The sequence below is a fragment of the Kutzneria sp. NPDC051319 genome (assembly GCF_040682195.1).
GTDB lineage: Bacteria > Actinomycetota > Actinomycetes > Mycobacteriales > Pseudonocardiaceae > Kutzneria.
This window is the reverse complement of record NZ_JBFBAM010000046.1, coordinates 1-57,671: the sequence shown is the minus strand read 5'-3', so window position 1 is coordinate 57,671 and position 57,671 is coordinate 1. Positions and strand designations below refer to the sequence as shown.

At 70.5% G+C, this 57,671-nt stretch carries 49 protein-coding genes (1 of these 49 running past the window's edge); 17 read left to right on the top strand and 32 right to left on the bottom strand.

What is annotated here, in order from left to right; genetic code table 11:
• Positions 1-229: the beginning of an SDR family oxidoreductase gene (locus tag AB0M73_RS33410; protein WP_363899215.1), read on the bottom strand. 617 nt of this gene lie to the left of the window's left edge; 229 of the gene's 846 nt are visible here — the first part of the coding sequence; the start codon lies at positions 227-229; the stop codon falls past the left edge of the window.
• Positions 226-1,683 (bottom strand): NAD(P)/FAD-dependent oxidoreductase, encoded by a 1,458-nt coding sequence (locus AB0M73_RS33405; protein ID WP_363899212.1) that lies wholly within the window; start codon positions 1,681-1,683, stop codon positions 226-228. The genes AB0M73_RS33410 and AB0M73_RS33405 overlap by 4 nt, the downstream gene beginning before the upstream one ends.
• 205 nt (positions 1,684-1,888) lie before the next feature.
• Between AB0M73_RS33405 and AB0M73_RS33400 the strand changes: the two genes are divergently transcribed.
• Positions 1,889-3,403 carry an NAD(P)/FAD-dependent oxidoreductase gene (locus tag AB0M73_RS33400; RefSeq protein ID WP_363899209.1) on the top strand — a complete coding sequence of 505 codons (1,515 nt, stop codon included), beginning with the start codon at positions 1,889-1,891 and terminating at the stop codon, positions 3,401-3,403.
• A 232-nt stretch (positions 3,404-3,635) separates the two neighbouring features.
• A complete protein-coding gene (locus tag AB0M73_RS33395; RefSeq protein WP_363899206.1) occupies positions 3,636-5,015 on the top strand; it encodes an MFS transporter in 1,380 nt (459 codons plus the stop codon).
• 7 nt (positions 5,016-5,022) lie between these two features.
• Here the strand turns inward: AB0M73_RS33395 and AB0M73_RS33390 are convergent, their stop codons facing one another.
• A complete protein-coding gene (locus AB0M73_RS33390; protein WP_363899203.1) occupies positions 5,023-5,682 on the bottom strand; it encodes a TetR/AcrR family transcriptional regulator in 660 nt (219 codons plus the stop codon).
• 539 nt (positions 5,683-6,221) lie between these two features.
• On the opposite strand from AB0M73_RS33390, the gene AB0M73_RS33385 reads away from it, so the two are divergent.
• Positions 6,222-6,944, top strand: coding sequence for a BTAD domain-containing putative transcriptional regulator (locus tag AB0M73_RS33385; protein WP_052396238.1), 723 nt, complete (start codon positions 6,222-6,224; stop codon positions 6,942-6,944).
• Positions 6,945-6,987: 43 nt separating this feature from the next.
• On the opposite strand, the gene AB0M73_RS33380 is transcribed toward AB0M73_RS33385, so the two are convergent.
• Both AB0M73_RS33380 and AB0M73_RS33375 read right to left on the bottom strand, forming a co-directional pair.
• The gene (locus AB0M73_RS33380; protein WP_363899199.1) at positions 6,988-7,668 is read right to left on the bottom strand and encodes an SGNH/GDSL hydrolase family protein; all 681 of its coding nucleotides are present in this window, start codon (positions 7,666-7,668) and stop codon (positions 6,988-6,990) included.
• Positions 7,669-7,737: 69 nt separating this feature from the next.
• Positions 7,738-10,710 carry a hypothetical protein gene (locus AB0M73_RS33375; RefSeq protein ID WP_363899196.1) on the bottom strand — a complete coding sequence of 991 codons (2,973 nt, stop codon included), beginning with the start codon at positions 10,708-10,710 and terminating at the stop codon, positions 7,738-7,740.
• A gap of 199 nt (positions 10,711-10,909) precedes the next feature.
• Between AB0M73_RS33375 and AB0M73_RS33370 the strand changes: the two genes are divergently transcribed.
• Complete coding sequence (locus tag AB0M73_RS33370; protein WP_363899193.1) at positions 10,910-11,737, top strand: trypsin-like serine protease; 828 nt, start codon at positions 10,910-10,912, stop codon at positions 11,735-11,737.
• Positions 11,738-11,772: 35 nt separating this feature from the next.
• Here AB0M73_RS33370 and AB0M73_RS33365 read toward each other — a convergent pair whose 3' ends face one another.
• Together AB0M73_RS33365 and AB0M73_RS33360 are read right to left on the bottom strand one after the other, a co-directional pair.
• On the bottom strand, positions 11,773-12,615 hold the full coding sequence (locus AB0M73_RS33365) for a helix-turn-helix transcriptional regulator (RefSeq protein ID WP_363899190.1): 843 nt from the start codon (positions 12,613-12,615) through the stop codon (positions 11,773-11,775).
• A gap of 265 nt (positions 12,616-12,880) precedes the next feature.
• Positions 12,881-13,621, bottom strand: coding sequence for a dienelactone hydrolase family protein (locus tag AB0M73_RS33360; RefSeq protein ID WP_363899187.1), 741 nt, complete (start codon positions 13,619-13,621; stop codon positions 12,881-12,883).
• 73 nt (positions 13,622-13,694) lie between these two features.
• Here AB0M73_RS33360 and AB0M73_RS33355 point away from each other — a divergent pair, with 73 nt between their 5' ends.
• Positions 13,695-14,252: a TetR/AcrR family transcriptional regulator gene (locus AB0M73_RS33355; protein WP_363899184.1), complete on the top strand. Its 558-nt coding sequence runs from the start codon at positions 13,695-13,697 to the stop codon at positions 14,250-14,252.
• A gap of 279 nt (positions 14,253-14,531) precedes the next feature.
• A complete protein-coding gene (locus AB0M73_RS33350; protein WP_363899181.1) occupies positions 14,532-15,317 on the top strand; it encodes a glycoside hydrolase family 75 protein in 786 nt (261 codons plus the stop codon).
• Positions 15,318-15,406: 89 nt separating this feature from the next.
• Here the strand turns inward: AB0M73_RS33350 and AB0M73_RS33345 are convergent, their stop codons facing one another.
• The gene (locus tag AB0M73_RS33345) at positions 15,407-15,814 is read right to left on the bottom strand and encodes a VOC family protein (protein WP_363899178.1); all 408 of its coding nucleotides are present in this window, start codon (positions 15,812-15,814) and stop codon (positions 15,407-15,409) included.
• A 63-nt stretch (positions 15,815-15,877) separates the two neighbouring features.
• Between AB0M73_RS33345 and AB0M73_RS33340 the strand changes: the two genes are divergently transcribed.
• Both AB0M73_RS33340 and AB0M73_RS33335 read left to right on the top strand, forming a co-directional pair.
• On the top strand, positions 15,878-16,837 hold the full coding sequence (locus AB0M73_RS33340; protein ID WP_363899175.1) for a YafY family protein: 960 nt from the start codon (positions 15,878-15,880) through the stop codon (positions 16,835-16,837).
• Positions 16,838-16,908: 71 nt separating this feature from the next.
• On the top strand, positions 16,909-17,700 hold the full coding sequence (locus tag AB0M73_RS33335) for a maleylpyruvate isomerase family mycothiol-dependent enzyme (protein ID WP_363899172.1): 792 nt from the start codon (positions 16,909-16,911) through the stop codon (positions 17,698-17,700).
• Between the two features lie 108 nt (positions 17,701-17,808).
• Here the strand turns inward: AB0M73_RS33335 and AB0M73_RS33330 are convergent, their stop codons facing one another.
• The 8 genes from AB0M73_RS33330 to AB0M73_RS33295 form a co-directional block, all read right to left on the bottom strand.
• Positions 17,809-17,985 (bottom strand): CsbD family protein, encoded by a 177-nt coding sequence (locus AB0M73_RS33330; protein WP_063753648.1) that lies wholly within the window; start codon positions 17,983-17,985, stop codon positions 17,809-17,811.
• 107 nt (positions 17,986-18,092) lie between these two features.
• Positions 18,093-18,560: a hypothetical protein gene (locus AB0M73_RS33325; protein WP_363899169.1), complete on the bottom strand. Its 468-nt coding sequence runs from the start codon at positions 18,558-18,560 to the stop codon at positions 18,093-18,095.
• A gap of 40 nt (positions 18,561-18,600) precedes the next feature.
• A complete protein-coding gene (locus tag AB0M73_RS33320; protein WP_363899166.1) occupies positions 18,601-20,043 on the bottom strand; it encodes an MFS transporter in 1,443 nt (480 codons plus the stop codon).
• Positions 20,044-20,073: 30 nt separating this feature from the next.
• Entirely contained in the window at positions 20,074-20,883 is an 810-nt protein-coding gene (locus tag AB0M73_RS33315; RefSeq protein ID WP_363899163.1) for a VOC family protein, read from the bottom strand.
• Positions 20,876-21,514, bottom strand: coding sequence for a diguanylate cyclase/phosphodiesterase (locus AB0M73_RS33310; protein ID WP_363899160.1), 639 nt, complete (start codon positions 21,512-21,514; stop codon positions 20,876-20,878). The genes AB0M73_RS33315 and AB0M73_RS33310 overlap by 8 nt, the downstream gene beginning before the upstream one ends.
• 43 nt (positions 21,515-21,557) lie before the next feature.
• The gene (locus AB0M73_RS33305) at positions 21,558-23,099 is read right to left on the bottom strand and encodes a sodium:proton antiporter (protein ID WP_363899157.1); all 1,542 of its coding nucleotides are present in this window, start codon (positions 23,097-23,099) and stop codon (positions 21,558-21,560) included.
• Positions 23,100-23,252: 153 nt separating this feature from the next.
• Positions 23,253-23,816, bottom strand: coding sequence for a manganese efflux pump (locus tag AB0M73_RS33300; RefSeq protein WP_363899154.1), 564 nt, complete (start codon positions 23,814-23,816; stop codon positions 23,253-23,255).
• The gene (locus tag AB0M73_RS33295) at positions 23,813-24,184 is read right to left on the bottom strand and encodes a hypothetical protein (protein ID WP_363899151.1); all 372 of its coding nucleotides are present in this window, start codon (positions 24,182-24,184) and stop codon (positions 23,813-23,815) included. Before AB0M73_RS33295 ends, AB0M73_RS33300 begins: the two co-directional genes overlap by 4 nt.
• Before the next feature lie 220 nt (positions 24,185-24,404).
• On the opposite strand from AB0M73_RS33295, the gene AB0M73_RS33290 reads away from it, so the two are divergent.
• Positions 24,405-26,003, top strand: a complete 1,599-nt coding sequence (locus AB0M73_RS33290) for an FAD-dependent monooxygenase (protein ID WP_363899148.1) — start codon at positions 24,405-24,407, stop codon at positions 26,001-26,003.
• A gap of 67 nt (positions 26,004-26,070) precedes the next feature.
• Positions 26,071-26,511: an ATP-binding protein gene (locus tag AB0M73_RS33285; protein WP_363899145.1), complete on the top strand. Its 441-nt coding sequence runs from the start codon at positions 26,071-26,073 to the stop codon at positions 26,509-26,511.
• A 13-nt stretch (positions 26,512-26,524) separates the two neighbouring features.
• Here AB0M73_RS33285 and AB0M73_RS33280 read toward each other — a convergent pair whose 3' ends face one another.
• Complete coding sequence (locus tag AB0M73_RS33280) at positions 26,525-26,773, bottom strand: hypothetical protein (RefSeq protein WP_363899142.1); 249 nt, start codon at positions 26,771-26,773, stop codon at positions 26,525-26,527.
• Positions 26,770-26,910, bottom strand: a complete 141-nt coding sequence (locus AB0M73_RS33275) for a hypothetical protein (protein ID WP_363899139.1) — start codon at positions 26,908-26,910, stop codon at positions 26,770-26,772. The genes AB0M73_RS33280 and AB0M73_RS33275 overlap by 4 nt, the downstream gene beginning before the upstream one ends.
• Before the next feature lie 74 nt (positions 26,911-26,984).
• Here AB0M73_RS33275 and AB0M73_RS33270 point away from each other — a divergent pair, with 74 nt between their 5' ends.
• A complete protein-coding gene (locus AB0M73_RS33270) occupies positions 26,985-27,248 on the top strand; it encodes a hypothetical protein (protein ID WP_363899136.1) in 264 nt (87 codons plus the stop codon).
• Here AB0M73_RS33270 and AB0M73_RS33265 read toward each other — a convergent pair.
• From AB0M73_RS33265 to AB0M73_RS33250, 4 genes are all read right to left on the bottom strand, one after another.
• Positions 27,242-27,997, bottom strand: coding sequence for a GAF and ANTAR domain-containing protein (locus AB0M73_RS33265; RefSeq protein ID WP_363899133.1), 756 nt, complete (start codon positions 27,995-27,997; stop codon positions 27,242-27,244). The genes AB0M73_RS33270 and AB0M73_RS33265 overlap by 7 nt on opposite strands.
• A gap of 213 nt (positions 27,998-28,210) precedes the next feature.
• Positions 28,211-28,564: a hypothetical protein gene (locus AB0M73_RS33260; RefSeq protein WP_363899130.1), complete on the bottom strand. Its 354-nt coding sequence runs from the start codon at positions 28,562-28,564 to the stop codon at positions 28,211-28,213.
• 129 nt (positions 28,565-28,693) lie between these two features.
• The gene (locus AB0M73_RS33255; protein WP_363899127.1) at positions 28,694-28,981 is read right to left on the bottom strand and encodes a hypothetical protein; all 288 of its coding nucleotides are present in this window, start codon (positions 28,979-28,981) and stop codon (positions 28,694-28,696) included.
• Positions 28,982-29,111: 130 nt separating this feature from the next.
• Positions 29,112-31,409 carry a hypothetical protein gene (locus AB0M73_RS33250; protein ID WP_363899124.1) on the bottom strand — a complete coding sequence of 766 codons (2,298 nt, stop codon included), beginning with the start codon at positions 31,407-31,409 and terminating at the stop codon, positions 29,112-29,114.
• A 544-nt stretch (positions 31,410-31,953) separates the two neighbouring features.
• Here AB0M73_RS33250 and AB0M73_RS33245 point away from each other — a divergent pair.
• Complete coding sequence (locus AB0M73_RS33245; RefSeq protein ID WP_363899121.1) at positions 31,954-32,418, top strand: hypothetical protein; 465 nt, start codon at positions 31,954-31,956, stop codon at positions 32,416-32,418.
• 64 nt (positions 32,419-32,482) lie between these two features.
• Here AB0M73_RS33245 and AB0M73_RS33240 read toward each other — a convergent pair whose 3' ends face one another.
• From AB0M73_RS33240 to AB0M73_RS33220, 5 genes are all read right to left on the bottom strand, one after another.
• Positions 32,483-35,191 (bottom strand): glycoside hydrolase family 38 C-terminal domain-containing protein, encoded by a 2,709-nt coding sequence (locus AB0M73_RS33240; RefSeq protein ID WP_363899118.1) that lies wholly within the window; start codon positions 35,189-35,191, stop codon positions 32,483-32,485.
• 40 nt (positions 35,192-35,231) lie between these two features.
• Positions 35,232-36,038: a carbohydrate ABC transporter permease gene (locus AB0M73_RS33235; protein ID WP_363899261.1), complete on the bottom strand. Its 807-nt coding sequence runs from the start codon at positions 36,036-36,038 to the stop codon at positions 35,232-35,234.
• Positions 36,039-36,076: 38 nt separating this feature from the next.
• A complete protein-coding gene (locus AB0M73_RS33230) occupies positions 36,077-37,024 on the bottom strand; it encodes a sugar ABC transporter permease (RefSeq protein WP_363899115.1) in 948 nt (315 codons plus the stop codon).
• A 7-nt stretch (positions 37,025-37,031) separates the two neighbouring features.
• On the bottom strand, positions 37,032-38,363 hold the full coding sequence (locus AB0M73_RS33225) for a sugar ABC transporter substrate-binding protein (protein ID WP_363899112.1): 1,332 nt from the start codon (positions 38,361-38,363) through the stop codon (positions 37,032-37,034).
• A 241-nt stretch (positions 38,364-38,604) separates the two neighbouring features.
• On the bottom strand, positions 38,605-39,846 hold the full coding sequence (locus AB0M73_RS33220) for an ROK family transcriptional regulator (protein ID WP_363899109.1): 1,242 nt from the start codon (positions 39,844-39,846) through the stop codon (positions 38,605-38,607).
• A 152-nt stretch (positions 39,847-39,998) separates the two neighbouring features.
• Between AB0M73_RS33220 and AB0M73_RS33215 the strand changes: the two genes are divergently transcribed.
• From AB0M73_RS33215 to AB0M73_RS33205, 3 genes are all read left to right on the top strand, one after another.
• Positions 39,999-42,614, top strand: a complete 2,616-nt coding sequence (locus AB0M73_RS33215) for an AAA family ATPase (RefSeq protein WP_363899258.1) — start codon at positions 39,999-40,001, stop codon at positions 42,612-42,614.
• A 249-nt stretch (positions 42,615-42,863) separates the two neighbouring features.
• A complete protein-coding gene (locus tag AB0M73_RS33210) occupies positions 42,864-43,397 on the top strand; it encodes a hypothetical protein (protein ID WP_363899106.1) in 534 nt (177 codons plus the stop codon).
• A gap of 216 nt (positions 43,398-43,613) precedes the next feature.
• Positions 43,614-44,603, top strand: a complete 990-nt coding sequence (locus tag AB0M73_RS33205; RefSeq protein WP_363899103.1) for an SDR family NAD(P)-dependent oxidoreductase — start codon at positions 43,614-43,616, stop codon at positions 44,601-44,603.
• Positions 44,604-44,652: 49 nt separating this feature from the next.
• Here AB0M73_RS33205 and AB0M73_RS33200 read toward each other — a convergent pair whose 3' ends face one another.
• Positions 44,653-45,837, bottom strand: a complete 1,185-nt coding sequence (locus AB0M73_RS33200) for a macrolide family glycosyltransferase (protein ID WP_363899100.1) — start codon at positions 45,835-45,837, stop codon at positions 44,653-44,655.
• A 232-nt stretch (positions 45,838-46,069) separates the two neighbouring features.
• Here AB0M73_RS33200 and AB0M73_RS33195 point away from each other — a divergent pair, with 232 nt between their 5' ends.
• Positions 46,070-46,552, top strand: coding sequence for a MarR family transcriptional regulator (locus AB0M73_RS33195; protein WP_363899096.1), 483 nt, complete (start codon positions 46,070-46,072; stop codon positions 46,550-46,552).
• 76 nt (positions 46,553-46,628) lie between these two features.
• Positions 46,629-48,101 carry an MFS transporter gene (locus AB0M73_RS33190; protein WP_363899093.1) on the top strand — a complete coding sequence of 491 codons (1,473 nt, stop codon included), beginning with the start codon at positions 46,629-46,631 and terminating at the stop codon, positions 48,099-48,101.
• A gap of 102 nt (positions 48,102-48,203) precedes the next feature.
• Here AB0M73_RS33190 and AB0M73_RS33185 read toward each other — a convergent pair whose 3' ends face one another.
• From AB0M73_RS33185 to AB0M73_RS33170, 4 genes are all read right to left on the bottom strand, one after another.
• Complete coding sequence (locus tag AB0M73_RS33185) at positions 48,204-49,754, bottom strand: bifunctional 3-(3-hydroxy-phenyl)propionate/3-hydroxycinnamic acid hydroxylase (protein ID WP_363899091.1); 1,551 nt, start codon at positions 49,752-49,754, stop codon at positions 48,204-48,206.
• Between the two features lie 4 nt (positions 49,755-49,758).
• The gene (locus AB0M73_RS33180; protein ID WP_363899088.1) at positions 49,759-50,538 is read right to left on the bottom strand and encodes an arylamine N-acetyltransferase; all 780 of its coding nucleotides are present in this window, start codon (positions 50,536-50,538) and stop codon (positions 49,759-49,761) included.
• Between the two features lie 23 nt (positions 50,539-50,561).
• The gene (locus tag AB0M73_RS33175) at positions 50,562-53,618 is read right to left on the bottom strand and encodes a beta-ketoacyl synthase N-terminal-like domain-containing protein (protein ID WP_363899255.1); all 3,057 of its coding nucleotides are present in this window, start codon (positions 53,616-53,618) and stop codon (positions 50,562-50,564) included.
• A 21-nt stretch (positions 53,619-53,639) separates the two neighbouring features.
• Positions 53,640-57,671 (bottom strand): type I polyketide synthase (locus AB0M73_RS33170; RefSeq protein WP_363899085.1); only part of this gene is annotated, 4,032 nt, incomplete at its 5' end.

Sequence of the window (57,671 nt, the reverse complement as noted above, 5' to 3'; positions counted from 1 at the left end):
CCGCCGCGTAGGCCAGCACGGCCTCGCGTTCGGTGACGTCGAGCTGGTCCGTGCGCACCTCGGCCCCGCGGGCCTCGCAGCGCACCGCGGTCGCCTCCAGCCCGTCACGGTCCACATCGGACAGTGCGAGCCGGGCGCCGCGGGCGGCCAGGTCCACGGCCAGCGCGCGGCCGATGCCCGAGCCGGCGCCGGTGATCACCGCTACCTTGCCCGTGAATCCCGTGCTCATGGTGCGTCCTCCGTCGAGATGGCGTAGGCGTCGAGGTCGAACTGCCGGGTGAGGCGGGCGAACTCGAAGGAGAATCCGGGCCACAGCGTGGTGTTGCGGCCGTGCTTGTCCCGGTACCAGCTGGCGCAGCCGCCCCTGTCCCACACGCTGCCGGCCATCCGCCGCTGAAGCATGCGGGCGAAGGCCTCCTGCGCCGGACGGCGCACCTCGACCGTGCGGATCCGGGCCCGGCGCATGGTGGCCAGCGCGTCGGCGAGGTAGTTCACCTGCGCCTCGATCATGTAGATCATCGAGCTGTGGCCCAGACCCGTGCTCGGGCCGACCATGAAGAACATGTTCGGGAAGCCGGCGATCGTGGTCCCCTTGTAGCACTCCCGCCCGACCTGGTCGAACACGTCGCCGAGGCTGCGCCCGTCGCGGCCGAAGATCCGCCGGTGCGACGGCGAGTCGGCGATCTGGAAGCCGGTGGCCAGCACGATGACGTCGGCCTCGTGCACCTCGCCGTCGGCCGTGACCAGCGCGTTGGCCTTGATCTGCTGAATGCCCTCGGTGACCAGCCGGACGTGGCGCTTGGCGAAGGTCGGGTAGTAGTCGTTGGAGATCAGGATCCGCTTGCACCCCAGGCGATAGCCTGGCGTGAACTTGCGCCGCAGCGCCCGGTCCCGCACCTGCATGCGCAGCTTGGCCCGGGCGGCCAGCTCCATCGGCAGCATCAGCAGCGGGTTCTTGGCCAGCCCGACCACCTGCGCCTCGCGCGCCCAGTAGATCGCGGTGCGCATGAGCCGCTGGTAGAACGGCACGCGCCGGCAGGCGAAGCGCTCGACGGCGGTGTAGCGGCGGTCCATCCGCGGCAGGATCCACGGCGGCGTCCGCTGGTAGACCTCCAACTGCCCGACCCGGTCGGCGATCCCGGGCACGATCTGGATCGCCGAGGCCCCGGACCCGATCACCGCGACCCGCTTGCCGCTCAGGTCGGCGTCGTGGTCCCAGCGGGCGGAGTGGAAGACCGTGCCGTCGAAGTCCTCGATGCCGGGGATGTCGGGCCGGGCCGGCTCGCACAGCGCGCCGAAGGCCGCCACCACGATGTCGGCGGTGAAGCGGCCCTTGGTGGTCTCCAGCTCCCACCGCGAATCGGCGTCGCTCCACCGCGTGGACAGCACCTCGCAGCCAAAGACATGGTTGTCCCGCAGGCGATGCCGGCGCACCACGTCGACGATGTAGTCCTGGATCTCGCCCTGCCGCGAGAACGAGCGTGTCCACGCCGGGTTGGGCGCGAACGAGAAGGAGTAGAGGTGCGAGGGCACGTCGCACGCCGCGCCGGGATAGGTGTTGTCACGCCACGTGCCGCCGACCTGCTCCCCGCGTTCGAGGACCAGGAACTCGTGGCCCTCACGGCGCAGGCGCACCGCCGCGGCGACGCCGGACAGCCCGCCGCCGATCACTATCACGCGCACATGCCGCGGTCGTGCCTGCTCTGCAGTGTTCACGCGGGAACTTCAACTCCCATCGCGCCCGGTCCGAGGATCGACGCCGCGATCATCGCAAAGCGCTCTGACGAGCCCCTGACCTCGCCCCGTTCGGTGTGGCAGAGGCGTTTCAGGGCCGGCGCGGATGATCCGAGGCCGAGACATCCGCGCGCGAACACGTGAGGAGACGGTCGTGGCGTCCACACCGAACGAAGCAGGGGCGACCGAGTCGCCGGACGTCCTCATCGTGGGCTCCGGCATGGCCGGGCTCGGCATGGCGGTGAAACTGCTGGCGGCCGGGCAGCGGGACTTCGTGATCCTGGAGAAGGCCGACAGCGTGGGCGGCACCTGGCGGGAGAACACCTATCCCGGCTGCGCCTGCGACGTGGCCAGCGTCATGTACTCCTACTCCTTCGCGCCCAACCGGAACTGGAGCCGGATGTACGCCGGCCAGCCGGAGATCCTCGACTACATCCGGCGCGTGGTGAAGGACCACGACCTGGAGCCTTTCGTGCGCTTCAACACCGAGGCGGTGTCCTACGAGTTCGACGAGGCGGCCGACCGCTGGCACGTGCGCACCCGCTCCGGCGAGGAGTTCCGGCCACGGATCGTCGTGCTCGCCCACGGCGCCCTGCATCTGCCGAACCGGCCGGACTTCCCTGGCATGGAACGCTTTGGCGGCGCGGTGTTCCACTCGGCGCAGTGGGACCACTCCGTGGACCTCAAGGGCAAGCGCGTCGCGGTGATCGGCACCGGGGCGAGCGCCGCGCAGTTCATTCCGGAGATCGTCGGCCAGGCCGCGCACGTGGACGTCTTCCAGCGCAACGCGCACTGGGTGCTGCCCAAGGCCGACCGCCCGCTCAGCGACCGGGAGCGCAAGGCGTTCCGGTTGGCGCCGTTCGTGCAGCGGCTCTACCGGCTGGCCGCCTACTGGACGCACGAGCTGCCGGTGCTGGCGTTCCTGCACCCCCGCTTCGTGAAGATCCTGGAGATCGCCGCGCGCCGGACGCTGGACAAGCAGGTGGCCGATCCGGTGCTGCGGGCCAAGCTCACGCCCTCGTACCAGATCGGCTGCAAGCGGATCCTGCTCACCAACGACTACTTCCCGACCATGCAGCAGCCGAACGTCGACCTCGTGACCAGCGGCGTCGCCGAGTTCACCAAGACCGGCATCCGCGACAACGACGGCGAACTGCACCGGGCCGACGTGGTCATCCTCGGCACCGGCTTCAGCACCGACAACCGGTGCGCACACGAGCACATCGTCGGCCGCGGCGGCGAGACCATCCAGCACGCCTGGCGCGACGGCATGACCGCCTACCTGGGCATGACCGTGTCCGGCTTCCCGAACATGTTCATGGTCATGGGCCCGAACTCCGGCGGCGGCGCGCAGTCGATCCTGTTCGTCATCGAGGCGCAGCTGCACTACATCGTGGAATGCCTGCGCCTGATGAAGACGCGCGGGGCCACCCGGCTTGACGTGCGGGCCGAGGTGCAGCGGAAGTTCAACTCCTGGCTGCACGGCAAGCTGTCGCGGTCGGTGTGGAACACCGGCGGCTGCCACAGCTGGTTCCTCGACCACACCGGGGCCAACCGCCAGTCCTGGCCGGGCACCGGCACCAGCTACTGGCGGGCCACCCGCCGCCCCGACCCGGACGCCTACGTCCTGACCGCCGTGCCCCGCGCCGTGCCGGCCACGTTGCCGTAAACCCGGCCACGTTGCAGTAAACCCGGCCACGTTGCGATAAACATACGGTCGCATGTATGCTCTGTTGTGCGCGGGTCACCCGCGGACACCCCCGGTCCGCGGGTGAGCCTCGCCTCCGGCCGGATCGTCGGGTCCGGCGTCCGACGAGAAGGGAACGGCCTTCGTGACGAATGCCAGGCAACAAGCTGTCGCGAGTCCACCGGAGGCGCCGCCCGCGATCCCGTGGCCCCCCGTGGCGACCGTCATGATCGGCATGTTCATGGCGATCCTCGACTCCTACATCGCGATCGTGGCCGGGCCCGCGATCCAGGCCGACCTGCGCGCCACCGCGGGCGAGCTCCAGTGGGTGCTCGCCGGCTACCAGCTCAGCTACGCGGTGTTCATGATCACCGCCGGCCGCATCGCGGACCTCTACGGCCGCAAGCGGATCTTCATGCTCGGCATCGTGGTCTTCACCCTCGCCTCCGTGGCCTGCGCGATGGCCACCGGCCCCGGCATGCTGGTCGTCGCGCGCATCGTGCAGGGCCTGGGCGCGGCCATGGTGGTGCCGCAGGTCTTCGGCGTGATCACGCTGCTCGTGCCGGCCGAGGGCCGACACCGCGTGTTCGGCATCCTGGGCGTGGTCATCGGCCTCGGCACCATCGGCGGCCAGCTGATCGGCGGGCTGCTGATCGGGGCCAACCTGTTCGGCTCCGACTGGCGCTCGGTCTTCTGGGTCAACGTGCCGATCGGCATCGTGACCCTCGCGCTGGCGGCCAAGTTCGTGCCGGAGTCGAAGGCGGCCGGCGCGCGCCGGCTGGACATGCCGGGCGTGGCGGCGCTGAGCGCGGCCCTGTTCCTGCTCACCTTCCCCCTCATCCAGGGCCGCGAGCAGGGCTGGCCGTGGTGGACGTGGGTCTGCTTCGCCGGCAGCCTGGCCGCGTTCGCGGTGTTCGTGGCCGTCGAGCGGCGGGTGGCCGGCAGTGGCGGCGACCCGTTGATGGACCTGACCCTGTTCCGCAAGCGCTCGTTCTCGCTCGGCCTGCTGCTGGTCATCTGCGTGTACGCGCTGCTGACGTCGTACTACCTGTCGCTGGCGGTGTCGTTGCAGGACGGGCTCGGGTTCTCGGCGCTGCAGTCGGGCCTGGTGTACGCGCCGGCCGCGGTGATGTTCTTCATCTTCGGCATGGTCGCCGGCCGACTCGTGCCGAAGTACGGGCGACGGGTGCTGGAGGTCGGCTCGATCGTGCTGGCGATCGGCTACCTGTCGACCGCGGTGGTGCTGCTGACCGGCGGCCCCATGAGCCCGGCCACGGTGATCCCGACCCTGATGCTGCAGAGCGTCGGCGGCGGCCTGCTCATCACGCCGCTGCTCAACTCGGTGCTGGCGCGGATCGAGCCGGCGGCGGTCGGCATGGCCTCCGGCGCGCTCTCCACCGCCCAGCAGGTCGGCGCGGCCCTGGGCGTCGCGGTGATCGGCGTGGTGTTCTTCACGTCGTTCCGCCCCGACGTGGACGGCCGGGTCCAGGCCGCGGGCCACGGCTTCGCCATGGCCTCGCTGGCGGTGTTCGCGATCGCGGTGGTCGTGGCCGCGCTGGTGTTCCTGATGCCCAAGGCGGCCAAGGCGCGCTGAGTCGGCCTCAGCTCAGGATTGCCTCGACGATGCGGCGGGCCTTGTCCGCCGCATCGTCGTCGCCGAGGCGCATCGAGGTGTTGGTCGCGCACAGCACGGCGTCGATCTGGAACGCCGCCAGGTCCGCGTCGAGGTCGCCGATCTCCTTGGCCGCCACCGCGTGCCGCAGCTCGGCGGCGATGAGGCCGACCCACTCCTGCCGCTGGCGGCGCAGCGCGTCCCGGATCGGGCCCGGCTTGCTGTCGTAGTCGGCCAGGTTGGCCACCCAGAAGCAGCCGCCGGCGAACAGCGGCCGCTCGGCGTAGTCGATCCAGTTCCCGATCAGCGCGCGCAGCCGCGCGACGCCGTGGGTGACCGACCGCGCCGGCGCCACCACGGTGTCCAGGAACAGCTCGCGCGCGTACTCGATGGTGGTCAGCTGGAGGGTTTCCTTGCTACGGAACAACGTCTGGACCCCGGCCTTGCTGATGCCGGTGGCGGCGGAGAGCCGGCCGAAGCTGACGCCCTCCAGCCCTTCCAGCGAGGCGACGTCCACGGCCTCGCGCAGCACGATCTGACGGCTCCGCATCCCGCGCAGGACCCGCTTGTCGGTGATCTCGTCCGCGTCGCGGGCCGACACGACCCCGGCGGCCGAACGCTGAGCCGTGCGCTCCGACCCGTTTTCCATACGACCGATCATACTCTCACATCGTCGCCCTGGCCCGCTCGGCGCCCACCCCGTGCGACCGAATGCCGATCCGGCCGGAAATTCCTCGGCGAAACAGCAGATCAACCGCCGACCGAGTGAATGCCACCGCCCGATGGCGTGGGATGTGCCGATTCCCGCCGATTATCCGGAGCCCGCCACCGCCACCGATTCCGGCGACCCCCGCCCGATGAGGCAAAATCTGCCGCGGTCACGGCCCGGTCAGCGGAATGGTTCTACCCCGCTCGATTGACTCCCCCGATCCGCCGAGTGGCCCTACCTGAAGGTGTGGGTGCCACGACAACTACCCGCGTCGTTAGTCTTCCGTTGTCAAGCCAAGATCTGGCTTTCTGGGGAGTTGCCCAGCGGTCACCCGGGTTCCTGGGGTTAAGGAGTGCGTCCCCCGTCATTCGGTGTCGGCTGCCGTGGCAGAAGGAACGAGGACGATGGACTCTGCGCGCATAGGCATCCTCGGCCCGATGCGATCAAGGTTCGGAGACGTGGAGGCAACGCTCAGCGGGGTGAAACTCCGCAGCATACTGGCGGTTCTGGCGTTCCGGGCCGACGACAACGTCGGTCGCGACGAGCTGATCGAGGAGCTCGACCTGACCCGCACCACGGGGGACGCGGTCAACGCGCTGCACGCGCACGTCGCCCGGCTGCGCCGCTGGCTGCACAGCAACGGCGGCCGGTCCGACATGCTGGAGACGGTCAACAACGGATATCGGCTCAACATCGACCGCACCGCGGTCGACGCGCACCGCTTCATGACCCTCGTCGAACGGGCGCTGAATCTGGCGCCGGAGGCCCCGCACGTGGTCGCGGCCATTCTCGAGGACGCCCTTTCCCTGTGGCGCGGCGACGCGCTGCCGGACACTCTCGACGGGCCGCTGACCGCGACGGCCGCCGATCAACTGCACCAATGGCGGGCGGCGGCGAGGGAAACGCTGATCGACGCCTGGATCGCGCTCGGCAACAACCAGAAGGTGGTGCTCAACGCGCACAAGTTCATCGCGGAGAATCCGCTGAACGAGTCGATCCACACCCGGCACATCCTGGCCCTGCGCAGAATGGGGCGCTACGCCGAGGCCGCGGAGGCCTACCAGCGCGCCGAACGGGTGCTCCAGGACGAGCTGGGCGTGCGGCCCGGTCACGAACTGCGGTCCTCGATCACCGACCCCGACGAGCAGTTGCCCGCCCACGTCCCGGCGTCGGCTCGCTACCAGCTGCTCCGCACGCACTGACACGGCCCTGCGGCCCGGGCGGGAGTTCCGGGCCGCAGGGCTCTCACACCGGGCTGACCGCGCCCAGCAGGTACGCGAGCTGCTTGACGACCTCGGTGGCCATCACGGCCTGGCCCGAGGTCGAGAAGTGGATCCGGTCCTCGCTGAGCAGGTCGTCCCGGGCGTTCACCGGGTGGTCCCACATGTCGACCACGATGACGCCGTACTCGGCGGCCAGCCCGCGGGTGATCTCGTTCATCGTGCGGACCCGCTCGTCCCAGTCGGGGAAGACCGGCACGACATAGGCCTTGCCGAGCGTGAACGACATCAGCTGGGCGCCGGTGCCGGCGGCGATGCCGTAGAGCCGCCGCAGGGTGCGGGCGATGTCGTCGTAGTCCGGGTTGCGGCGCACGATGTCGTTGGCGCCGCAGGGAATGTGCAGCAGATCCGGCCCGAACTCCAGCATCGGCTCGATCTGCTTGTCCAGCACCTCCGGCGTCCGCGCGCCGACCACGGCCACGTTGAGGTAGTCCAGGTCCGGCCGCACCTGACGCAGGATGCCGGCCACCCGGTCGGCCCAGCCGAGGTCGGCGTAGCCGGGGCTCGCGTCGCCGGTCCCCGCCGACAGGCTGTCCCCGATCACCGCGAAGCGGGACCACGGCGCGTCGAACAGCAGGCCCGCGGCGTGCACGTCGGACAGGCAGAACGGGTCGGACGCTTCGGTCCGGGGCGTGGGCACGGTCACCCCGAAAGAATACGTGCGGCCGTATGTAGAACGCAACGGCCAGCTTCCCAGAGGCCTCCGAGATTGCCCTCAACCTCGGGCCATCGCGAACACGTGCAGCGACGGCGTGCCGGCGACGGCGCCGGGGCCGCCGGCCGGGAGCCGGACCCGCGATGGGGTCTTGCCCGCCTGCAACGGCACGCCGACGTAGTACACGTAGGCGCTGCCCTGGTACGTCGTGTTGCCCTGCCGGTTCTGATATGCCGCCGTGAAGGCCACATCGCCCGGGCCGCCGAACCAGTCGGAACTGGTCAGACTGAAGTCCTGGGTGGTGCCATCGGTGTAGACCACCGTCGCCGTGCCGCCGGCCGTGCCGTAGGCCGCAGTCACCAGGAATCCCACCATGTTGCCGGTTCCGGTCAGCGCGATCGTCTGTCCATTGGCGACGGTGTTGTCCGGTGTCCCGGTGCCGGTCTGGGATGGCCAGGCGAAGGTCAGTCCGCCGTGGCTGACCGGGCCGCCCGGGGTCACGCCGACATCGGCGAAGGCCTTGGCCGACATGCTGGCACCACCGCCGTCGATGTTGCCGGGGCCGGTGTTGTCGTCGGCCGTGACGGCCACGTTGTCGTAGGTCTCGGCCAGCGTCGCCGACACCACGGGCTTGTCGAGGCCGATCTGGACCGGGCCGAGGTGCTTGGCCGAGGTGGCCGCGACGCCGGTGACCGGCCCGAACGGCAGCGACGTGAACGGCGCGGCGCTCTTCTCGATCAGATATTTGTGCCCGCACACGGTGTTCACGGCGATCTGCCCGGCGGTCGTCGGCGCGACGACCGCGCGGCCGGTGTCGGCATCGACCACCTTGATCGACTGCCCCGCCCACGGGTTGCGCACCTTCATAGCGGCGTTGTCCCCCGCCTCCAGCACCACCGTCACCGGCACGCCGCCGCGCACCTGCACGTCAACCTTGCTGTTGTGCTGCAAGGAAACCGTGCCGTTGACGTCCCAGTCGGACGGCCAGGCGGGCGCGATCCGCAGCAGCCCGTCGTAGTCCTGCGCCAGCGCCTCGTTCAGGTTGGCCGCGACGATGCCCGTCTCCTCGTTGTACGGCGCCGCACCGGCCGAACCGAACAGATTCCCCATGCCGGACGGAAAGACCTGGTACTTCTTGGTGATGGCGACCAGGTTCGCTTCGACCTCGCCGGCCAGGCCCAACCGGGCCGCGGACAGCCCGTCGTAGTCCCATTCCGCGTTGAACCGGAACCGCCGCGCGTCGTAGCTGCGCTTGGCCAGGTCGGTGAGCGGGCCGGAGTCGTCGCCGATCAGGCCGTACGCCCAACTCGGCTCCAGGTCGAGGTTCTCCCCGTTGTTGAGCGGCGCGGTCGGCTGCGTCGAGTAGGCGATCACGTCCTGGCCGCCGGCGTCGGCGTCGGGCGTCAGCACCTGCGAGTGCGTGGCGGCGTCGGTGCGGGGCAGCGGCGGGATCTGCTTCTCCGCGGCGCGTAGTTGCCGCACGAACGCGTCATCGGTGTGCAGTTCCTGCGCCGCCGACACCACGACCGGGAACAACGCCGTCATGGCCGCGATGTTGGTGACCGGGTCGGACACGTTCCACTGCGTCTCGTGCGCGTTCGAGGTGGTGTGCAGCAGACCGTCCGGACCGACCTCGGCCACCGAGAGCAGGAACTGCGCTGCCGCCTTCATCAGCGGATAACCCTTGCGCAGGAAGGAATTGTCGCCGTTGTGCTGGTAGGCCTGCCAGAGCCACAGGCCCACCTCGGCGCCGGTGGAGTAGGTCATCGAGTTGTACGACGGGGCGATCGTCGCGTCGCACGAGGCGTTCGCCTCGGGGTCGGGGCCGGTGTAGAGGCCGTTCCCGTTGAACCGCATCGTCTCCGGAACGCAGGCGCCGGCCGCGCCGGGCACCTTCGCCTTCGTCCACGCCTCGACGGCGGCGAGGTTCGAGGTGTACAGGTCGAAGAACGCGGTGTTCAGCTCCGGCACCCCCGAGCTGAGGTTGGCGGCGATCTGCATGCGCAGGTTCCAGAACCAGTAGTCGGCCGGCACCCAGTCCTGCTTGTCCTGCGAGAACTCGAACAGGTCGGCTACGCCGGCCTGCGTGCCGGGGTACTTGCCGCGGTTGAGGCTGGCCTCCTGGTAGAGGTAGATCGTGCGCAGGTTTTCGAGGTACTGCCCCGAACCGTCGGCGGACTCGACCTTCATCAGGTCCGCATGCGCCCAGAAGTCGTGCCACCAATTCAGATGCTTTTTGTCCACTGTGGACGCTGTTGCGGCGTCGCCAAGCAGCCGCGCCGCGGTTTTCGGCGCGTCCCCGCCGGTCCAGCCCGGTGCGCCGACAACGACGCGGAAGGCCCCGTTCTTGTTGGGCTTGAAGGAGACCTGCACGGTGCGGTCGTCCACCACCTTCGAGGTGACGTCGCGTCCCCCGGCCGTGACCGCGAGCAGGCTGCCGAACGTCTGACCGGCGCCGGCCGGCGGGCCGTCCACCCACGTCTCGGCCAGCGTCCCGATCGCGCCCGACGCCTGCGCCTGCGGCGACCGCCCCGACCACAGGTAGCCCTGCGCCGTCTGGTCGGCGTTCGGGTCCGCCCCGGTCACATCGACCACCAGCTCGTCCGTGTCCGCTCGCACGTAGGCGCGCGCCGTCATGCCGCCGCCGGTCTCCGTGAGCACCCCGTCGTAGAGGTCGAGGCGGGCCGTGAAGTCGCTCGCGTTGGCCAGCTTCGCCAGACCGGGAATGGTCACCTGGCCCGGGGACTTCCGGTCCGGGAACGTGTCGCCCCGGTTGAGCTGCGCCGTGAACCCGCCCGCCGCCCACACCGCCGCGCCGAGGCTCCCGTTGCCCAGCGGCAGCGACTGCGTGTTGGCGACGTTCGGCCCGCCCAACACGATGTCCGACCGGCTGACCACCGCCTGGCGGTCGATCCGAAACCCCCCGTCACGCCAGGCAGTGCTCACCCCCTCCGCCCCCAAGGCCGGCGTGACCGCCGAGACCATGGTGATCGCCGCCAGAACGGCTACTCGTAATCGGCTGCTGGTTGGCACCGCGTCTCCCTTGACCGGCGGCGGCAGCACCACCCGAGGCCTGCCGTTAATTACGAATAGTTGACAGCACCCTCGCTGACGTGTCAATGATCGATTATCGATGACTTTGTGTTGCTAGTCCGAGCCATCGATCGACGGCGGCGCGCGGCCGGTCCACGCTCGACTGCAACGGGATCCGAGCCGGCGGCGTATGGGTGGTATGACGAAGTCTCCGCGCGGGCGCATCGGGAAGAGACTCGGGACCGTCGCCGTCGCGATGATTCTCGGCGCCGGCGGCGCGGGTGCGTACACCGTGGCGCAGGAGCGCGCGGCCGCCGAAACGAGCCGCCCGCACGCGGCCGCCAAACCGGTTCTCAGCCACGAGTTGCCGTTCAACGCGAAGCTGACGGCCAAGGACATCCCCCAGCTGGACGGCAGCGTGCGCAGCGGCGCGTGCAGCGGCTCCCTGATCGCCCCGCAGTGGGTGGTCACGGCCGGGCACTGCTTCCACAGCATCGTCGGCACCCCCGACAGCGGGCCGCCCCGCTACCACATGGCCGTGACACTGGGAAAACTCAAGGACAGCGACCCGGGCGGCGAGACGGCTCAGGTGGTGGACGTGCGACAGTCGCCCGTCAGCGACCTCGCGCTGGCCAAGCTCGATCACGCCATCACCGACATCGTCCCGCTCGCGCTGCCCACCGCGCCGCCGACCGTGGGCGAGCCGCTCCAGTTCGCCGGCTGGGGTTCCCTGTCGTCGACCGTCGTCAAGCCGTCCGACCATCTCAAGCGCGGCACCTTCACCGTGGCCGAGATTCACGAGTACACCCTCGGCGCCGCGCCGACCGTGCCGCGCACGGTGGAGAACAGCCCCTGCCCCGACGACTCCGGCGGCCCGTTCTTCGTCTCGGCCGACGGCGTGACCGGCACCCTCGTCGCCATCGTCAACAACGGCCCGGCCTGCCCCCAGGCCGGGCTGGAGAACGTGGCCCGGCTCGACGTCGTGGTCGACTGGATCCACCGGCAAATGGGCTTGGCCAGCAGGTAAACCGTCTTCGCCGCAGGCTCGACGAGCCGGCCCGTTCACTCGTCGCCCGCGAACTCCGTCGTCCCGACGACGCTGAGAAGTTTCAGCTGCTGCGCGGCCTCGCCGCCGACCCGCGGGGAGTACCAGACGAGCCGGTGCCGACCGTCCTCGCTGAGCATGCCCTCGCACCCCAGTTCGATCAGCCCCAGGCCGGGGTGCAGCACGCGATGGACACCGGCCCGCCGCACGCGCACCGGAGCCGCTTCCCACAGCTGCGCGAATTCCTTGCTGCGGCGGTGAAGTTGCCGAATGAACCGGGTCACACGGACGTCGTCCGGGTGGCGGCCGCTGGTCGCCCTGAGATCGGCGACGTACGAGAGTGACACGTCCGGCCAGACGTCGACCGGGTAGCGGGCCCGTGCGGCGAGATCGAGGAACCACCGGACGATCTGGCTGTCCTCGGGGCCGCCGGCCGACAGCGGCTCGCCCAGCAGGGCGACCGCCAAGTCGTTCTGCGCGACCAGGTCGTAGAGGTCGGTGAACAGCTGCGCCGGCACTTCCGCCAGCTTGCCCAGCAGGTCGAGCATCGCCGCGTCGACGTGAGCGTTGGGGCCGTGGTCGGGCGGAGCGGCGCCGGCAAGGCCGAACAGGTAGTCCCGTTCGTCGCGGTCCAGCCGGAGCGCCCGGGCCAGCGCGGCGACGACCTGGGCCGACGGGCGGCGGCCGCGACCCCGTTCGAGTTCGGTGTAGTACTCGACGGAGATCTGGGCCAGCTCGGCGACCTCGCCGCGACGCAGGCCCGGCACCCGTCGGCGGGACGACTCCGGCCGGCCGATGTCCAGCGGGCTGAGTGCCTCGCGGCGTGTCCGCAGGAACGCTCCCAGTTCGCTGTCGGCCATGACCGGACGATAACCCGCGCGGCCGGTTCGAGGGTGGTGCTGCCGACCCCACCTTCGCCAGCCTCTGGCTGCGCCCGCCGGGGCGGCCGAGGCTCGACCGGACGCACCTCCCACGAAGGACGACAACCGCGACCCGATCTGGGCCGACTTCGGCTCCCAGATGCTGTACGGCCTGATCAACCCCTGACCGAGCCCGTCACGCCGCGACGAGGACCTCCCTCGGACTCCCCTGGCCCAGCCCCACACCTCGGCGAACCGGTGCCATTCATCGGTTTCCGCCGGCGGCGGCGCTCGCTTCGAGGTGCTCGTGGAAGAAGCCGACGATGCGCTCCCGGGCGAGCTTCGCCGACTCCTCGTGCAGGCCGGCGCCGAGCAGTTTGGTCAGCACGAGGAAGATCCTTGGGATGTCGCCGGGGTGGTGGTCGTTGAGGAACCCGTGCCCCGCCTCCGGGTACTCCGTGATGTCGTGGACGACGCCATTCGCGGTCAACGCCGATTCCAGCTTGGCCGCCGCGCCACGCAGCTGGCCGTCCCTGCCGCCGAAGCTGCCCACGATCGGGCACGCTCCATCCAGGAAGCTCGTGGCGTCCTCGGGCACGGTGCCGTAGTTGACGCTGGAGGCGTCGAAGCCGTGGCCGGGCGCCAGCAGCAACGAGAACGCGCCGCCGAGGCAGTAGCCGATCACGCCGATCCGGCCGGTGCAGTCCGCGCGGCCGGCCAGCCACCGCCGGGTCGACTCGACGTCGTCGAAGGCGCGGCCGTGCCGGTCACGCAGGTTGCGGAAGATCGACCGCAGGCAGGCCACCCGGCCGCCCCAGTGCATCAGGTTCGGCGCCACGGCGAGGAAGCCCGCGCCGGCCAGCCAGTCGGCCTGCGCCTTGACGTCCGGCGTGAACCCGAAGACGTCGTGGATCACCACCACCGCCGGCCACGGCCCCGGGCCGCTGGGCACCGCCAGGTAGCCGGGCATGGCGCCCCGGTCGGTCTCGATCGTCACCTCGGCCACGGCCGCCTCCGCTCGTTGTGTCAGTGACTGACGCTACCACGTAGTGTCAGTCACTGACGGGTAGGCTGAGGCCGTGCCCCGCAGCGGAGAAGACGTGCGTCGACGCCTCCAGGAAGCCGCCCTCGCCCTGTACCGCGAGCGCGGCTACGACGCCGTCACCGCGGCGGAGATCGCCGCCGCGGCCGGCGTCACGGAGCGCACCTTCTTCCGCCACTTCCCGGACAAGCGCGAGGTGCTGTTCGGCGGCCAGGACGTCGTCGCCGCGGCGTTGGCGCGGGCCATCGCCGAGGTGCCCGACGCCACCGCGCCCATGGCCGTGCTGGGAGAGGCCTTCCGGGCCATGCGGCCCGTGCTGGAGGTCAACCGGCCCTTCGCCGCGCCCCGCGCCGAGCTCATCGCGTCGATACCGGCGCTGCGGGAGCGAGAACTGGCCAAGATCGCCACGATTCAGGACGCCGCCGCCCGCGCCCTGGCCGCCCGGGGCATCCCGGACCGGCAGGCCGTGCTCGCGGCCCAGATCGGCGCGGCAACCTTCGGCCTGGCCATCCAGGAGTGGATGTCCGATTCCGCCGCCGATTTCGACTCGCTGCTGGCCAGGGCCTTCCAGGACGTCCGCGAGCTCGTGCGCTGACGCGCCGGTAGCCCGACAGGCCTCGCGCGGCCGGCCCCGCCCCGTGACCCGACCGGACCTCGCGCGCCGACGCGACGACCCCGACCCGGCCCGGCAGATCTCCGCCAATTCGCGGAAATCCGGTCGCATCACCCCCGCCACCAGCCCGAGCTGTCCCCTATGCCCGGATTTGGCCGGCGCCGGTCGAATTTTGTGAAAGTTGATCACGTGACAGGGGTCACCCGTGGTGCTTCAATGCGTTAGGAAAGTTTCCTAACGATACGTGGAGGCCCTGCAGCCATGTCATCCCCCCGCACGCGCTTAGCCGTGGTAGTCGCGGCGCTGGCGCTCGCCACGCCACTCGCCGTCAACTCGGCCGAGGCCGCCACCGCGGACTTCGCCGACGCGTCCGTCTCCTCGGCCGCCGCCGCCCCGGCGTACACCGCCGCCGAGGTCCTGGCCGGCGTCAAGAAGAACAGCACGACCGCGAACAAGGTCAACTCGAAGCCCCACATCAACACCATGACCCGGTCGCAGAACGTGAACGTGTACCAGGTGGCGACGGGCGTCTACGCCTACAGCTCCAGCCTGGCCGTCGACGACGACGGCAGCGACCCGGACAACGACCCGGACCACCAGGACGAGACGACGTTCCAGGACAGCAACGGCAAGCAGCTGGCCGCGCACCACGTCCCGTTCTACGTCCTGGGCGACGACTGCTGGGACCGCAAGTCCCCGTGCCCGCACTTCTTCTACAAGGAACACGGCATCAAGGGCCGGCAGTTCGCTCTGATGTTCTACAAGAGCAAGGTCATCGGCGCGATCTTCGGCGACACCCAGACCGGCAACTCGCAGACCACCTCGGACAACGACTCCCGTGAGCTCGGCGAGGCGTCGGTCAAGGCGGCCTCCTCGCTCGGCATCCCGAGCAGCGGCACGTCCGGCGGTGTCGACAACGGCGTGACCGTCGTGATCTTCTCGGGCGCGTCCTGGATCGTGAACGGCAGCAACGCCAACCTGAACGCCAACGCCCAGGCCATGGTCCAGAAGGCGCTGGACACCCTCGGCGCGAGCATGAAGCCGTAGTATTCGCGATAGATCGACACTGAGCGCGATCACCACCCTGACGTCGGCGGCGGCGAGCATGGCGGTGATCGCGTTCTTTTATGCCCGGCTCAGCGTCCGAACTTCGCGACGGCCTCCGGCGTCACGGGGGTGAACAGGTTGACGAGGTTGTCGTCGGGGTCGCGCACCAGCAGGGAGCGGTTGCCCCAGGGCATGGTCGTCGGCTCGGCGACGACACAGGTGTCGACCTGCCGGATCCGGTCGTACTCGGCGTCCACGTCGTCGACCAGGAACTCGATGATCGCCGACCGGTTGGCCGCGGGGACGGCGGAGCCCGCCCCGAACAGCGCCACGGTCCGGGTGCTGCCGATCGCCAGGGTGCCGGCCGGGGTGGCCAGCTCGGCGAAGTCGGGGGTCGCCCAGGCGGCCGGCACGCCGGTGACCCGCTCGTAGAACGCGACAAGGCGGGCGACGTCGTCGGTGATCAGGCGGCTCGACACGAGGGTGTTGGTGGTCATGTCGAGCACGCTAGGACCGATACCGGACAGGATCCGCCCGGTATCCGCGCGATACTGGCCAATGTGACGCGACCAACCGCCCGGGTGCTCGCCCTGCTGGAGATCCTCCAGTCAGGCGGCACCCGCACCGTGGCCGAGCTGGCGCAGCGGCTGGGCGTCGACGAGCGCACGGTCCGCCGCTACGTCGTCCACCTGACCGACCTCGACATTCCGGTTCGGTCCGTGCGCGGCCGCTACGGCGGCTACCGCCTCGCGCCCGGCTTCCGCATGCCGCCCCTCATGCTCACCGACGAGGAGGCGCTGGCCGTGCTGCTCGGCCTCATCGCCGGCCGTCGGGCGGGGCTGGCGACCAGCTCCGTCGCGGCCGCCGAGAGCGCCGCGGCCAAGATGCGCCGCACCCTCCCGGAAGCGTTGGGACGGCGGTTGGACGCCCTGCTGGAGAACGTCGAATTCACCCAGCGGCCCCGCCCGTCGGCCGCGTCCGAGACGACCGTGTTGTTGCTGCTGGCCGAGGCCGCGCGGGACCGCACGCCGGTCGCCATCGACTACACCGCCGCCGACGGCCGCCGCACCGAGCGCGTCCTGCACCCGTACGGGATCGTCGCCCATTCCGGACGCTGGTACGTCACCGGTGCGGACTCCGTGAGCGGCGAGACCCGCACCTTCCGGCTGGACCGCGTCACCGCCCCTCGGCTGCTGGCCGGCGCCTTCGCCCCACCGGACGGCTTCGAGCCCGCCGACCACGTCCTGTCCGGGCTCGCGCGGATCCCCTATCGGCACGAGATCTCCCTGCGGGTACAAGGAACCGCCGACCAGGTAGCCGCCGCGTTCCCGCTCGGAATCGCCGCCGTGCAGGACATCGCCGACGACGGCTGGGTGGGCGTGCGGATGCGGGCCGAGCGCCTGGACTGGGTGCCGGGCCTGCTCGCCGGCCTCGGCCTCCCCTTCGCCGTCGAAGGCCCGGACGCCCTGCGCACCCTCGTCCGTGCCCTGGCCGAACGCCTCGCCGCCGCTGCCGGCTGATCCACCGGGCGTTCCAGTTCCGGGCCACCGCTGCGAGGTCCTGCCCGGCGGCCAGGTGGCAGAGTGAGGCCATGGACTACGTGCCCCACTTCCGGCGGGAGATCGCGGCCCTGGAGGACGCGGTGCGCCGCGCCGCCGATGCCGCTCCTCCCGTCCCGTCCTGCCCCGGCTGGTCGATGTCGGACCTGCTGGCGCACCTGGGCCACGTGCACCGATACGTGATCCACGTGATCGAACAACGCGTTGCCGCACCGCCGAACCCGACCGACCGCGCCTTTCTCGACCTCCCCACCGACACGCGCGGCTGGCCCGTCCCGGAGCAGGCGCCGGCTCACGGTCCCGTGCCGACGAGCCTGATCGACTGGTTCGCGGACGGAGCCGCGACGCTGGAATCGTTGTTCAGCAGCCGGAATCCCGACGAACCGGCCTGGACATGGTCGCAGGAGCAGACCGTCGGCTTCTGGGCCCGCATGCAGACCATCGAAGCGGCCGTGCACCGCTGGGACGCCGAAAACGCCCTCGGCACGGCCGAGCCGATCGACGACGAACTCGCGGCGGACGCCATCGAGCAGAACTTCACCGTCATGGCCCCGTTTCGCCGGGCCCGCACCCAGGCCCCACCCGGCCTCGGCGAGCGGATTCGCTTGCGCCGCACCGACGGCGACGACATTTGGACCGTCCACTTCGACGGCGACACCGTGCGTCTCATCGACCGCGCCGAGCCCCGCCACGTCGAACTGATCGGCACCGCCTCGGACCTGATGTTGTTCCTGTGGCAGCGAATCCCGGCCGACGAACTGCTCGGTGTGGTCGGCCCCCGTGCCGTGCTCGACCGCTACTTCACCCTCGTGCCACCGATGTGAGCTGCACTATCTCTCGTCCACCGATTTCGGGTCTACGACAATGGGGCGCTCACGCAAAATGGACCGCCGGCAGAACTGCCGGCGGTCCATTCGGATCAGCGTATGTGATCAGTCCTTCTTGAAGACGTCCTTGACCTTCTCGGCCGCCTCCTTGACCTTGCCCTTGGCCTGGTCCGTCTTGCCCTCGGCCTCAAGGCCGTGGTCGTCGGTGGCACCGCCGACGCCTTCCTTCACCTTGCCCTTGACCTCGTCGGCCTTGGCATCGATCTTGCGCTCGGTGCTCATGACGATCCTTCCCTTGCCTCGCTGTCGGCGATAGAAACTGTGGACTTCCCTGCTCTCCTGAAGGAAGTGGCCACCGAATACCCGACCGCACGTCCGTGAAACATCGGTCAGGGCCGGCCGTGGTGATTCCGGCGGAGCCGCAGGCGCGGGCGGTCGCGTTCGCTGATGGCGTGCGGGAACATCCACATCACGAGAAACAGCCCGAGCAGGCCGATGACCAGGTAGGCCAACGACATGGCGGAGTCGTAGCCGAAGACGCTCTGCCACACGCCGGAACGGCGAGTGGCGGCCGAGACCATGAACAGGATCAGGAACAGCGGCGCCTGCACGCACACGAACACGGATCCGGCGCGGCGGTGCGAAGCGCACACCACCGACGCCAGGCCGGCCGTGGCGACGATACCGGCCAACCCCGTCGGCACCGGCGTGCCGAACACGACAGCGTGACTGCCGCCCAGCCAAGCTGTGACGAGCGCCCAGCCACCGGCCAGCAGAAACACCAGGCCCTGGCCGGCCAGGATCCACCGACCGCGCCGAAACGCGGCAACGTTCGAGTTCTCGCTCCGTGCCGGCATGGTGTCGGATGCCCGCGCACAGCGGACACAAACATGAGGTTTACGCCGCTTGCCGCGGCGCGGGCTCCTCCGCCGACAGCGGGCTCGCGATGTCCTCCAGCGACCGCTGCGCGGCCTCGACGCCGATCAGCAGCTCCAGGACACCGCCGCCCATCATCATCACCGCGCCCAGGTAGTAGCCGGCGGCCACCAGCGTGGTGCTGCCGGTGTCGACCAGGCCGCCGAACAGCACGGGGCCGATGATGCCGCCCAGGCCGGTGCCGACCGAGTAGAACAACGCGATGGCCATCGCGCGGATCTCCAACGGGAAGATCTCCGACACCGTGAGGTAGGCGGCGCTCGCGCCGGCCGAGGCCAGGAAGAAGACGCCGCTCCAGGCGATGGTCAGCGTGGTGGCGGACAACAGCTGCTGCTGGAACAGCACGCCGGTGCCGACCAGCAGCACACCGGAGCCCAGGTAGCTGATCGCGATCATCGTCTTGCGGCCGACGGTGTCGAACAGGCGGCCCAGCAGCACCGGCCCGGCCAGGCTGCCCACGGCCAGCGGGATCAGCCAGCCGCCGACGGACGCCCCGGAGATGCCGAAGAACTTGGCCAGCACCAACGCCTGCGTGAAATAGACGGCGTTGTACAGGAACGCCTGGCCGACGAACAGTCCGAGGCCCAACAGCGTTCGCCTCGGATACGTCTTGAGCAGCGTGCGGGCGACGGCGCCGAAGCCGATGCTGCCGCGCTCGTGCACCTCGATCGTGTCGCGCACCGGTTCCAGTCGCTCGCCGGTCTGCTCGGACACCTGCCGCTCGATGTCGCCGACCAGCTTGTCGGCGTCGGCCGCGCGGCCATGGGTGAACAGCCAGCGCGGGCTCTCCGGGACGTTGCGGCGCACCACCAGGATGCCGACGCCGAGCACCGCGCCGAGGCCGAAGGCCAGCCGCCAGCCCAGGTTCTCCGCGAACAGCCCGGGATTCAGCAGCAACAGCGTCAGCGCCGCGCCGGCGGCCGCGCCCAGCCAGTAGGAGCCGTTCACCAGCAGGTCGATGCGGCCACGAAGTCGCGCCGGCACCAGCTCGTCGATCGCCGAGTTGATGGCCGCGTACTCGCCGCCGACGCCGGCCCCGGTGAAGAACCGCATGATGAAGAACCAGATCGGGGTGAACGAGAACGCCGTCAGCACCGTGGCCGTCAGGTACAGCGCGAGCGTGACGAGGAACAGCTTCTTGCGGCCCAGCCGGTCGGTGAGATAGCCGAAGCCGAGCGAGCCGAGCACCGCGCCGGCGACATAGCAAGAGGCCGCCAGCCCGACCTGGGTCTCGCTCAGGTGCAGCCCGCCGGCCGGGTCGGTCAGCCGCTGCCCCAGCGCGCCGACGATCGTCACCTCCAGCCCGTCGAGGATCCACACCGTGCCCAGCCCGATCAGCACCGTCCAGTGCCACCGGGACCAGGGCAGCCGGTCCATTCTCGCCGGGACGTCCGTGGTCGCCATGGTGGTGGGGCTACCCGGCCGCCGATGATCTCATTCCCGCTGACTCAGCCTCGCCAGACAGAACGGGTGACCATCGGGATCGAGCAGGACACGAACGTCCGGCTGCGGCTGTGTGTCGGCCTGCGTGGCCCCGCACCGTATGGCGTGCTCGCACGCCGCGTCCACGTCGGCGACGTCGAAGTCCAAGTGCGCCGTCATCCGTTGCTCGTCGTCGTCGGCCGGCCAGACCGGGCGGCGGTAGTTCTCGTCGTGGTGGAAGGAAAGCCGCACCCCGGACCTGGTCATCACCGTCACCCAGTGTCCTTTGTCGACCTCGGTCTCCGCGTTCAGCAACCGGCAGTAGAACGCCGCCAGGCCGCTCGGGTCCGGGCTGCTCAACACCACACCGGACAACGTGATCGGGCCCGGCGCGCCCAGCACACGAGTCAGGCTCGCCGCCGTCTTGTCGCCGAGCCTCGCGAACACGATCTTGGCCAGCGGCGCCGCCAACGCCGCCATGCCGTGGAACTCGATGGTGGCGTGATAGGTGACGGTGGCCGTGCCCGGCCGCGACCCCGCCGTCACCACGATGTCGTCGGTCGAGGTCGCGGTGTCGTTGGCGCCGACGAAAACCAGCCGGTCCGGGTCCAGCCGGGTGAGTTCATAACGCAGCTCCGTGGTGATGCCGGCGATCTTGGACACGTTGTGCCAGCACGCACCCACCGCGATCGGCCCCTCGTCCAGGCGGCGACACGACACCGTGCCCGGATCCCATTCGACGGCACGGGAGAAGTCCCGCAGGTAGGCGACCACCGAAGCGGGCGGGGCCGTCACCTGGAACCTGCGCGTGATCTCAACCACGGGACCTACCTCGTGCCGCGAGGATGCAGCGCAACAGCTCCTCGCCGTACGGCAACGCGATCAGGCCGGTGATGGCGGCCGCCACACCCGCCAGGTAGTTGGCCGGCAACGGGCGCTGCTTCCACCGCAGCCGCCACGCGTCCGCTCCCCCGCCGGCCCGCAACAGCTCCCGCACCTGCTTCCAGTGCAGGCAGGCGATCGCCGTCGTTCCCATGAACGGCAACGATTCCAGGAAACTGTGGATGTGCTGCTCGATCGGCCGCACCTCACGGCCGCTGTCCACCGCGGTCTTCACGTCCCACAACGCCGTCGCCTCGTGCGCCGCGACCGACAACGCCATCACGGTCAACACCGCCGGGTTGATCTCGCACAGCAGCACCAACGCGATCGGCGCCCCCACCTCGGCCATCATCAGCAGATGGATCGCTGACTCCTTGACGCCGGCCGTGTGCTGGATGTCGGTGCGGCGATGCTGCCACCAGTCCAGCACACCCGGCACGAACCAGGCCGGCAGCAACACGTACAGCAGATACCGCAGAGTCGCGTCCTCGACATCGCCGACGTTCGCCGGAATCCGCATCGCGGGCCGGCCCGCGATGACGCGCCGCAGCGCTCCCAGTGGTCTGTTCATCACCGCCACCGACTACCCCGAGCGGTCCGCGCCCACACGCCCGTCACGTCGTGTCGACGCTGGCCTGGCGCAGGTCGAGTTCGTGCAGCACGCGGCGCAGCACCTCGTCGTCGATCTCGCCGGAGTCGCGGGCGGCGACGAACACCTTGCGCTCGATGTCGAGCATCGTGCTGAACAGCCGCTGGAACGCCTCGGCGCGCCCGTCCGCCTGGTCTTCCATCCATTCCCGGGCCGTGCCCTGGCGGTGCTCGGCCAGGGATCTGAGCAGCCCGACCACGTGCTCCGGCGTCCGCTCGTCGTCGGCGGCGACCTGCCGGTCCAGCTCCTCGGTGGCGGCGGCCACGGCCTCGTGGCGCACCTTGGCCTCGTCGTCGGCGTCCTCGCGTGCCTCGTCGGCCGGCACGTCGAGCAGCCGGATCAGGCCCGCGAGGGTGGCACCGTGCAGCAGCAACGTGCCGACCGTGATGGCGAAGGTGAACAACAGCACCAGGTCCCGGCCCGGCATCGACGCCGGCGTGGCATAGGCGACGGCCAGCGAGATCACGCCGCGCATGCCCGCCCAGCCCACGACCGCCGTCGCCTTCGGGTCCGGCGGCGGTTGTCCCCGTGACCGCAACGGCGGCAGGTAGGCGACCGGGAAGACCCAGGCCAGCCGCACCAGGACCGTGACCGCCAGCAGCACGCCGGCCGCGCCGACCAGGGTCCAGCTCACGCCGGCCGAGCCGACGATCGTCGGCAGTTGCAGGCCGATCAGCGTGAACACCACCGACTCGAGCAGGACGTCGACCGACCGCCAGACCGCGTTCTCCTGCAACCGGGTGGTGTGCCGGCCGTAGGGCGCCTTGTGTCCCATGAGGACACCGGCCACCGCCACCGCGAGCACACCGGACGCGTTCGCCTGCTCGGCCAGGGCGTAGCAGGCGAACGGCGTCGCCACGCCGATGGCGCTCTCCAGCACCCCGTCGCCGATGTGCAGGCGAATCCGGTGCACGAGGTAGCCGATCACCGCACCGACCAGGCCGCCGACCACCGCCGCGTACAGGAACAGCAGAATTCCTTGCCACCAGGACAATGCGGCGCCCAACGCAACGGCGACCGCGAGCTTCCACAGCGTCAGCGCGGCTGCGTCGTTGCCCAGGCTCTCGCCGGCCAGCAGCGCCATCGCCCGGCGCGGCACGTTCAGCCGGCGGCAGATCGCCATCGCCGCCACCGCGTCGGTCGGCGCGACCAGCGCACCCAGCACGATGGCCGACGCGATCGGGAACTGCGGCAGCACCAGGTGCGCGGTGACACCGACCGCCGCCGTCGTGACGACCACCAAGCCGACCGAGAACAGGCCGATCGGCCGCAGCACGGCGCGGATGTTCACGTACGAACTGTCCAGGGCGGCGGAGTACACCAGCGGCGGCAGCACGAGGGCGAGCATCGCCTCGGGTTCGAGGTGGAAGTCGGGCAGGCCGGGCAGGAAGGAGACACCCAGCCCCACCAGCAGCAACAGCAGCGGCGCCGGCAGCCGCAGCCTCGTGCCGACCGCCCGCACGGCCAGCGCGCCGACCACCAGCACCACCAGCACGGTCGGTGTCACGCCAAACGCCGGCCGTCGGATCCGTCCACGCCAACCGCCCCTCTCTCCCCCGGTTTTCCGAATACCCGTACGAAGCGACGGAAAACCCCCGGAAACCGGAGGCCGGCGGAAGGCGATATCCGATCAGCTCCGCGGTCCCTGTCGATCACTCCGTCAGCCGAGCAGCTGTTCGACCGCCAGCGCGATGCCCATCACCACGAGCACGACGCCGGCGAGGCGTTCGGCAGCTTCCCGGAACCGCTCAGCGATCCGCGCACCCAGCCACAGCCCGAGCTGGGCGGCAATCAGCGCCTGCGCGGCGATACCGACGATCACCGGCACGAGCGGCAGGTGCGACAACCCGAGCCCGAAGCCGACGGCCAGCTCGTCCAGGCTGATGCTCACGCCCAGGCCGAGCAGTGCCACGCCGCGGGCGCTGACCAGCCGCTCGGCCTTCTCCTCCTCGTCGTCTTCGTCGTGCAGGAGCATCCACAGCCCGATCGCGACGACCGCGGCGGCCGCGACGTAGTTCGCGACCGGGCCGATCACGTGCGCCAACGGCGCGCCCAGCGCCAGCCCGACCAGCGGCATACCCGCCTCGAACAGCACGAACAGCCCGGTGAGCCGCCAGCGGGCCGCGGCGGACAGCCGGCCGGCGGCACCGACGGCGGCCGCCACGGCGAACGAATCCAAACCGAGCGGCAGCACGAACCCCAGCAGCGCCAGCACCTGCGTCACGGCTCACCTGGCGGAAAGAACTGGCGGACCGGCAGCAGCAGGCCGACCAGCGACAGCACGATGAAGACGACCTGGTGCACGTGGTCGGTGCCCGGCGGCAGGCCGAAGATCAGATGAGCCAGCCAGAACAGCGGGTAGAACCACAGCGCCGACCAGGCCCATCGCTCCCGACGGCGGAACGGGATCAGCGCGAGCAGCAGCCCGAACATCCCCAGGCCGAACGAGGCCAGCCCATCGGTCCGGTAGAGCAGGCCGTCACCGTCGCTCGGCGGCGCGACGATCACCACCAGACCGAAGCCGAGAATGCCGACGCTGACCGCAGCCAGGCAGATCCAGCTGGCCCGCATGACGCCGTTCCGCTGTCGCACGCGGCGAATCTACCGGCGACCAGCGCGGAGGATAGAAAGGAACACCCTTTCCTCCATGTTCAACGTATAGCGCACGGGGGCTCTTGCGGCAAGACCCGGGTCTTGCCGCAGAATCACCGGCCGTGCCCAGAACCTGCGGAAATGGGAGTTGCGAAGTGCGTGTGTCGTCGACGACCCGGTCGCGTGAGGCCGTGATGCAAGACCGGTCGGAGGACAGCCGATGACGGACGTCGACGTGATCATCGTGGGCGCCGGCCCGACCGGCTTGATGCTGGCCGCCGAGCTGCGCCTGGCCGGAGTGCGACCGGTGGTGCTGGAGCGGCAGCCACGCCTGCGGGAGACCCCGAAGGCCAACGGTTTCTCCGGGCAGATCCTGGAACTGCTGCGCTACCGAGGCCTGCTGGACCGGTTGGAGGCAGCCAGCACCGGCAGCAGTCATCCGGCTCCCGGGTTCCCGTTCGGCGGTGTGCAGGTGGACCTCCAGCACTTGGCGGACTCCCCGTTGCGGGTGCTGGGGCTCCCGCAACCGCGACTGGAGCAGGTGCTCGATGAGCGTGCTCGCGAACTCGGCGCCGAGATCCGCCGCGGACACGAGGTGGTCGGGGTCGGCCAGGACGCCGCCGGGGCGACCGTGGATGCGCGCGGACCAGGTGGGACGTATCGGGTGATCGCCCGATACGTCGTCGGGTGTGACGGCGGGCGCAGCCGCATCCGCGACAGCGCCGGCATCCCGTTCCCTGGCACCACCTATCCGGAGGTCAACCGGCTCGGCCAGGTCACCGTGCCCGACTCGGTGACCGTGCTCGACAACGGCGATCTCGACGTGGCCGGGCTGGGCAGGATCCGCGCGGGCTTCACCCGGACAGACCGCGGCGTGTTCGCGTGCGGGTGGCTCGCCTCCGGGCGCCTGCTCATCCAGACCACCGAGGACGAGCCCGCCGGTGTCGACGATGACACGCCGATGACCCTGGCCGAGCTCCGGGACAGCATCCGCCGCGTGCTCGGCGTGGACCTCCCCTTGGGAGAACCGCTTCGGCTGTCGCGGTACCAGTTCCAGGCTCGACAGGCCGAGCGGTACCGTGACGGGCGGATCCTGCTGGCCGGCGATGCGGGCCACCTGTTCCCCGCCACGGGCATCGGCATCAACACCGGCATGACCGACGCGGTCAACCTCGCCTGGAAGTTGGCCGCGGCCGTCCACGGCTGGGCCCCGGCCGGCCTGCTGGACACCTACCACGACGAACGCCACTTCGCCGGCACACGCGCGCTGCTGCAGACCCAAGCTCAGGTGGCGCTGCGGCGCGGACACGACCCAGCCGCCGAAGCGCTCCGGGAACTCGTCCTGGAACTACTCACGGACGAGCAGCCCTTGCGCCGCATGGGAGCGCTGATCGCCGGCGCCGACATCCGCTACCCGCTCCCCAACCCGAACCACCACGCCCTGGCCGGCGCCTTCGCACCCGACCTCCCCCTGCGCACCGACCACGGCGCCACCAGCGTCGCGGAACTCATGCGCACCGCGCGGCCCATCCTCCTCGACCTCGCCGACCGTCCGGACCTGCGCGAGACGGCCCGGGACTGGCAGCACCGCGTCGACGTCCGCACCGCCGAAACCGACCACCGACCAGCCGATGCCCTCCTGATCCGCCCGGACGGCCACATCGCCTGGGTCGCACCCGCCGACGAACCCACCGATACCGCCGCCGAGCTGCGAGAAGCACTTTCCCGCTGGTTTGGCACACCCCGAAAAACGACAATGCCTGTCATCAGCCTCGGTGCAGGTAGCGCCTTGCGTCACACACGTCCCGACCGGGGTTAGCCGCGGCCCGGTCGGGTAGCCGGTGATGTCGGCGCACGAACAGCGACAACACGGGCAGGGGATTCGGGTGGCAGCCAACCGATCGAGCAAGCCCGTATCCGGGCTTGCCGACCTGCGGTTGAGCAATGTTCCCGCGGTGATCGACGAGCTCACGGCCGTGCGGCACACGGTGACCAGATGGGCCAGCGCGGCCGAGTTGTCGGACGACCAGGTCCAGGACGTGGCGCTCGCGGTGCACGAAGCGCTGACCAACGTCGTCGAGCACGCCTATCACGTGCGCGGCGGCGAGTTCGACCTGCACGCCGCCCAGGATCGCGACAACGTGACGATCACCGTGACCGATCATGGGCAGTGGCAGCCGCCGGCGAATTCCGCGGGAACGCTGCGCGGCCGCGGGCTGATGCTGATCAAGGCGTTAGCCACGGAGTTCGAGCTGCGCCGGCGGCCGGTGGGCACGGTGGTGTGGATGCGCTGGGCACGCCTGGCCATCGGCCCCAGGCTGTCGTGACCATTGTGGACGGTCAGCTGGTGGTGTCGAGAATGACCCGAAACCTGGCCGCCCCGGACGTCATTCGCTCGTAGGCCCTGGGTGGCTCGGCCAGCGGCATCACCTCGACCATCCGCCGCATGCCCTGGGCCCCGCTGAAGGCCACGTTGTCCTCGTTCCGCCCGGCGCTGCCGGTCAGGGTGCCGGCCATCGACCGCGTGCCCAGGACCAGATCCAGCGTCGAGACGGCGATGGGGTCTTCGGTCAGGCCGATCACCGTCAACCGGCCGCCGGCACGGTCGGCAGGCTTCGGTTGGGCAGCAGGTTCTCCACCAGGAACGCGTCGGAGTGGCACACCCCGTCGGCCTCGACCCGGATCCGCACGTGCCCCGCCTCAGGGGCGACCAGCTCCCTCTCCACTCAACGGAATTCCGCGCCCCCGCCACCTCGAACGCTCGATACGTCGGCATCGTCAGCTCCTTCGCGTCGTCAAAATGACCGGTCATCTCTGGCTCCGCCGCCACGAACTGGCCGGCGACGTGCCCCGGGGTCCGCCCAGAGCCCGGCGGAGCCCGATCTCCCAGTGCTGTCCGACCGGCGGCGCGATCGTCGTGCGGGGGCACCGACCACCCCGGCCTGTGCGGCGCGTTCCTCCGTCCAGTGTGGACAGTGCCGATCTCTACTTCGCCCTGCCGGAGTGGGATCCCCACCACGTCATGCTGATGCGCCTGGCCCCGAGCCGGCGCGCCTGCTACTGAGCCTCGCCGGCTTTGGCTCCCGGGACGCGGCCGGTGGCCATGGCGACGAAGCGGCGGGCGACGGTGCGGAGCTTGACGTTGTCGCGCTGCGACTGGGCGACGAGCTCCTGGAAGGCCTGGTCGTCGGTGAGGCCGCGGACGGCCATGAGGATGCCCTTGGCCTGCTCGATCACGGCCCGGGACTCCATCGCGGCCCGCAGCTGCTCGATCTGCTCCTCGGCCATCCGGGCGCGGCCGACGGACTGGAGGGCGGACTGGGCGACCAGGGTGTACAGGAGGAGGAACTGGGCGTCGATCTCCTGGAAGCCGTGCGTGCCGTAGCTGAACAGGTTGACGGCGCCGGCGGCGTGCCGGTCCACGGCGAGCGGGGCGGCCAGGAAGCTGCCGACGCCCAGCTCCCCGGACACGCGGGCGAAGGTCGGCCACAGCTCGGCGGCGTGGGACACCTCGATGCGCACCAGCTGGCCGGTCCGGGCGGCCCGCAGGCAGGGGCCGTCGTCCTCGGCGTACTGGGCGTCGTCGATCTGCCACGCCCGCGGGTCGGTCGAGGCGCCGGTGTACGGCCCGGCCTCGCCCAGGATGGTGATGCTGGCCATGTCCGCGCCCGGCACGACCCCGACCACCTGCTCGGCCACCGCCTGCAGGATCGTCTCCTTGTGCGTGGTCGACACCAGCACGGAGGTCAACGCCTCCAGCGACTCGGCGATCTCCGCCAGCTGATCGGCCCGCAGCGGCACGTCGTCGGTCATCGCGTGATCTCCTCGCGTCGAGCCCGGCCGAGCAGATGACCTCGACCTCGGCGTTCGCCAAAGATGCCTGTCGTGGCCGCTGCCTGCTCAACGCACCCGACCGCGCATGATACCCACTCCGGCCCCCGGTCCGACGTTTAGCTGATCACCAACGTGGTACGTCAGCGGCGGGACGTTGATTTCTAGAGATCACCGCCCCGAGGCCCCGCCGGTTCAGATGGCAGCCGGCGGGGCCGTCCTAACCGCAGAGGGCGCGGACTCCGGTCGCCGGAGGTAGGCCTCGACGCCGTGGAAGGCGAACTCGCCGATGGTGAGGTCGGGGGTGTCCTCGACGCCGGCGAAGGCGCGGCCCAGGCCGCCGCGGGGCACGGCGATGATGTCGACGCTGCCGAGCGAATGGGCCACCACGACCCGGGGCCGGGCCTCGGCGATGGTCTCGGCGACGGTGGCGCGCACGGCCTTGCGGCGCGGAGAGTCCACAGTGGACAGATAGGTGTGCACCTCGTGGCAGAACACCATCGCCAGCCGCCGCGCGGCGTCGCCGTACTTGCGGGTCAACCAGTCCACCGCCTGCCGGACTCGTACCCGCCCCACACCACGTTCAGGTCCGCGGCGATGCGCCCCGACCGGTAGTTGGTGATGCCGTGCACGCCCACGACGCTCATGACGTCCAATCCCCGTTGTGCTGGAACGTGATCACTTCACGACCGGCGCCGACCACCAGGTAGCCGTCGTCGGTGAAGTCCAGGCCGCACCGGCCCCGGCACCGCGATCACCTGCGGCGGCCCGATCTTGTCCACCAGCCAGAACCGCCGACGTCGAGTGGGCCGTCATCGGCGGCGCGTCGGGCGTGGTGACGTTGTACGGCACCGGGTCCGAGGCGCCTGTCGACGACCTGACCGCCCGCCAGGCATCGGTCTCGTCCATCGCGATCAACAGCGCCGTCGGCCAGTTCTGCTTCTGCGCGCTCCGTCGCCAGCTCAATCGCCCGACCGGGGTTACCTGGATCGGCCGGCTGTCACCCGGGTGGCCGCCGACGGTGGCGCCGATTCCGGCGTTCTGTCGAACACCGCCCGGCGCCGTGAGCCGAACCGGCCCACGGCGCCAGGAGGTGTCACGGCACCAGGGCGTAGCCCACGTCGACGCCGGCCGAGATCGCGCTGACCCCGGTCGGCTGGTTCAGCCGCAGCGGCACCGCGGAGCGCGCGGGGTGGCCGTCCACCGGCCCGAGCTCGTCTTCCGAGTTCCGACCCCAGGCCCAGACCCGGCCGGCGGTGTCGAGCGCGTAGCCGCCGTTGCCCATGCCGGTGATCGACTTCACGGCGGTCAGGCCGCTCATCGTCGTGGGCGTGCCGGAGAAGCACTCGCAGTCGACGCCCGTGCCGGTGGCGCCGTCGTACTGGCTGCCCCAGCCCCAGGTGCTGCCGTCGGCCAACGCGGCGAAGGTGTTGTTGCCGTCCATGCCGACCGCCGTGGCCGGCCCGATGCCCTTCACCTGCGTGGGCAGGTTGGAGTAGCAGTTGGGCGCCGTGGTCCCGACCAGCTCGCAGCCGGAGTCGACGCCGCCGACCGTGCCGTTGCCGAGCTGTCCCTGGCGGTTGTCGCCCCAGGTCCACACGGTGCCGTCGTTCTTCAGCGCCATCGCGCCGTAGCCGCCGTTCGACTCGATGGCGCGGATGTCGGACAGGCCGCTGACCTGGACCGACGTCCCCGTGTACTGCGGGGTGTCCGAGCCGGTGCCCAGCGCGCCGAACCCGTTGGAGCCCCACGACCAGACGGTGCCGTCGTCCTTCAGCGCGTACGACACGCCGAGGCCCGCGGCGACCGCCTTCACGCCGGACAGGCCCGGCACCTGTCCCGGCTGGTAGTGCCCGCCGGAGGGCGCGGTCGACCCCCACGACCACACCGTCCCGTCGGACTTCAGCGCGACGGTGCCAGACAGCGCCGTCACGTGGTCGAGGCCGATGGCCGGCACCGGGATCAGCGACTCGCCGCCCCACCAGCCGTTGCCCAGCTCGCCGCCGTAGTTGAAGCCCCAGGACCAGACCGTGCCGTCGGCCAGCAGGGCGTGCGAGCCGGAGATCGCCTTCACGCCGGACAGGCCGTACACCGGGAGCGGGGTGGCCGAGCCGCCCACGGCGCCGGTGCCGAGCTGGCTGAGGTAGCTGCTGCCCCACGCGTAGACGCAACCGCCGGCGCACGGCTTGGGCGGCAGGAAGAAGTACCCGGACAGGTCGGCGATCAGCTGCACGTTGCCGTTGGCGTTGTACAGGGTCACCGAGCTGTTGACGCCGGTGCCGACCGCGACGAGGTTGGCCGCGGTCTGCCCGGTCGCCAGGTTCAGGTTCGAGCCGTCCTCACGGCCCTGGCCGGTCGGCCGGGCGGCGACGTAGGTGCCGGTCGTGGGCTCGGTGCCGGTCAGGTTCAGCACCGCGCCGGTCGCGGACGCCGGGACGTTGGCTCCCAGCGCCAGGTTGACCTCGCCACCGGGGCCGACCGGGCCGGTCGCGCCGCCGGTGCCGTCGCGGGTGTCCAGCACGCGGGTCGGCGTGATCGGGGCGAAGAGCGAGCCGTAGTCCGGGGTGTAGAAGCCGGCCAGGTCGACCACCAGGTCAACCGTGCCGAAGTGGTTGGCCAGGCTGAACTTCCGGCCAGCCCCGAGCGCGATGGTGACCAGGTTCGGCGAGGTCGCGCCGCCGGTCAGGTTCAGGTTGGAGGTGTTCGGCATCGCCGTGCCGGCCGGCCACGCCGTGATGAAGGTGCCGGTGGACGCGTCGGTGCCGGTGAGGTTGAACGTCACCGCGGTGGCCGACGCCGGCACGCGGTCCGACAGGTCGACGGTCACGACCCCGCCCGGCCCGACCGGGTTCGGCGGGTTGGGGCCGATCTGGACGCGGGTGTCCAGCACCCGGGTCGGGCTGGTCAGCGCCATGTACTTGCCGGCCGCGTCGGTGCCGTAGTAGCCGGTCAGGTCGGCGACGAGGTGCACCGTGCCCTGGAAGTTGAACAGGTTGACCTTGCGGTCCGCGCCGAGCGCGACGGTCACCAGGTTCGGGCGGGTCTCACCGGCGGCCAGGTTCAGGTTCGAGGCCGAGGTTCGGTTCGTGCCGCTGGGAAAGACCGTGACGTACGTGGACGCGGTCGGCTCGGTGCCGGTCACGTTCAGCACGACGGCGGTCGCCGACGCCGGCACGCGGGCCGACAGGTCGAGGGAGATGGTGGAGCCCGGTCCGACGGGCGTGGTCGTGCCTGCCGTGCCGGTGCCGTCCCGCGTGTCGAGCACCCGAACCGGCGAGATCGGGATGAACGGCGCCCCGGTCGGCGTCGCGGCGGACACGGCTGGGCCGGCCCCCGCGGTGATCAGTGCGCCAACCAGCCCAGCAGCCAGCGCCAAGTAGCCGATGCGTCTCATGCTGTCCCTTTTCCGAGGTCAGGACAGCCACGGACGTGCCTGCCCCCCTGGTGCGACATCATCGGCCTCGGCCGGGACCTTGTCTCTGTGTTTCGGGCAACTTGCCGGCCGTCAGGAATGCGGCTCCTCGGTGACGCTGGTGATCGTCCGGCCGGGACGCGGCTCGGCGATGGTGACGGAGCGTGCCGTCCGGGCCCGTCAGCAGCGGTTCCGGGAGCCACGGGCCGACGTAGCTCTCCCCGCTGCACCCGAGCGCTCCTCAGGATTTCGCCCGCCCCGCCGCCACCGTCACGGCCAAGCCGTCAGGTCGACGATCTCCGCAGATCCGTGCCGTCCGCCCGCAGCTACACCTCCGGCGTCGGGCGGGCGGGGGCGATTAACTCTTGACGATCCATTTGAGAGCTGAGCGATCCGTGCGACCATGCGGGTCGTGAATCATCTTCACGTTCGAGGGTCGGGGTCGGACCTCCTGGGCATCGCGGGGAGAGGGCGTGCACGGCGGCGGGCGAACCGTCGCAGACGCCTGACTCAGTAGGAGGACCACATGAATCCGACCCGCTTGCTCGTGGGCATCGCGGCGGTGGCCGGCAGCGTGCTGCTGGCCGTGCCGGCCTACGCCGCCACCGGACAGGTCGACGGCAACATCACGGTGGGCGACTCGAGCTGCTCCTGGACCAACGCCACCACCAGCGACGTGCCGGCCAACACCCTGACGATCGACCACACGACTGTCCACCCGACCTGCACTGGCAGCATCACGGCCGGCCTGACCAACGACCCGACGGTCACGTTCGACGACACGGCGGGCACGGCGTCCGCGCCGGAGGTCGACGTCAACGGGACCGAGCTGGGCCAGACCTGCTCCTACAAGGCGACCGACGTGACCTACACCCGCCAGGGCACGACCCGGAACTACACGGGCGGCCCCTTCACGGCCACCCTGACCGACGGCAGTTTCCTGTGCCCCAAGACGGAAACGGTCAGCGCCGCCTCGCTGGCCTTCCACTGACCGGACGGCACAGGGGCGACCCCCTCCCTGCGAGGGGCCGCCCCTGTGCCGCAACGACTTCGTGCTACCGAAGCACGATCGTCCGGATCTCCCACGCGCCGAGGGCGAGGTCGAGCCCCTCCCCCACGGACGTCGTGGCCAGCGGACGGCCGAGCAGGTCGACGGTGGTGGCCTCGGTGAACGAGCCGGTGACGCGAGCGGTGGAACCGTTGTCGCACATGGCAACCAGCCGCACTTCGATGCCCGCGCCATGATCGCTGACGACACGACGGATGCTCGACACGAAGATGTCCGAACCGTCGACCTGCACGGCGGCGACGTCGGCGGGCAGCGGGCCGCCGGCCGGTGCGCTGCCGCGGCGGACGAGGACGTCGTTGCGGAAGTCCTCGGCCAGGGCGACGGCGTCGGCGGCCTGCCAGCCGGAGGCCGAAGGCAGCACAGCGAAGCGGTTCTCGATACGAACGCCGAGCTCCTGCGCCCCGGGCGCGGGGATCTCGCTCGCGGCGGGCTCGTCGCGCAGCGGATGGATGTTCACGCTGATCGAGCCGATGGCGCGCAGCAACGTGATGGCGAGTTCGTCGCCGACGACTTCGTACTCGGTGGCGTGATCGAGCAGCACGGTGACCGCGCCGGCCGACACGAAGGAGCTCGCGGGGAAGGTGGGGATCGGGAACTCGCCCCAACCGCCCTCGGCGGTCAAACCTCGCTCCGTCACGGAGAACTGGCCCGCGGAGGCGGAACCGACGACCGGCGAAGGCAGTGGCACGTGGCAACGCAGGCGGTGGTCGGCGGACCGGTTGAGGAAGGAGGTGGAAACGCGCACGAACGGCTCGTCCACCCGCACTTCGACCACGGTTTCCACCGGCGTTGAGGCGATCTCGGCGGAACGCACGTCGCGGTCGTCCGACAGCGCGGTGGGCCAGGCGTAGGTTCGGGTGATCCGCAGCCGCGACCGCAGCGGGCCGTTCTCCAGCACCTCGACGGAGACATCGGTCGGATCCGAGACGGGCAGATCCCGTGCCGGCGGCCCGTAGTTGTAGCTGTCGCCACGGTCGCCGCCGTCGACGAGCCGCCCGACCCCCCGCAACACAGTGCCGTCAGCCCCGGTCACGTCGACGGTGCCGTCGGCATTGACCTCGACGTCGACCAGCCCGTTGGACAGCCGCTGAGCGGTAGCCGTCGCTGGCGTGAAAGAGAGGTCACTGAAACCGGGCGAGACCTGGAAACTGGCCAGCCCCGAAGCCGGAACCGGCACGGGCGCCAGCACGGTGGCGCGGGCTTCCTCCAGCGTCAGCACGGTCCACTCGCCCGGGTGCGCGGCCGCGGCGGCGGCGACCTCACGACGCAGGATCAGCAGGTCGAACGGCCCGCTGGTCGGCACGTCGGCCAGGTGGAACACGAGCGATCCGGGCGTCAGCTCGTAACGGTCGATCTGCCGGCCGAACAGTTCACGGCGGTGGATGCGACGCAGCACGCGTTCGAGCTGCGTGGCGTCCACGCGTTCGTCGGCGAGCACGGTGGGTGCCATCGAGGTCAACTGCACGGGCCGCGTCGAGCCGTCGGCGGCGGCCGCGACCAGCGCGGAACCGTCGGGCGGGGTCAGGACATCGACCTCGACCAGAGCCGTGCGAGGCACAGGCAACGGGTTGGCCACCAGATAACCGTCACTGGGAACCAGTGCGGCACGCTCGGCCAGGGCCGAATCCCGCACCGCACGGGCGATGTGCGCGGCCTCGGCGAGCCGACCTTCGACCTGGTCGGCCGTTTCGTCCGTACCCGAGCCGACCACCGAGTCGTGGGCCGTCGACTCGATGATCTTGTGCCACGCCAGGGCGAGGAACCTCGACTCGTCCCGCGTCGACCACATCGCGTTCATCCGCTCGGCGTGGTCGACGATGCGCTCGGCGACCGCCATGCGCTGCTTGAGCGGACGCCGCACGGAGATCACGCCGGGCAGGATGTTGCCGCGCACATGGCTGCGCAGCTCACCGGTGACGATGGCGGACACCTCGTCGCGGGCGTGCTTCTGAACGTATTCGGCCAGCGTGGCGATGATGATCGGGCGCTCTTCGGTGGAATCGCGCCGAAGCCAGCTCGCCAGCCGGGGGTCCGGCGCGGCGTGGTCGGTGCCGGCCATGGCCAGCGCCGGGTCGCTACCCCAGCGCTCCGCCGTCATCTCCACGTAGTCGTCAAGCGCGCGGCCGATCTGGTCGGGCACCAGCAGCACGTCGAGGCCGTTGTCGTAGCCGTCGAACAGGAACTCGGTCCGCACCTCGGAGCCGTCCGGTCCACGCCAGCGGAAAGCGTGGCCGGGCACGGAACCCGGCACACCACGCCACAGCGCCGCGTGCTCGATGCCGGCCCGGGCCAGGATCTGCGGCATCTGCGCGACGTGGCCGAACATGTCCGGCAGATAGCCGATCGGCATCGCCCCACCGAGTTCGGCCGCCGCGGCCCAACCCAGCTGGAGATTGCGCACGATCGTCTCGCCGGAGCACAGGAACTCGTCGAGCAGGATCAGCCACGGCCCGATGGCCAGCTGCCCGTTGGCCACCAGGGCCACCACCCGGTCCCGGTTCTCCGGCCGCATCTCCAGGTAGTCCTCGACCGCCGCCAGCTGCCCGTCGACGGTGAAGCGGAAGTCGGGATTGGCCTCCGCCGTCGCCAGGACCGTGTCCAGCGCGCCGACGAGCCGGTGGCGGAACACCTGGAAGGGCTCGTACCACTCCCGGTCCCAGTGGAAATGGGGCACGAAGACAGCAGCTTTCCGCATGAACACAAGACTTTCTGCGTGAGGGAACGGCGACGACGTCCTACTTGACGGCCCCGACGGCCAGCCCGGAACGCCAGAATCTCTGTAGGAGCACGAAAACGACGATCACCGGGACGACCGAGACCAGCGCGCCGGCGATCACCAGCTCCTGGAGGTGGGGAATGTGCACGGTCTGGCCGTTCCACGAGAACAGGCCGAGCGTGATCGGGAACAGCGACTCCTTCTGCAGCATCACCATCGGCAGGAAGAAGTTGTTCCAGATGGCCACGAACTGGAACAGGAAGATCGTCACCAGCGAGGGCGTCATCAGCCGGACCGACACCGAGAAGAACGTCCGCAGCTCGCCGGCCCCGTCCAGTCGCGCCGACTCCAGGATCTCGTCGGGCACGGCCGCGCTGGCGAAGATCCGGGCCAGGTACACCCCGAACGGGCTGACGATGCTCGGCAGGAACACGGCCAGATAGGTGTTGACCAGACCGGCCGCCGAGAACAGCAGGAACAGCGGCAGCGCCAACGCCGTGGTGGGCACGAGCACCCCGCCAAGGATCACGGAGAACAGGAACTCCCTGCCACGGAAGCGAAACTTGGCCAGGGCGTAGCCGCACAGCGCGGAGATCAGCGTGCCGACACCGGCGCCGAGCACCGCGTAGATCACGCTGTTCACGGCCCACTGGAGGTAGATGCCGTTGCTCTCCGCGAACAGGTCGCCCAGGTTCTCGAACAGGCGGAAGTGCGAGAACGCCAGGCCGAACGTGGAGGCCAGGTCGCCCTGCGGCTTGGTGGCCGCGACGAACAGGAAGTAGATCGGCAGCAGGAAGTAGATGGCCAGCACGAGCATGATGGCCATCACCGCCGCGCGGCTGGCGAGGCTTTCCCGTTGGGTGTTCACAGGCCCGCCCTCCTCGACGTCAACCGCATGAACCCGAGGCTCAGCACGAACGTGATCACCGCGAGGATCACGGAGATGGCCGCCGCCTGCTGGTAGTTGTTCCCGGAGGCCACCGCGTAGGCCAGCATGTTCGGCGTGAAGGTGCTGGAGATGTTGGACGAGATCTGCCGCAGCACGGCCGGTTCGGCGTAGAGCTGGAGGGTGCCGATGATGGAGAACACCGTGGTCAGCACGATCGACGGGGCGATGATCGGAACCTTGATGCGCCAGGCGATCGCCCAGTCGCCGGCGCCGTCCAGCCGCGCGGCCTCGTAGAGGTCGGGCGGGATCGACTGCAGCGCCGAGAACATGATGAGCATGTTGTAGCCGGTCCACAGCCACGTGGAGACGTTCGCCGTCGACCACAGCACCGCGCCGGGGCCGAGGAAATCCGGTTGCAGGCCAAGGTGGTGCAGCAGATCGACGACCGGGCTCAGCTGCGGCGAGTACAGGAACGACCACATGATCGCGGCGATGACACCGGGCACGGCGTAGGGCATGAACGCCGCGATGCGGAAGAAGGACTTGAGCTTGAGCAGCGACGTGTCCAGCAGCAACGCCATGGCCAGCGCGAGGAACAGCATGACCGGCACCTGCACGATCCCGAACAGCGCGATGCGGCCGATGCTGCCCCAGAAAGCGCTGTCCTGGAACGCCTGCGTGTACTGGGTGAGTCCGCCGAAGGTCGTGTACGAGGTGCCGTACGCGCCGCCGGTGCGGCGGACGACCAGGAAGCTCTGCCACACCGCGTAGGCGACGGGCACCAGGTAGAACAGCACGAACGGCAGGAAGAACGGCAGCACGAACGCGAGGACGGTGACAACACGCGGGCGGCCGGCGCCGCGACGGCGACGGCCTCCCGCTGCTGTCACTCCGTGCGCCGCACGGGTGGCGAGGTCAGTCATACCGGGGTCAGTTTCCTGCCACGGCGGGGATTGCCTGCGCCTTCATCGACGACAGGGCCGTCGACTGGGCGGTGGCCAACGCGTCGGTGAGCGTGCCGGTGCCGGCAGTGGCCTTGGCCATCGCGTCCTGCAGCGCCACGTTCACGGCCTTCTGCGTCGGCCCCCACGTGAAGTCGGTGTCGACCTGCTTGGAGGAGTCGGCGAAGACGTCGAAGATCTTCTCGTTGTTGTAGTACGGAACGCCTTGGGACAGCTGGGGAAGCTGCAGTCCGGCGGTCGCGGCCGGGTACAGGCCGCCCACCTTGTTCTCCAGCGCGAGCGCCTCCGGGTCGCTGTTCAGCCACAGGTTGAACTTGACCGCCTCGTAGAGGTGCTGGCCGCCCTTCATGAACGCCACGGTCGAGCCGCCCCAGTCACCGGAGGCCGCGCTGCCGTTCCACGTCGGCATCGGCACTACCGTCCACTTGCCGGACCGGTCGGGCAGGTTGTCCCGGAAGTTGCCGTAGCCCCACGCCGCGCCGACGTAGGTGGCCACCTGGTTCTTCTCGTACGCCGCGTACATCGGCGTGGACGTGTTGGCCAGGTCGGTGCGGACCAGCTTGGCGTTGACCAGCTTCTGCCAGTAGTCGGCGACCTGCTTGCTCTGCGCGGAGTCCACCGTCACGTGCCAGGTGTCGCCGGCGTAGCTGTACATCTTGGCCTTGGCCTGCCAGAGCAGACCGTTGAACCACTCGGCGTTGTTCGGGTCGAAGAACGTGATGGTCAGGTTGGGGTCGGCGGCGTGCAGCTTCTGCGCGTCGTCGGCGTACTCGTCCCAGGTCTTGGGGATCGACAGGCCGTGCTGGCTGAAGATGTCGCTGCGCACGTAGAGGGCCATCGGGCCGGTGTCCTGCGGGAGCGCGAACACGCCCGTGCCGCCGAAGCTGCTCTGCGACCAGGTCCACGGCACGAACTTCGACTTGGCCGCCACGGCGTCCGCGCAGGCCGAGGCGTCCACGAGCGCGCCCTGGGTTCTCTGGTCGGGCAGTTCGTCGTAGCCGACCTGGGCCAGGTCGGGCGCGGTGCCCGCCTTGATCGCGTTGCCGATGGCGCCGTACTGGTCGTTGGCGATGTTCTTGGTCTGCACCTGGATGTTCGGGTTCTTCTTGTTCCACAGGTCGACGACCTGGTCCATGCCCGAGACGGTGTTCCAGTACTGCAGCGTGACCTTGCCCTGAGACGGCGCGCAGGAGCCCGCCGCCGCACTGTCCGATGGGGACGATGGTGACCCACAGGCGGCGAGCACGGTGACGGCGGTGGTCACGGCGACGGCCACACCCACGAAGCGATTGATGCTCATGTCTTCCTCACGGAGAACGGCTGGCGGGCGGCGCCAACCGGGTCGACGTTGACGTTCTCAGGCAAGGGGTCGCGATGCCCTGGGGTGGCAGAAGCTCGGCGACGGTTCGCGCACCGGGCCCCCGCGACGGGAGTTACTAAACCATATATCGTAATTACCGGCAACGGTTGCTATGGCAAATTCGGGGCCGTGAGCAGCGGGTAGTCAGGTGCTCACGCCACCGTGAACAGCGGCGCCGGGCTCATTCCGCCGTGAGCAGCAGCGCCGACGGCCGCGGCGAGAAGGTGTTGTCCAGCATCAGCGTCGCGGCGCCGACGGCAGCCACATCCACCGGAATCGCGGACTCGACGATCCGCACGGGATCGGGCGACACGAGGGCGGGGTCGGCATGGACTTCGTCCGACAGGGTGGCCAGGACGACGGGGGCGATGCTGGCCCAGAACGGGCCGCCGAAGACCACCTCGTCGATGTCGAGCAGGTTGACGATGACCACGATGGCCCGGGCCAGGGCACGGGAGACGTCGGCCAGGATGGCCGAGGCGGCGGGATGGCCGTCCTGCGCGAGGTTCGCCAACCGGCGCAGTGCGGCGTCCACATCGGACATGTCGTCGAGGTTGCCGACCTCGGACGGCGACAGGACACCGTCCCGCACGGCGCGTTCGACCAGCACACGGGGCACGGTCACGTAGCCGACGCAGCCCCGCCGGCCGCAGGTGCACACGGGACCGTCGGGATCGACGGTGATGTGGCCGGCGTCGCCGGCATTGGCGCTGACGCCGCGAACGACCTCTCCCGCCAACGACAAGCCGGTGCCGAGACCCGTGCCGTAGTACATGAAGGCGAAGTCGCGGCGGGTGCCGGGGCTGGCGTACCAGAGCTCGGCGACCACGGTGGCGGTCGTGTCCTTCTCCAGCAGCACGGGCAGCCCGGTGGCCTCGGCGAGCGCGCTGCGCAGGGCGACCCGGCGCCAGTTGGGCATCATCGGCGGGTTCAGCAGCACGCCGTCGTCCACCGTCACCGGCCCGGGCGAGGCGATGCCGATCCCGAGCACACGGGACCGATCGACGGCGGAACCCGTGATGAGGGCGTCGATCGCGGTCGCCATCTCCTCGATGACCGCAGTCGCGTCGCCGGCGGTGGGCGTGCCGGTGCGCGAGTGGTCCCGGATCGCGCCGGACAAGTCGACCAGCACGTAGCTGACGGCGGCCGGGTCGATGTGCACGCCGACGGCGAAACCGCCGGCCGGATTGAGCTTGACGACCGCCGCCGGCTTGCCGGGGCCACCGGTGCGCATGCCGTGCTCGTCGATCAGGCCCGCGTCGAGCAGGCGGCGGCAGACCTTGGTCACGGTCATCACGCTCAGCGCGGTGAGGGCGGCGATCTCCGACCGGGTGATGCCCTCGGGGCGGCGGCGGATCGCGTCGAGAACGACCGTCTGGTTGTACTCACCGACGGCGGGCAGATTCGTTCCCCTGTGATCCAACGCCAACCTCCCCACAGACCGGTGCCTGACCGGCAGCGTAGCGTCACGCCGATCCCCGACGCCGGTGTAACCCGTCGACGTACTCCTCGGATGCGAGCGGGAACGCTTGCCCGCTCGCACAGACCACTCGAGGGGGAAAACGCGTGGTGAGCATGGTCACCGACCTGACGGTGGATTCCGGCGGTCAGTTGTCCGATTTCGCACCGCCGCTGCTGGAGAGGGAGCCGCCGCTGGCGGCGCTGCGCCAGTACGCGATCGAGGCCGCGCAGGGCGCCGGGCGGCTGGTGCTGCTGGCGGGCGAGGCCGGCGTGGGAAAGTCGACGCTGTTGGAGATGCTGAGACGGGATCCCGAGGGCGCCCGGTGGTCCTGGAGCGCCTGTGACGGGCTGTTCGTGCCTCGCCCGCTCGGGCCGCTGTTCGACCTGGCCGACCAGCTCGGCGGCGACCTGCGGCAGCGCTGCGCCACCGGCGGCGACCGCGAGGACCTCTTCCGGGCACTGGCGGGCCAGCTCGACGCGCCGGACGTCGTGGTGATCGAGGACATCCACTGGGCCGACGAGGCGACGCTGGACCTGCTCCGGTTCCTGAGCCGGCGGCTTCGGACCACGTCGGCGCTGGTCATCGCCACCTACCGCGACGACGAGGCCGCCGGCGAGGCGCTGCGGCAGGCTCTCGGCGACCTGGCCGCGCAGCCCTCGACCCGGCGCATCCGGCTGTCCCCGCTGTCGCTCGACTCGGTGCGGGTGCTGGCCGAGGACAGCGGCTTCACCGCGGACCGGCTGTTCGAGCTGACCGGCGGAAATCCGTTCTACGTGGCCGAATTGCTCCAGGCCGGGGAGACCGGCGTGCCGATGTCGGCGCGGGACGTGGTGCTCGCGCGGGCGGCACGCCTCGGCGACCACGCGCGGGCCAGCCTGGACGTCGCCGCGCTCATCGGCGTCAAGGTCGACGTGTCGTTGCTCGCCACGCTCGGCCCGGACCCCGCTGCCCTGGACGAACTGCTGGCCTCCGGCCTGTTGGTGGCGGACGGCCGGTGGCTGCGCTTCCGTCACGAGATCGCACGACTCGCTGTCGCCCAAGCCATTCCCGCGCACCGCGCGCATGCCATTCACCGGCAGTTGCTGACGGCGTTGCGCGCGCATGACTGCCCCGACGAGGCCCGGCTGGCTTTCCACGCCGAGGAGAGCGGGGACGAGAAGGCGGTGCTGCGCTACGCCCCCGCCGCCGCTCGGCGGGCCGCACGGCTGGGCTCCCATCATGAGGCGGCGGCCCAGTTCGAGCGCGCGCTGCGGTTCGCCGACCGAGCCGATCTGGCCGTACGCGGCGAGTTGTGCGAGGAGCTGGCCGACGAGGCGACGCTGCTGGGCCGCTTGGCGATGGCCGAGGACTCCGCGGAACGGGCGCTGTCGTCGTGGCGCGAGACCGGCGACCGGTTGCGGGAGGGTTCGGCGCTGGCCCGGCTGTCACGGATCAGGTCGAGCCGGTGCCGCGGCCTGGAAGCGGCCGCGGCGGCGCGGGCCAGCGTGTCCGTGCTCGAACCGCTCGGGCCCTCCGTCGAACTCGCCGGGGCGTACGCGACGCTGGCCAATCAGCGCATGCTCCAGGCCGACTACGACACGGCGACCGCCCTGGCCCGGCGGGCTCAGCAACTCGCGGTCCAGTTCGGCGTCACCGACGTCCTCAGCGACGCGCTGAACACCGAAGCCGGCAGTGCCTCCGGCCGGGGTCTGGAGTGGACGCCGCTGATGCGCCGGGCGCTGTACACCGCCCTGGCCGGCCGACACCAGAAACAGGCCGCGCGGGCGTACGTCAACCTGTGCGTGATCGCCGTCGAGCAATGGCGGTTCACCGAGGCCGAGCACTATCTCGCCGAGGGAATCGAGTACTGCGACGACCACGGTCTCGCCACCTACGCCATCCGCCTGCGCGGCGAGCTGGCCAATCTGTTCGAGCGCACCGGGCGGTGGGACGAGGCAGTGACCACCACGCACGAGCTGCTCCACCACGGTGAGCAGTCGCCGGTGAACGTGCTGTGCGGTTTGGTGCGGCTGGGCGTGATCCGGGCCCGGCGGGGCGAGGCAGCGGTCTGGGAGTGCCTGGACGAGGCGGCTGCCATCGCCGAGGACCAGGACGAGCCGCCGTTCCACGTCTTCACCCGGCTCGCCCGGGCCGAGGCGCACTGGCTCGCCGGCGACCTCCTTGCCGCGCGCACCGAAGCGGAGTCGGCCGCCCGAACGGCCGGCGCCTGCGTCGCCTGGCACCGTGGCGCCGTCGCCGTGTGGCTGCGCCGAACCGGCTCCGAGCAACCGATCGACACCGCCGTCGCCGCACCCCACCTCGACCTGTTGAGCGGGGACGTTTCCCGCGCGGCGGCCACATGGACCCGACTCGGCTGTCCTTACGAGGCCGGCCTGGCGCTGCTGGATTCCGGTCAGGACAAGCATCTTCGCCAGGCCTTCACCCTCTTCACCGGCCTCGGCGCCGGGGCCGCCGCCGCGCTGGCCCGCCGCGCGCTGCGCAGGCTGGGCGCGCGGACCATCCCCGCCGGGCCTCGGGGCACCACCCGATCCCACCCCCTCGGCCTCACCCGCCGTGAGCACGAGGTCCTCGTCCTCATCGCCGAGGGCCACACCAACGCCCGCATCGGCGGCCGCCTGTGCATCTCCGCCAAGACCGTCGACCACCACGTCTCCGCCATCCTCGCCAAGCTCGGCGTCCCCGACCGCGCCGCCGCCGGCCAGGTCGCCCGCCGCGACCTGACGGGCTGACCAAGGCGTGAGTCATTGCCGATCCGCGGCCACCGGGCTTTGCCCGGTGGACCCGGCGATCCGCCACGGGCAGCAAAGGCCGATGGGCAACGGCCAACATGGGGAACCGACCGTCCAACATGGGGAACCGCTCCCGATACGGCCGGCCCGCCGAATCCGTAGCGTTTTCACCCGGAACGACAACTCACCGTCGTAACCCCGGAGTGAAAGGGAAAAACCACCGTGGAATTCCGCAGGAAAATCGTCGGAATGGTTCTTGGCGCGGTCGCGCTGGCCGCCGCCCTCGCCGGCACGGGAACGGCGGTCGCCCAGGCGACGCCGGCCGCCCAGGCCGCGCCGCACGCCGCCGTGTTCAATCCCATCTCCAACTTCGGCGACCCCAGCAAGTGCATGTCGGCGCCGGTCGCCGCGGCCAACACCGCGGTCGTCGAGGCACGGTGCGACGGCAGCGACGCGCAGAGCTGGGAGCTCAGGCAGTTCGACACGAACATCTGGCAGTTCCTCAACAAGAACGGCGCCGGCTTCTGCATGTTCGCCTTCTCCCCGCCCCCGCGCAACGGCGCCCCGATGGGCCTGAACAACTGCCGGACCGTCAGCAACGAGGAATTCAACACCCACACCTCGTCCACCGGCTTCCGCAGCCTGGAGTCGCGGACCGGCTTCACCAACACCGGCTTCTGCGTCGACATCCCCGGCGGCGCCGGCGCGCCGTACGGTCAGCAGCTGATCCTGTTCGGCTGCAACGGCAGCCAGTCGCAGTCGTGGCACGTCGTGTTCCCGTAGTCGAACGACACGCTGAATGCTCCGGCGCCCGCGGCCTGCCGCCGTGGGCGCCGGAGCATACCGGCGCGAGGGTCATCGACGGGAAATCGCCAAGGAATCGCGGCGACGGGATTCGATTGCACGGCACAGAGGGGACGGTAGGGGTTACCCGGCGCGACGGCCCAAAACTACCGTTTTCCCTGTTTGCCGTTTCGCGTCGACCGAAGCGAGTTGCTGATGTCACACAATCGATGGGCGGCCAAGACCGTCTTCGTCACGGGCGGACTCGGATTCATCGGGTCGCATTTCGTGGAAGAACTGCTCGCGGCCGGGGCTCGGGTGGTGTGCCTGTACCGGACGGAACGAGCCGACATGCTGGCGCAGCTGCCGGAGAGCCCCGATCTTCGACTGCTCCAGCTCGATCTGACCGACGGGCCGGAAATGCGGGCAGCGTGTCGCTACGTGACGCCAAGGGTGGATGCGATCATCCACTGCGCGGCGCTGGACGGAAACACCGAGTACAAGCTGAAGCACTCGGCGGAGATCCTGGACACGAATCTGCGGATCACCTCGAACGTGCTGAACTGCGCCCGGGAGTTCGCCGTGCCCGAGGTGGCGCTGCTCAGCTCGGCGGAGGTCTACCAGGGCGAGACCGACGCGCTGCTGCACGAGGAGGACGACTACCGCAAGCACATGCGGTACACCCCCAACGGCTACGCCCTGTCCAAGACGTTCGGCGAGGTGCTGGCCGACCTGCACCGGGTCCAGTTCGGCATGAACATCTACGTGCCGCGGCCGACCAACGTCTACGGCCCCCGCGACAACTTCGACGGCGGCGCCGGCCGGGTCGTGCCGACCATGATGAGCCGGATCGCGGCCGGCCAGGAGGTGGTGATCTGGGGCGACGGCAGCCAGGTCCGCACGTTCATCCACGTCCAGGACCTGGTGCGGGCCACGCTGGGCATGATGGCGCAGACAACCCACACCACGATGAACATCGGCACGAGCGAGCCGGTCTCGGTGCTCCAGCTGGCCAAGGCGCTGTTCGAGGTGCTCGGCCACCCCGAGCGGATCCGGCTGGACCTGGACCGGCCGACCGGCGCCTCCAGCCGCCAGCTCGACGTGCGCCGGATGACGGAGGTGACCGGGCTGAGCCCGCGGCCGCTGCACGTCGGGCTGCGTGAGACCGCCGAGTGGTTCCTGTCCCGCCGGGCCGTGGCGGTCTGACCCCGGCCACGACAAAGGGCCCCGCACGAGCGGGGCCCTTTGTCGTGGCTCAGGCCGAGGCGAGTCGGTTCTCGATCAGGGTGGCGGCCTCGGCAGCGCCGCCGGCCCGCCGGATCTCCTCGGCCATCAGCTGCGCCCGCTCGGTGAACTCCGCATCGGCCGCCACCTGCAGAACTGCGGCGCGCATGGTCTCCGCGGTGACGTCGGCCGGCCGCAGCACCACGCCGAGCCCGAGGTCGGCGAGCCGGTCGCCGTTGGGGATGACGTCGGGGAACGGCGGCACGGCGATCATCGGCCGGCCGAACCGCAGCGCTTCCATCACGCCGCCCATGCCGGCGTGGGTGATGGCCATGCCGGCGTGTTCGAGCACGTCGAGGTGTTGGAGCCAGCGGTGCACCTCCACGTTGTCCGGCAGTTGGCCGAGTGCGGCCGGGTCGATGCCGTTACCTACGGAGATGACGGCGTGCCAGTCGAGACCGGCGAACGCGTCGATGGTGGCGCGGAAGAAGCTCTCGTTGCGGTTGTTCACGGTGCCCAGCGACACCAGCGCCACCGGCAGGCCGCTGGCCGGCGGCTGCCACTCGCCCAAGAAGCTGCGGTCGGCCAGACACGGTCCGACGAACGCGAAGCGCTGGTCGAAGGTGTCCCCCGCCGGCTGGAACGCCCGGGGCACCAGCACCACGTTGAGATCCTCGACATGCCCCATGAAAGTGGGGATGTCCTCGTCGAACCCGTTCTCGGCGATCATTCCGGCCAGCAGCCCGCCGAACTCGGCCATCGCCGGGGTCGCCAGGTCCACCGGGCCGGCCGCCTTCATCATCGCCATGACGAAGGAATAGTGCTCGTTGGACGCGAACACCGGGTACAGCTGGATTCCCGGCCGGTCGAAACGGCGGGAAAGCACCCGACCCGCCTGCAGCGTCGCATTGTCGTACACGACGACGTCCGGCACGTCGTCGGACAGCTTCGTGGCGGCCGCGTCGATCAGGGCCAGGCTTTCCTTCAGGAACAGCAGCGGCGCCTGGCCCGAGTTCTCACCGCCGACCACCGAAACCGGATCCACCGAGTCGTAGGGCAGCACCGTCGCGCCGACGGACTCGGCCCTCGACACGAATCCACCCATGGTCGGATAGGTGACGCGATGCCCCCTCCGAACCAGTTCCGACGCCAACGCCAACGTCGGGAACACGTGCCCATTCGCCGGAATTGTCAACAACAGAACATGGTAGCCCATGGCTTTCATCCATTCGTAGGCCAGCGCGGTGCGACGCGCGGAATTCGGCGAATGACACACGAGTTCGATCTCATGTGGACGCTATCGACGAACCAGTGACCGGCCAACCCCTATGTACGCCCTCAACCGGGCACGGCCATCGCCGCGGCGATGGCCGCCAACTCGTCTACCAGCGGGATCATCCGGTCGAGGACTATCCGCTCCGGACCTTCCCGCGGGTAGCATGGGGCCCATGCCCCGCACCAAGACCGCAGCTCCCGAGACCGACCTGATGTTTCTGCTGTCGTGGGCCAGCCACGCGTTGGCCACCGAGCAGACCGCGGGCCTCGCCGATCTGGGCATCACGCCGCGTGCGCACTGCGTCCTCTACAAGGCGCTGGACGGCACCCGCACCCAGCGGGAACTGGCCGACATGTGCGGCCTGGACAAGACGACCATGGTCGTCACGATGGACGAGCTGGAGAAGGCCGGCCTGGCCGAGCGCCGCCCGTCGGCCACCGACCGGCGGGCCCGCATCATCCACGTGACGGCCAAGGGCCTCGAGGTGATCGCCGCGGCCAACGAGATCGTCGAACGCATCCAGGACGACGTGCTGTCCTCGCTGCCGGCCCGCCAGCGCGAGGCGTTCACCGGCGCGCTGATCACGCTGGTCAACGACCGGCTGGCCAGCCTGGTGCCGTGCGAGCGGCCGCCCCGCCGCCCGTCGGCAAAATAAGTCCGAACCAGATCATCTAGAAATAGATCATCTGCTACGGTAGCTTCCGAGGACAGGAACCCTTGGAGGCCACCGCATGTCAACGACCCTGCCCACGACCAGCCGGGCGCGCTGGCTCGCGTTCGGCGTCCTGTGCTCCGTGCAGCTGATGGTGATCATCGACACGAGCATCGTGAACGTCGCCCTGCCGTCGATCCAGTCGGAGCTCGGCTTCACCCAGTCCGGCCTCGGTTGGATCACCAACGCCTACACGATCGCCTTCGGCGGCCTGCTGCTGCTGTCCGGCCGCCTCGGCGACCTGATCAGCCGCAAGCGCATGTTCATCGCCGGGCTCGTGGTGTTCACGCTGTCCTCCCTGCTGTGCGGGGTGTCCACGTCCCAGGTGATGCTGGTCGCCGGGCGCTTCCTGCAGGGCGCGGGCGCCGCCATGGCGGCCGCGGTGGTGATGGGCATCGTGATCACGCTGTTCACCGATCCCCGCGAGCTGGGCAAGGCCATCGCCGCGTTCAGCTTCGTCGGCGCGGCCGGTGGCTCGCTCGGCGTGCTCGCCGGCGGCGTGCTCACCCAGGGCATCAACTGGCACTGGGTCTTCTTCATCAACGTGCCCATCGGCATCGCGGCCTCGCTGTTCGCCGTGCCGCTGGTCAAGGGGGACAAGGGACTCGGTCTGTCCGAGGGCGTCGACATCCCCGGCTCGATCCTGGTCACCGCCGGCCTGATGCTGGGCGTCTACACCATCGTCGAGGTGCCGATCTACGGCTGGGTCTCGCTGCCCACCCTCGGCCTCGGCGCCGTGGCCGCGCTGCTGCTGGCCGGCTTCGTGGTCCGGCAGGCCACCGCGGCCAAGCCGCTGGTGCCGCCGACCCTGTTCCAGTCCCGCAACCTCACCGGCGCCAACATCGTGCAGCTGCTGTTGGTCGCCGGCCTGTTCGGCTTCAACTTCCTCGGCACGCTGTATCTCCAGGAAGTGTTGGGCTACAAGCCGATCGAGGCGAGCCTCGCGTTCCTGCCGCTGGCCCTGACGCTGGCCGTGGTCTCGCTGGGACTGTCGACCCGGTTCACCATGAAGTTCGGGCCGCGCACCGCGCTGCTGACCGGTCTCGCGCTCATCACCCTCGCGCTGCTGTTGGCCGCCCGGGCCCCGGTCCAGGCCAACTACCTGGTGGACGTGCTGCCGATGGCGGTGCTGCTCGGCGCGGGCGCCGGCCTGACCATGCCGGCCGTGATGGCGATGGCGATGTCCGTCGCCACGCCGACCGACGCCGGCCTGGCCTCCGGCGTGGCCGGCACGTCCGGCCAGATCGGCGGCGCGCTGGGCCTCGCGATCTTCGCCGCGCTGGCCAGCGGCCGCACCGAGGACCTGACCGCGACCGGATCCTCACAGCTCGACGCCCTCAACGGCGGCTTCCACCTGGCCTTCCTGGTCTCGGCCTGCGTTGTCGTGCTGGGCATCGTGGTCGCAGCCACGGTGCTGCGCAACACCCCGATGATGGCCGGTCCGCCGCCGGCCGCCGAAGAGCCTTCGACGGCAGAGGGCATCCCGTCCTGACCCCTCAGGATCAACGGTCCCGCTTCCCCTCCTGGACCGGCCCGGCCGTCGACGCGAAACGCCGGTGACCCCAGTGGTCACCGGCGTTTTTCGCGTTCCCGGTCAGCTCAGCAGCGCCACCGGCGAGAGCAGCCCGCGCAGTCGGATCGTCACCAGCTCGCTGAGCACGATGCCGTCGCTCGCGCCGCCGAAAGCGTAGAAGTCCGGCCGCACCAACACTCCCACGGCCTTCACCTTGTCCAGAAAGGACAGATAGACGCCGTCGACGTCCACCACGCCGCCCCTGGTCCCGGCCGGAACCACATGGACCACCTCGGCGTCGAGGTCCCGCAGGTAGGCCGAGGCCTCCTCGGTGAGCAGCCGTCGGGGATCGTCGGCCACCAGCAGCACGAAGCGGTGCCCGACGATGTCGTCGAGCAGCCCCGTCCGGCCGTCCCGCTCGATCCGGCCCTGCGGCACCAGCGTGCCGGCGGCGGCCGTGCCCTCGGCCAGCAGGCCGGTGGTGAGCGGGTGGTAGACCGCCGACTGCTGCTGCGGCCTGCCCTCGTTGCGCTTGCGGGTGGCGATCATGACCAGGTCTCGGTCGGCCGCCGCCTTCGCGTCCGGCTGGCAGATGACCTTGCCCAGGTTCACCGACATGTCGATGGCGTGCCGGACGTGCGCCCGCCGTTCGTCGGTGTAGGTGTCCAGCAGCGCCACGTCCGCCTGGTTGGCCAGCACCAGGTCCAGCTTCCAGGCGAGGTTGACCGCGTCCCGGAACCCGGAGCACATGCCCTGCCCGGCGAACGGCGGCATCAGGTGCGCGGAGTCGCCGGCCAGCAGCAGCCGGCCCACGCGCCACTGGTCGGCGAAGCGGGCCTGGAACCGGTACACCGAGTGCCGCTGGACGGTCGCGTTGTCCGGCGTCATGTCGAACGGCGCGAGCAGCCGCCACGCCGTCTCGATCCGGTTGAACTCCTCCAGGTCCTCACCCGGCAGCCGCATGAACTCCCAGCGCCGATGGCCCGGCCCGGCCGACACCGCGGTGCTCGGCCGGGCCGGGTCGCAGATCTGGAGGTTGTTCGGGCTGAACTCCCGAGGTTCGTGCGGCACGACGTCACACGTGAGCCAGTCGCTGGCGAAGTCGAGGTCGGTGACGCCGACCCCCATCCGCTCGCGCACGAAGCTGTTCGCCCCGTCGCAGCCGATCACCCACTTCGCGGTCAGCCGCAGGGTGTTCTCCCCCACCGCCTCCACCTCGACGCGGTCGCCGTGATCGGTCACCGACTCCACCCGGTAGCCGCGCAGCACGCGCAGCCCCGGTTGCCGGGCGCCCCGTTCGGCCAGCCGGTCCTCCAGCCCCGGCTGGTACATCGACGTCGAGTCCGGCCAGCCGCAGGGACCGTGCTCGGCGACGTCGACCCGCAGCAGCGTGTCGCCGGCGGCGTTGCGCCACACGTAGTCCCGCGACGGCTCGCCGAACCGCGCGATGTGGTCGCCGACACCGGCGGCCGCCAGCACCCGGGCCGACTCGCCGTCGAACGAGACGGCCCTCGGCATGGTGAACGGCTCCGGCCACTTCTCCACCACCGTCACCGACCAGCCCCGCTGCGCCAGCAGGATCGCGGTGACCTGGCCGACCGGCCCGTAGCCGACGATCAGCACGTCCAGCATGCGTTCAGCCGACCGGGTGCAGGATGTCGCGCACGGTCTGCTCGAGCTGGCCCGAGTCGACCACGACCTTCACGGTCTCGGCGCCGTCCGCCACCCGCAGCAGGCGGCGGCCGATCAGCACGATCTGGCCGTTCTCGGTGCCACGGCTGCGGATGAAGGTGCCGACCGCGATCAGGTCCGGCGGGAACTCGACCAGCTTGGGGTCGGGGTTGTGCCAGTCGGTGATGTCGCGGAACTCCCGGTGGAACCGGTAGATCGGCAGCCAGTCGCCGGTCGCGGGCTTGCGCAGGACCACGGTGTAGCCGTCCCGCTCCTCCATCCGGTACTGCACGCCGTGTTGCTCCTGGACCTCCTCGGTGATCCGCAGCGGCTCGATGTAGTGCGGGCCGGCGATGCCCACGTCGACCAGCCACAGCTCGCCGTCGAGGCGGACGCAGCCGAAGATGTGCTCCAGGTCGGGGCCGAAGCCGCCGTCGACCTGGCGCACCGCGCCGGCCAGGATCCCGTACTCGTAGCCGAGCCCGGTGAGCAGGTGTCGCATGAGCCCGTTGAGCTCGTAGCAGACGCCGCCACGGCCCTCGATCACGATCTCCTGGAAGATCCGGTCCACATCGATGTCGACGTCGTCCCACAGCGAAAGGCCGCGGTCCTCGCCGGCGTTCACCGAGTTGTCGAAGGGGATCATCATCAGGTGGCGGCGCTGGATCTCGCGCAGCGTGGCCAGGTTCGGCTCGGTGCCGCCGGTGTGACCGATCTTGGCCAGGTACTTGTCGATGTCGAACACGGTTCGCTCCAGTTGTCGATCGGTCACAGTGCGAGCACGGCGCGCAGGTGGTCAACCAGCATCGCCGGGGTCGGGTGGTCGAACAGCAGCATCGGGGTCAGCGTCAGCCCGGTCAGCTCGCAGAATCGGTTGCGCAGCTCGACCGCGCTCAGCGAGTTGAAGCCGATCTCGAAGAACGGGCTGTCCGGCCCGACCTCGGCGGTGGCCGCCTCGCCCAGCGCGATCGCCGTCTCGGTGATCACGAGTTCGGACAGCACCTTGTTCTGCTCGTCCGCGGACAGCCCGGCCAGCCGGTCGGCCAGCGACTCCGACTGACCCTCATCTGATGACACGGCGTGTGTCACCTCCATCGCATTACCTCCGGAAACCAGCCAGAATCGCTTGTGGTCAAAGGAATAGGACGGCAGCGCCACCGGGCGCGGCCCGCTCGGCGCGAAGAACCGGCCCCAGTCGACGGCGACGGCCCGCGCGTGCAGCCGGCCGAGTGCGCCGACCACGTCGGCCACCTCCGTGTCGGCCCCACGCAGCACCGGGACGGCGGCGGTGGCCGTCGGGTCGCCGGTGAGGCAGTGCGGCACCATACCGGTGAGCACGCCGCTCGGGCCCAGTTCGAGGAACGTCGTGACGCCCCGCTCCTCCAGCGTGCGGATGCCGTCGAGGAATCGGACCGGCAGCCGCACGTGCCGCACCCAGTAGTCCGGCGAGCGCAGCTCCCCGGTCTCGGTGAGCCGTCCGGTCACGTTCGACACGACCGGCAGCGAGGGCTCGTCGAACCGCACGTCGGCGAGGGCCTCCGCGAACTCCGCCATCATGTCGTCCATCCGTGGCGAGTGCCCGGCGTGCGACACCGCCAGCCGCTTTGTCTTGCGCCCCAACGAGGAGAAGTGCTCGGCGACGGCAAGCGCGTCCTGTTCGTCGCCGGAGACGACGATCGAGGTCGGGCCGTTGAGGCCGGCGATGCTGACCCGCGGCGTGAGCAGCGGGGTCACCTCGTCCTCACCGGCCTGCACCGCGATCATCGCGCCGCCGGTGGTCGGCAGCCCCTGCATGAGCCGGGCCCGTGCGGCGACGAGCGTCGCGGCGGCGGGCAGGTCGAGCACGCCGGCCACGTGCGCGGCGGCGATCTCGCCGATCGAGTGGCCCGCGACGAAGTCCGGCCGAATGCCCCAGGACTCCACCAGCCGGAAAAGCGCCACCTCGATCGCGAACAGGGCGGGCTGGGTGTGGATGGTGCGGTTGAGGTCGGTCGGGTCGTCATCGAACACGACATCGGCCACCGGCCGGTCGACATGCCCGTGCAGCGCCTTGTCCAACGCCAGGCATGCCTCGTCGAACGCCTGCGCGAACACGGGATACGTCGCGTGCAGGCCGCGCCCCATCTGCGCCCGCTGGCTGCCCTGCCCCGAGAACAGGACGGCGAGCTTGCCGGCCGCCGCGCGTCCGGTGATCAGGTTGGCGGCCGATTCCCCGCGGGCCAGCGCGCCGGCCCCGGCGACGGCCTCGGCCCGGTCCGCCGCCACGATCACGGCACGGTGGTTCCAGCTCGGCCTGGCGGTCAGCAGGGAGAAGGCGACGTCGACGAGGTTGTCGTCACCGTTGTCGAGCAGCGCCACGAGCCGCTCAGCCTGGCCCCGCAACGACTCCGGGCTCTTCGCCGACAGGACGAGGGGGACGGTGGCGTTCGGCGTGACGCGAGGCTCGGCGGGGATCTCGGGCGCCTGCTCCACGATCACGTGCGCGTTGGTGCCACTCACCCCGAACGACGACACACCGGCCCGACGGACCCGATCCACCATCCAGGGAAGGGACTCCGTCAGCAGCGAGACCTTGCCCGTCGACCAGTCCACCTTGCTGGACGGCGCGTCCACGTGCAGCGTCTTCGGCAGCACGCCGTGCTGGATCGCCAGCACCATCTTGATCAAGCTGGCGGCGCCGGCGGCGGCCTGCGTGTGGCCGATGTTGGACTTCACCGACCCCAGCCACAAGGGCGCATCGCGGTCCTGGCCGTACGTGGCCAACAACGCCTGCGCCTCGATCGGATCACCCAACGTGGTCCCGGTCCCATGCGCCTCCACCACATCGACATCCCTCGCCGACAGACCGGCCGAGGCCAGCGCCGACCGAATCACCCGTTGCTGCGCGGGGCCGCTCGGGGCGGTCAGGCCGTTCGACGCGCCGTCCTGGTTCACCGCCGAGCCACGGACGACCGCCAACACCTCGTGCCCGTTGCGACGTGCGTCCGAGAGCCGCTCCAGCAGCACCAGGGCGACGCCCTCGGACCATCCCGTGCCGTCGGCCGCGTCCGCGAAGGACTTGCAGCGCCCGTCGACGGCCAGCGCGCGCTGGCGGGCGAACTCCACGAAGGTGGACGGAGTCGCCATCACCGCGACACCACCGGCCAGGGCCAGCGAGCAGTCGCCGTTGCGCAGCGCCTGCGTGGCGAAGTGCAGCGCCACCAACGACGACGAGCAGGCGGTGTCCAGGCTGACCGCCGGGCCCTCCAGCCCCAGCGTGTACGACACGCGGCCGGACAGCACGCTGCCGGAGTTGCCCACCCCGAGGAAGGTGTCCACCCCTTCGGGAACGCTCGTCAGATTCGTGGCGTAGTCCTGGTACATCGACCCGAAGAACACGCCGGTGTCGCTGCCGCGCAACGAGGTCGGGTCGAGGCCGGCCCGTTCGAACGCCTCCCACGACACCTCCAGCAGCAGCCGTTGCTGGGGGTCCATGGCCAGCGCCTCGCGGCGTGGGATGCCGAAGAACTCCGGATCGAATCCGGCGGCGTCGCGGAGGAATCCCCCTTCGCCCACATAGGTCTTGCCCGGCGTGTCGGGCGTCGGGTCGACGATGTCCGGGTCCCAGCCGCGATCGGTCGGGAACGGCTCGAGTGCGTCGACGCCGTCGGCGACCAGCCGCCACAGCTGTTCCGGCGTGGTGACACCGCCGGGCAGCCGGCAGGCCATGGACACGATGGCGATCGGCTCGGTCGTCATCGCCGTCAGGCGCTGGTTGTCCTGCTGCAGCCGTTCGTTGTCGAGCAGCGCGGCGCGTAACGCCTCGACCAGCTTGTCGCTGGACACAGTCATGCTTGCCTTCTCCCCTCAGCTCGCGACGCCGCGCAGCGCGCGGGCCACGAGGTCGTCGGCGTCCATCGACACGATCAGTTCCGACTCGTCGGCGGTCGGCCCTTCCGTCGGCGCCGCGGCCGGGGCATGGTCGGTTTCGGCCAGCCGCAGCAGCGGGTCGAGCAGCCCGGCCTCGGACAGGCGGGTGATCGGCACGGTGGCCAGCAGCCGCCGCAGCCGCACCTCACGGGGGTCGCCGGACGCGCCGAACAGCTGCGTCTCCAGGTGCCGGGCCAGCGCCAGCGGAGTCGGGTGGTCGAACACCAGGGTCGCCTCCAGCCGGACGGCGGTGCCCTCGCTGAGCCGGTTGCGCAGTTCGACCGCGGTCAGCGAGTCGAAGCCCAGGTCGCGGAACACCTGGTCCGGCGGGATCATCGCGACGTCGCCGTGGCCGAGCACGGCCGCCGCGTTCTCCCGCACCAGCGCCACCAGCGCCTCCCGACGGTCCACTTCGGACATCCGGGCCAGCCGCTCCGGGAGCGGGTCGGCCGGGCGGACCGCGGCCGGGCGGACCGTCTGCCGGGCCGGCCGCAGCACCGAGCTCAACAGCGGTCGCACCGGCCCGGTCGCGGTGTGGGCGAGTTTGACGGGCACCAGCACCGCCTGCTCGCCGGCGAGCGCGGCGTCGAACGCCGCCATGCCTTCGGCTTCGGACAGCGCGAGCACGCCGCTGCGGGCCACTCGGTCGAGATCACCCTCCCCCAGGTCGCCGGCCATGCCGCCGGCCTGCGCCCACAGCCCCCAGGCCAGCGACACCGCCGGCAGCCCGGCGGCTCGGCGCTGCGCGGCCAGACCGTCGAGGAAGCCGTTGGCCGCCGCGTAGTTCGCCTGTCCAGGGCCGCCGAACACCCCGGCGACCGAGGAGAACAGCACGAAGGCACCGAGGTCCAAGCCGGCGGTGAGCTCGTGCAGGTGCCATGCGGCGTCGGCCTTGGGACCGAACACGGCATCGACCCGCTCACCGGTCAGGTTGGTGAGCACGCAGTCGTCGAGCACGCCGGCGGTGTGCACGACGGCCCGCAGCGACGAGCCGACACCGGCAACCAGGTCCGCCAACGCCGCCCGGTCGGTGACATCGCAGGCGGTCACGTCGACCCGCGCGCCCAGTGCGGTCAGCTCCTCGACCAGGTCGCGGGCACCCGTGGCGGCAAGTCCACGCCGGCTGGCCAGCACGAGATGCCGAACTCCATGGCGAGTCACGGCATGCCGGGCGACGAGAGCGCCCAGCGCGCCCGTGCCACCGGTGATCAGGACCGTGCCTTCGGGATCAAGGCTGCCGCCGGGGGCGACGGCTCGGGTCAGCCTCGGCACGAACAGCTCGCCGCCGCGCACCGCCACTTCGGGCTCGCCCACGCCGACCGCCCGCCTGGCGGCCGCTGCACCGTCCTCGTCGGCGGCCAGCGACATCAGCACGATCCGGTCCGGGTGCTCGGCCTGAGCGGAGCGGACCACCGCCCGAACGGCGTGGGCGGCCGGCGTGTCCTCATCCGCGGTGGCCACGACCAGCGCGGACGGTCCCGCGAGGAAGGTCCGCAGTTCGTCGACGGCGCGGCCGACCAGCGTCCGCGCGTCGTCCGAGCCCCGCAGGTCCAGAACCACCGGGTTCCCCTGCGCCACACTGGATTCCGCGGCCTTCACCCAGTCGATCCGGTACACGTTCCTGGCCGGGGCGCGGCCGCCGTCGACGGCGCGGGACACGAGCGACCCGACCTCGGCCACCGGCCGGCCCATGTGGTCGGCGAGTTCCAGCGTCACGTCGTCGGGTCCGTTGGACGACACCCGCACCCGCAGGCGAGTCGCGCCGGAAGCGTGCACCCGCACCGACTTCCACGCGAACGGCAGCCGCGGCTGGTCTCCCGTCGTCGCGTGCAGCGCCGCGTCGAACAGCGCCGGATGCAACCGGAAGCCGTCGCCCACCGGCACTTCCACCTCGGCGAACGTCTCGTCGCCGCGCCGCCACATCGCGTGCAGGCCTTGAAAGGACGGGCCGTACTCGTATCCGGCCGCGGCGCGGTCGGAGTAGAAGTCGCTGACATCAACGGGTTCGGCGTCCGGCGGCCAGGCCACGAGGTCGAACAGGGGCGGTTCGGCCTTCTCGGCGAGCCAGCCGGTCGCGTGCCGCTCCCAGGGCACCTCGGGCTCGGCACGGGAGAAGACGGTCACCGGCCGGCGGCCGAGAGTGTCCTGTTCCCCCACCACGACCTGGAGGTCCACGCCGTCCCGCTCGGACAGTGGCAGAGGCGCCTCGATCACCAGCTCGTCGACCACGGACCAGCCGATGGCGTCGCCGGCGCTGGCCGCCAGCTCGACGAAAGCCGTGCCGGGAACCAGGACCTGTCCGGCCACGACGTGGTCGGACAACCACGGCTGGGAGCTCACGGACAGCCGGCCGGTGCACAGGACGCCGCGGTCGTCGGCCATCGGGACCACGTGGTCCAGCAGCGGGGAGTGCGACGCTCCTTGCTCCAGCCAGAACCGGTGGCGCTGGAACGCGTAGGTCGGCAGGGTGATCCGCTTCGCGCCGGCCCACAAGGGGGCCCAGTCGACGGCGGCGCCCCGCACGTGCAGTTCCGCCAGTGCCGTCAACAGGGTCTCCGCTTCGTCCTGCTTCGCGCGCAGGGCGGAGACGAACGCCGCGTCCTCGACGCAGTCCGGCCCCATCGCCGTCAGGACGCCGGCCGGCCCCAGTTCGAGGAAGGTCGTGGCGCCTCGACGCCGCAGTTCCCTCACCGCGTCCAGGAAACGCACCGGGCGGCGGGCGTGGTCGGCCCAGTAGTCGGCGTTCGTCGGCGCGGCCCCGACCGACAGTGTGGAGACCATCGTGAGGCTCGGCGGCCCGTACGACAGACCGGACGCGACGGCACGGAGGTCGGCCAGCACCCCGTCCATCAGCGGGGAATGGAACGCGTGCGAGACCTCAAGGCGCTTCGTCTTGCGCCCCGACGCCTCCATGCTCGTGGCGAGCGCGAGAACCTCGTCCTCGTCCCCGGAGACGACCACCGCGTCCGGGCCGTTGACGGCGGCGATGCCGACACCGGCCGTGAGCAGCGGGGTCACCTCGTCCTCCGTCGCGCGGACCGCGACCATCGCACCACCCGCGGGCAGCGCCTGCATCAGGCCGCCACGGGCCGCCACGAGTCGCGCGGCGTCGGCCAGGCCGAGAACCCCGGCGACATGGACCGCCGCGATCTCGCCGACCGAGTGCCCGGCCACGAAGTCCGGGCGCACGCCGAACGACTCCACCAGCCGGAACAGCGCCACCTCGACGGCGAACAGGGCCGGCTGGGTGAACGCGGTCTGGTCAAGCTCGCCCTTCTCGCCGAACACCACGTCGCGCAGCGACCGGCCCAGCAGCGGGTCGAGTTCGGCGCACACCTCGTCAAACGCCTTGGCGTACATCGGGAACTGCTCGTACAGCCGGCGGCCCATACCGACCCGCTGGCTGCCCTGACCGGTGAAGATCACGGCCAGCCGTCCGCCCGTCACGGCACCACGAACCACCGCCGGCGACGCCGATCCATCGGCGAGCGCCCGGACGCCGTCCAGCGCCCCATCTCGATCAGCGGCCAGCACAACGGCACGGTGGTCCAGCGCCGCGCGGGTGGTGGCGAGCGAGAAGCCCACATCCACCTGCGAGGCCTGATGTCCGTCCACAAGAGACGCCAGCCGCTCCGCCTGCGCGGTCAACGCCTCCGGCGTCTTCCCGGACAGGACCCACGGCACGACCGGCGCATCGAACTGAGCTTCCGTCTCACCGGCCGGCTCCTCGTCGGCCTGCTCCAGGATCACATGGGCATTCGTCCCGCTGACCCCGAACGACGACACACCGGCCCGGCGGACCCGATCCACCGTCCAGGCAACGTTCTCCGTCAACAGCGACACATTGCCGGCGGACCAGTCGATGTGCGAGGACGGCGTGTCGACATGCAACGTCCTCGGCAACACACCATGCCGCATCGCCAACACCATCTTGATCACACCAGCAACACCGGCAGCCGCCTGCGTGTG

Coding starts and splice junctions, on each gene's coding strand:
- AB0M73_RS33390 (WP_363899203.1), bottom strand. CDS start 5,682: ATGGAAAACGGGTCGGAGCGCACGGCTCAGCGTTCGGCCGCCGGGGTC.
- AB0M73_RS33370 (WP_363899193.1), top strand. CDS start 10,910: ATGACGAAGTCTCCGCGCGGGCGCATCGGGAAGAGACTCGGGACCGTC.
- AB0M73_RS33365 (WP_363899190.1), bottom strand. CDS start 12,615: ATGGCCGACAGCGAACTGGGAGCGTTCCTGCGGACACGCCGCGAGGCA.
- AB0M73_RS33350 (WP_363899181.1), top strand. CDS start 14,532: ATGTCATCCCCCCGCACGCGCTTAGCCGTGGTAGTCGCGGCGCTGGCG.
- AB0M73_RS33345 (WP_363899178.1), bottom strand. CDS start 15,814: ATGACCACCAACACCCTCGTGTCGAGCCGCCTGATCACCGACGACGTC.
- AB0M73_RS33335 (WP_363899172.1), top strand. CDS start 16,909: ATGGACTACGTGCCCCACTTCCGGCGGGAGATCGCGGCCCTGGAGGAC.
- AB0M73_RS33330 (WP_063753648.1), bottom strand. CDS start 17,985: ATGAGCACCGAGCGCAAGATCGATGCCAAGGCCGACGAGGTCAAGGGC.
- AB0M73_RS33325 (WP_363899169.1), bottom strand. CDS start 18,560: ATGCCGGCACGGAGCGAGAACTCGAACGTTGCCGCGTTTCGGCGCGGT.
- AB0M73_RS33320 (WP_363899166.1), bottom strand. CDS start 20,043: ATGGCGACCACGGACGTCCCGGCGAGAATGGACCGGCTGCCCTGGTCC.
- AB0M73_RS33310 (WP_363899160.1), bottom strand. CDS start 21,514: ATGAACAGACCACTGGGAGCGCTGCGGCGCGTCATCGCGGGCCGGCCC.
- AB0M73_RS33290 (WP_363899148.1), top strand. CDS start 24,405: ATGACGGACGTCGACGTGATCATCGTGGGCGCCGGCCCGACCGGCTTG.
- AB0M73_RS33270 (WP_363899136.1), top strand. CDS start 26,985: ATGACCGGTCATCTCTGGCTCCGCCGCCACGAACTGGCCGGCGACGTG.
- AB0M73_RS33265 (WP_363899133.1), bottom strand. CDS start 27,997: ATGACCGACGACGTGCCGCTGCGGGCCGATCAGCTGGCGGAGATCGCC.
- AB0M73_RS33250 (WP_363899124.1), bottom strand. CDS start 31,409: ATGAGACGCATCGGCTACTTGGCGCTGGCTGCTGGGCTGGTTGGCGCA.
- AB0M73_RS33245 (WP_363899121.1), top strand. CDS start 31,954: ATGAATCCGACCCGCTTGCTCGTGGGCATCGCGGCGGTGGCCGGCAGC.
- AB0M73_RS33240 (WP_363899118.1), bottom strand. CDS start 35,191: ATGCGGAAAGCTGCTGTCTTCGTGCCCCATTTCCACTGGGACCGGGAG.
- AB0M73_RS33235 (WP_363899261.1), bottom strand. CDS start 36,038: ATGGCCATCATGCTCGTGCTGGCCATCTACTTCCTGCTGCCGATCTAC.
- AB0M73_RS33230 (WP_363899115.1), bottom strand. CDS start 37,024: ATGACTGACCTCGCCACCCGTGCGGCGCACGGAGTGACAGCAGCGGGA.
- AB0M73_RS33225 (WP_363899112.1), bottom strand. CDS start 38,363: ATGAGCATCAATCGCTTCGTGGGTGTGGCCGTCGCCGTGACCACCGCC.
- AB0M73_RS33215 (WP_363899258.1), top strand. CDS start 39,999: ATGGTCACCGACCTGACGGTGGATTCCGGCGGTCAGTTGTCCGATTTC.
- AB0M73_RS33210 (WP_363899106.1), top strand. CDS start 42,864: ATGGTTCTTGGCGCGGTCGCGCTGGCCGCCGCCCTCGCCGGCACGGGA.
- AB0M73_RS33205 (WP_363899103.1), top strand. CDS start 43,614: ATGTCACACAATCGATGGGCGGCCAAGACCGTCTTCGTCACGGGCGGA.
- AB0M73_RS33200 (WP_363899100.1), bottom strand. CDS start 45,837: ATGGGCTACCATGTTCTGTTGTTGACAATTCCGGCGAATGGGCACGTG.
- AB0M73_RS33195 (WP_363899096.1), top strand. CDS start 46,070: ATGCCCCGCACCAAGACCGCAGCTCCCGAGACCGACCTGATGTTTCTG.
- AB0M73_RS33190 (WP_363899093.1), top strand. CDS start 46,629: ATGTCAACGACCCTGCCCACGACCAGCCGGGCGCGCTGGCTCGCGTTC.
- AB0M73_RS33185 (WP_363899091.1), bottom strand. CDS start 49,754: ATGCTGGACGTGCTGATCGTCGGCTACGGGCCGGTCGGCCAGGTCACC.